This window comes from Streptomyces sp. NPDC097619 (genome assembly GCF_040302735.1).
GTDB lineage: Bacteria > Actinomycetota > Actinomycetes > Streptomycetales > Streptomycetaceae > Streptomyces.
Genome location: NZ_JBEOSD010000002.1, coordinates 1 through 57,671, shown reverse-complemented (window position 1 = coordinate 57,671; position 57,671 = coordinate 1). Strand labels below are relative to the sequence as shown.

Here is a 57,671-nt window from a genome sequence, read left to right as displayed (position 1 = left end):
CCGTCTGCAGCGCCACCACCTCCCGCAGCACCCCGGTCAGCTGCTCCGCCATCTCCTGCGCGGAGGCGAACCGGCGCCCCGGATCGGGGTCGGTGGCCCGCACCAGCAGCCGGTAGAAGGACTCGTACCGGCGGAACACCTCGATGTGCTCCGGGTCCGGCAGGCTGTCCACGAACACGTTCGTGTAGCCCTGGAAGTCGAAGGTCAGCACGGCGAGGGTGCGGGCCACGGTGTACAGGTCGGAGGCCACCGAGGGGCCCAGCTCGGCCACTTCGGGGGCCTGGTAGCCCACCGTGCCGTAGATGGCGGACTCCTGGTCGTCCATCCGCCGGACCGCGCCCATGTCGATCAGCTTGAGCTGGTCCTGCTGCTGGATGGCGTTGTCCACCTTGAAGTCGCAGTAGAGCAGGTTGCGGCTGTGCAGGTGGCCCAGGGCCTCCAGGGCCTCGATCCCGTAGGCGCAGGCCTGCTCCACGGGGAGCGGGTCCCGCCGGCCGTCCGGGCGCCGCCGCTCGTTGGCGATGTCCTTCAGCGACTTCCCGCCGACGTACTCCATCACTATGTAGCCGTCGAGCGAGCCGGTCCGCTGGTCCAGGTGCTCGACGAAGTTGTAGATGCGGACGATGTTGGAGTGCTCGATCTCGGCGAGGAAGCGCCGCTCCGAGATCGCCGCGGCCATCGCGTCCTGGTCGCCCGTGTCCAGCAGGCCCTTCAGGACCACCCAGCGGTCCGAGACCGCCCGGTCCACCGCCAGGTACACCCAGCCCAGACCGCCGTGCGCGAGGCAGCCCGCCACCTCGTACTGGCCGCGCACCACGTCACCGGAGCGCAGCTTCGGGACGAAGGAGTACGGGTGCCCGCACTTGGTGCAGAAGCCCTCGGTACGGCCCGACCGGTCCCCGCGGGACCGGCCCACCGGCGCCCCGCAGTCCGAACGCGAGCAGAACCGCTTCCGCTCCGGCACCTCCGGGTTCGCCAGCACCGCCGCCGACGGGTCCGGGCGCGGCACCTGGGGTACGGCCACCAGCCCGGCCCCCAGCCGATTGCGCCCCGAGGACCCGGACACCGGCCCCGAACTGCGCACCGAGACCGACGGGGCGCTGCCCGCGGTGCCGGACAGGGAGCGCGAGAGCCGCCCCGACACCGAGCGGCGCGAGCCCGAGGAGCGCGAGGAGGCGGAGCCGCGGGCGGAGGCGGAGCCCCGCCCGGAACCCCGAGAGCCCCGGGACCCCTGCGAGCCCCGGGAGCCGGCCGGGCCGGAGCCTCCCGGATCCGTGCCGGAGCCGCGCCGGGCGCGGGCCGCGGCGGTCCGCCCGGTCGGCGGGGAGGACAGCTCCGCCGCCCCCTCGCCCTCGCGCGCGGGGGGCACCACCGGACGCGAGGGGCCGGAGAGCAGCAGGCCCGCCGGCGGGGGCACCACCGGCAGCCCCGGCCCGGCACCGGCGGCGGGACCCGCGGTGACGGCCGGGGCCAGCCCGCAGGTGTCGCAGTACAGGGTGCCGCCGCCCACGTCCTCCAGGGCGCCGGGGCAGCCCGCCCGCCCGCAGGCGGTACCCGCCGTCGTCCCGCTCACGCGCCCTCCTCCGGTCCCCGCCCGGGCCCGGGCGCCAACAGCTCCGCCAGGGAACCCTGGTAGCGCAGCACCGCCTGCCCGGCGGCCCGCAGGTCACAGGGGGCGCTCCACAACATCCGCCGCGCGGTGTCGTACCGCTCCACCAGCACCGGGTCCTCCACCAGTCCGTGCCGGGCGGCCTTCGCCCGGTAGGCGTCCAGACGGCCGCGCAGTTCGGCCCGGACCGCCAGGGGCGCGGTCACCGCCGTCAGCGACTCCCGGGCCCTCATCAACTCCTCCTCCGCCCGCTCCTCCAGCGATTCCAGCAGCGGGGACAGCCGGTGCCACCGGCCGTGCCGACGGTACTCGGCGGCGGCGGCCAGCTGCTCCTGGAGGGCCGTCGGCGGCCCGCTCACCACGGGCACCTCCGAGGCGGCGATCTTCGCCAGGACCTCCCCGCGGGCCGTGCGCGCCTCCGAGAGGGTACGGTCCGCGCGGGCCAGCAGGTCCCGCAGGCGGAGCAGCCGCTGTTCGGCGTCCTGCCGGACCGCGAGCACCGCCTCCGTCTCCCGCCGCACCTCCTCCAGCGCGCGGGCCGCCCGGTCGTACCGCTCGGTGTCGGGGCGGCCCCCGCCGGGGGCCGAACTGCCCGCGGTGGGCCGCCAGAAGGCCAACGGGTCCGCGATCACCTCGGCGCGCAGCGCCGTCAACTCGCGGGTGATGCCGTCCAGGTCGTCACCGGCGGGGTGTTCACCGGGCCGCACCCCGACCGAATGGGCCAGCGAACGGGTCCGGTGCAGTTCGGCCGCCAGGAGGTCTATCCGCGCGGGCAGCGCCGACCACACCGCGTCCGCCGCGACCACCGTGTCCAGGGACCGGGCGTACAGCTGGTTCATCCGCGCCACCAACCCCGACAGGCTGAAGCGCTCGGCCAGCTCCGCGCCCCCGGTCCCGCTGCCCGGCACGGCCACGCTGCGCCCGCGCAGCCGCTCGGTCAGCTCGACCAGGTCCTCCCGGCTCGCCCAACGCCGCCGCTCGCGCAGCCCGCGGGCCTCCCGCAGGGCCGCGCTGTAGGCGTCGAAGCAGGCCCACAGCCGGGTCACCTCAGCCTCGGTGACGGCCCACCGGTCCCGGGTCACCCCGGCCAGCTCGGCCCCCTCCAACAGCCTGCGGCCCGCGTGGTCCTGGAGCGCGAGCAGCGAGGTCTCGACGGCCTCGTGCTCGGCGTCCAGCCGGGACAGCGCACGGTCCACCTCGTCCCGGTCCATCACCGGGCCCGCGGGCCCGTCCGCGGAGTCGGGGAGGGATTCCGTGCCGGCCATGTACGCCCTTCCTGTCCTGTGCTGCTCCGTGCCCTGCTGCCGTGTGTCCGCCGCCCCGCGGCCCGCTCCGCCGTCCGCCGCGCCCGCGGCGGCGCGGCTACGGGCGGTACTCGGGCTCCGGCGGTGCCTCGATGCCCTTCAGGTCCTTCTTCAGCCAGGTCCGGTAGGCCGTCATCCACGGGCTGCCGTCGCCGCCCCGGCGGTAGTCCTCCAGGACCTTGTTGACCCGGCGCACCAGGTCCTCGTCGCCCTTGTTCATCGCCACGCCGTAGAACTCCTTGGCGAACGGCTCGCCCACCATGTGGACCCCCGGGTCCTGGGCCGCGAGCCCCGCCGCCAGGGCGTTGTCGGTGACCATCCCGTCCACCTCGCCGAGCTGCAGCCGCACCAGGCAGTCCAGCTGGTTCGGCACGGTCACCGAGATGTCCGCGCCGAAGGACTTCTCCTTCAGCGCCGCCTCGGCCGTGGAACCGCTGGCCGTGCAGATCCGGCGGCCCTTCAGGGAGGGGTCGTACCCGGTGACGGGCGAGCCCCGCGGCACGAGCACCTGCGGGCCCGTCTCGAAGTACGCGGTGGAGAAGGCGACCTCCTCCAACCGCTTGCAGTTGATCGTCATCGTCCGCACCACCACGTCCACCCGGCCCTCCTTCAGGGCCGGGATCCGCTGGCTGGTCGGGATGGCCCGGTAGATCACGGCGTCCGGATCCCCGAGGATGTCCCGGGCGATGGCCCGGACCAGGTCGATGTCGAAGCCCTCCAGCTCCCCGGTGGCCGGATTGCGGTAGCCCCAGCGGTAGCTGTTCTGGTCCACGCCCGCGATCAGCTTCCCCGCCGCCTTGATCCGGGCGATCGCCGGACCGTCCGCCGCCGAGGGCCGCAGGCTCGCCTCCGGGTCCAGGCAGGTCTGCGCCGCCGCGCCCTCCCGCAACACCCCCGTGGTCACCGGCCGCGGGGTCCTCACCTCGGGCGCCCCCTCCCCGTGCCGGTCCAGCGGCACCAGCACCGCCGCGGCCGTCAACGCGCAGGCCAGCGCCATGCCGGTCACCCCGCCCCAGCCGCGCAGCCCGCCCGTCCCGGCCATCGAGGCCCCCTCCTCCCGCCGGGTCCGCACCCGCCGTCTCATCGGTACTCCGAGAGTCTGCGCCCGATGCCCAGGACCGCCCCGACCGCGCCCAGCAGGGCCAGTACCACGGCCCCCGCCACCAGCCCGCCGAAGGCCCCGGCCCCGCCCCGCGCGGCCCGGGTGAACTCCTCCTGCTCGTGGGCCACGGCCTCCTGGAGCGCGGCGTCCACCACGTCGAAGGAGGCGCCCGTGCTGCCGGTCCGGCCGATGACCTGGTCCAACGCGCCCTGGTAGTCGCCCTGCACGTCCGTGGCCCGCGCCGCCCGGTGCCGTTCCTGCCACTCCCGCACCGCCGCCGCGGCCCGGGACACCGGCTCCGCCCCGGCCAGGTCGTCGGCCAGCCGGGCCGCCCGCGCCAGGCGGGTGTCCAGCTCGTTCATGTTCCCCGCGAAGTCCACGTCGTACTTGTCGGACTTGTTGTCCGCGGCCAGCACCGCGCCCCGCGACACCAGGGTGAGGTTCTCGTTCGCCCGGGCCTGGAGGGAGCTGATCCGGGCGTCGTTGAGGACCTTCAACGACTCCTGCCCGTCCGTACGGGACTCCACCAGCCCCGACCGGGCCACGGTGTGCCCGGCCACCAACCACAGCAGCACCGCCACCGAGGCCGCCGTGGCCAGCAGCAGGCCGTGGTTGAACACCCGGTGGGTGCGGAGGTAGTTCCGGCGCTGCGCCCAGGCCAGCACGCCCAGGGCCAGCAGGCCGGCGCCCAGCGCCGGCCACGGCCAGGCGTCCGCCGCCTCGTAGTCCCGGTACAACCGGCCCGTCTCGGCCTCGTACAGCCGCTGCGCGGCGGGCAGCAGCTCCTCGCTCATCTGCTCGTTGGCGTAGCGGAGGTAGGCGCCGCCCAGGGGGAGTCCCTGCCGGTTGTTGGCGCGGGCCTGCTCGATCAGCCCGGTGTAGCGGGGCAGTCCCTCGCCGAGGAGGGCTATCTCCTGCCGGGACCGGTCCGCGCCGCTGGTGTTCGCGGCCGCCTTCACCAACAGGCGGGAGGCGTTGGCGATGTCGGCGAGGTACCGCTCGCGCAGCTCCCGGGACTCCTTCTCGCCCGCGAGGAAACCGCTGGAGGAGGCCGTGTCCGCGTCCGCGAGGGACCGGTAGATGCTGGCGGCGTCCGCGCTGAGCGGCTGGCTGCGGCCCACCACGTCGGCGGCGGCCGCGGCCCGGTCGTCCACCTGCCAGGCGGTGGCCGCGCCGAACACCGCCACGACGGCGGCCAGGACGGCGCCGATGATGCGCAGCCGGCCGGGCTCGGTGGTGGCGGCGGCGCGGAGCCGCCCGAGCGATTCGGACCAGGCGCGGGCGGGGCGCGGGGCCCCGGGCCGTGCCGGCTCCGTGCCGGAGCCGGGCTCCCGCGCGGGCTCCGGCACGGTGGCCGGTGCGGTGGTCGCGCGTGTCACCTGACCTCCCCCTGGGCCGTGGACGGTGTCGTGCGCCCGGCGGGCGCCCGGCCAGCAGTATGGCCGTGATGGCCGACATGCACACCCTCAATCCCCGGATCTTGACCCGGGGCCCGGTGGGCGTGCTCCCCCTCTCCTCCTCTATACGCCCGGGGGCCCGCCGGGGTTCCGCCCCCGACTCGGGTGTGGGGGAGGGCGGGTGCCCCCGTTCGCCGTCCGATGGGCTTCCGGTCGTCCCCGGGCGCCGGCGGGGCCGGGACGCGACCGGAGCGGCGGGGTCGAAAGCCGGCCGCCCGGCGGCCGGGGCCCCGAACGCACCGCGCCCCCGTCTCCCCGGGTGGGGGAGACGGGGGCGCGGGGGCCGCCCGGCGGGGCTCAGGGGGACTTGGTCATCCGCACCGAGCCGGGTCCGCCGGCCTGCGGTATCGGGTCGGTCCGCAGGGACTGCGGGGACGCCGGGTTGGCCAGCGCCGAGGGCGGGGCCACGGAGGCCGAGGGGTCGGCCGGGGCCTCGTCCTCCTCGGCCGGCGGCAGCCCGCCCACCAGGCTGATGCCGGCCTCGTCGAAGGCCAGCTTGATCCGCCAGCGCAGCTCGCGCTCCACCGAGAACTGCTGGCCCGGCATGGTCTTCGCGGACAGCTTCACCGTCATCGAGGCGAGCAGCACCTCGTCCAGGCCCAGGATCTCCACGGGGCCCCACAGCCGCTCGTCCCACGGGGACTCCTTGGCCATGCCCTCGGCGACCTCGGTGATGACCTCGCGCACCCGGTGCAGGTCCTCGCTGGGCTTGACGGTCACGTCCACGCCCGCGGTGGCCCAGCCCTGGCTGAGGTTGCCGATCCGCTTCACCTCGCCGTTGCGGACGTACCAGATCTCGCCGTTGTCCCCGCGCAGCTTGGTGACGCGCAGCCCGACCTCGATGACCTCACCGGTGGCCACGCCGGCGTCCACCTTGTCGCCGACGCCGTACTGGTCCTCCAGGATCATGAAGACGCCGGACAGGAAGTCCGTGACCAGGTTCCGGGCGCCGAAACCGATGGCGACACCGGCCACACCGGCGCTCGCCAGCAGCGGGGCCAGGTCGATCTTCAGCACCGACAGGACCATCAGCCCGCCGGTGCCCAGGATCAGGAACGAGGCCACCGAGCGCAGCACCGAACCGATCGCCTCCGAGCGCTGGCGCCGCCGCTCGGCGTTCACCAGCAGGCCGCCGAGGGCGGTGCCCTCGACGGCCTCGGCGCTGCGGTTCATCCGCGCTATCAGCTTGGTGATGGCCTTGCGGACCACCGAGCGCAGCACCCCGGCGATCACCAGGATCAGCAGGATCCGCAGACCGACGTCCAGCCAGGAGGCCCAGTTCTCCTCCACGAAGCTCGCGGCGTCGGTGGCGCTCTTATGGGCCTCTTCGAGGGTGTTGGGCGCCTCGGGCGTGGGGGTGGCAGCCAGGGCCGGCAGGATGGCGGGCCAGGACACGACAGGAACCTCCAGGGGCAGCTCTCTGCCCGCTGGGGCTGCGCGGGCAGGCCAACCACCCTAACGGGGCAATCCCGTCCACCCCGCCCCGTGCGGGCGGGAGAGACCAGGCTCACCCGCCGGCCCGTGTGGTCGAAAACACCCCGGACCCGTTACGGGCGCGTGGTGGCGCCGCGACCAGCGGTGAGGGGAGACTGAGACCAGATCGTCCCGGCGCGAGCCACGCGCCGCCGGCGTACAAGGAGGCCCCCGTGCCGCACGTCCTGGTCCTCAACGCGTCGTACGAGCCGCTCGGCGTCGTACCGCTCCGCCGCGCGCTCGTCCTCGTCCTGGAGAACAAGGCCGTCTCCCTGGAGGAATCCGGCGCCTACCTGCACAGTGCGACCCGAGCGGTCCCCGCGCCCAGCGTGGTCCGACTCCGGAGGTTCGTGCGGGTCCCCTACCGGGGGCCCGTTCCGCTCACCCGACGGGCGCTCTTCGCCCGCGACGGCGGGCGCTGCGTCTACTGCGGAGGGGTGGCCACCAGCGTGGACCACGTCATCCCGCGCAGCCGCGGCGGCCGGCACGTCTGGGACAACGTGGTCGCCGCGTGCCGCCGCTGCAACCACGTCAAGGCCGACCGGCACCTGGTGGACCTCGGCTGGCGGCTGCGCCACCCGCCCGAGCCGCCGTCCGGTCTGGCCTGGCGGATCATCGGCACGGGTCACCGCGACCCGCGCTGGCTGCCGTACCTCCAGCCGTACGGCGCCGACGACGTGATGGCCCGCATCGACGGGTCCGCCCGCCGCGACGGGGTCACGGGAGTCACCGTCTGAGCTCCGCCCGCCGCCCCGGAAGCCGGCCGGGGCGGGCGGGGGACCCCGCGCCGGCCCGTCCCGGGACCGCCCGGCCTACGGCTGTACGGCGTACGCCTCCGCCGACCACAGGGAGCAGCCGTACCGGGTCGCCCGGGTCTCGCAGACCACCCGGAGGAACCGGACGCCCGGCTCGTCCATGCCCACTTCCTCGCGGCCGCCGCGGCCGTCGCCCACCCGGGCGGCGGTACGCCAGTTCTCCCCGTCCGCGGACACCTCCACCCGGTAGGCCGACGGGTACGCGTCCTGCCAGGACAGCACGACCCGGCCCAGCCGCACCGGGGCGCTGCCGGCCAGCTCCGTCCGCCACCAGGCCCCGTCCTCGGCGGGCGAGGACCAGCGGGTGGCCGGATCGCCGTCGGCGGCCGCCGCCGCCGGGAAGTCGGGGGTCTCGTCCCCGGAGGAGTCCGCCCGGCCGCCGCGCGCCAGGTCCGGGCCCCCGGTCCGCGGGAAGGCCCGCACCGTGAGCGTCCGGGACTCTCCGCCGAAGGACACCGGCACCTCGTACACCCCGGCCGGGGTGCCCGCGGGCACGCTCACCTCCACCGGCACCGACACCCGGCCGCCCCGCGGCACGGTGGTCCGCGCCGGCAGCTTCACCCGGATGCCCTTCGGGGCCTTCGCGGTCAGGGCGCCCGCGACCCCGCCGGGCCGCAGCGCCGACAGCTCCGCCGACACCTTCCGCGCGCCGCCGCCGATCTCGGCCTCCGTCCGGCCGCCGTCGCCCAGCTCGAAGCGGGCCGTCGGGCCCTCCGCGAACCAGGGCACCACCCGGCGCACCACGGGCGCCCGCCCGGACTCCGCCCACAGCAGCCGCACCGCGTCCGCCCGGACCCCGGCCGCGGGGGCGTGCGTCCAGCCGCCCGGCGGGAGCTCGCCCAGCTTCACCCAGCCCCGGCCCGGCACCCGCGCCTCCACCACGGTGCCGCGGCCGGCGCCGGCCACCGGTTCCGCCATCACCGTGACGGCCTCGACCGGCCGGGGCCGGTCCAGCTCCACGGTGTACGAGCCCGCGTCCTCGGAGACGGTCACCGGACCCGGCAGCTGCCGTCCGGCCCCCGTCCACCGGTCCGCCTCCTCCGCGGCCCGCGTCAGGAACGGCTCCAGCACCCCCTTGCCCACGACGGCCGGGTTCCCGTCGGCCGCGAGCCCGCGCCGGGCCCCCTCCAGGGCCAGCGAGGCCCGCCAGGCCGCCGCCCCGTCCCCGCGGGCCTGCGCCGCGAGCAGGTCCACGGCCAGCTCCCCGGCCGTCCCGTAGGCCGCCAGCCGGTCCAGCCAGGGCCCGGCCTCCGCGGCCGGCCCGCCGCCCGCGGTGCCCGCCAGCCGGGCGGGAGCCTCCCGCATCACGGAGAACGCGGCCCGCAGCCGGGCAGCGGCCCCTTCGGCGGCCTTGCGGTCGGCTCCGGCCCGGGCCTGCCAGAACTCCGCCAGCAGCGGCCGCAGATAGCCCGACTCGTCCCCGCCGAGCACCGAGGAGACGGTGTTGCCCGCGAGGGCGCCCAGCGCCTCCCGGGCCGCCGGGTCCGGCCCGGCCAGCGCGTCGAGGGCGGCCCGCCAGGAGTCCGCGGCCCGGTAGCCGCGGGCGTTCCACGCGAAGTCCGCGGCCGTGAACAGCGGTATCCGGGAGGCCGCCGCCTGCGGCATCGCGTTGGCCAGCAGCTCCGCCGAACCGTTCGCCACGGCCGGCTCCCGCCCGGTGTACGGCCCCAGGAACAGTCGGTCCTGGGCGTAGTCGTTGACGGGGTAGTTGTCGAGGGTCACCAGCGGATGCCGGTACACCACCCGGACCCCGGCCAGCTCCCGGCCGGTGATGGTGCGGGGCACCACCCCGACCCCGGTCCAGGCCACCCGCACCGCAGGGTCCAGCCGGTCGGCCAGCGCGGTCCGGTACGGTGTCGCCCCGTCCTGGTAGTACTCCGTCGGCAGCAGGGCCAGGGGGGCCGCGCCCGGGTGCCGGGCGGCCAGGTGCGCGGCCAGCTCCCCGGCCACCTCCGCGTGCGCCCGGGCGGCCGCCGCCGGGCCGCGGCCGTACCGCTCCCGGTCGGCGCGACAGCCCCACTCGGTGTAGCTGACGTCCTGGAACTGGAGCTGGAACGCCCCGAAGCCCAGCTCCGCCATTCGGTCCGCCTTGCGCAGCAGCGCGGCCCGGTCGGCGGCCGAGGACAGGCACATGCTCTGCCCGGGCGCCACCGCCCAGGCCAGGGTCACGTGGTTCTCGCGGGCCCGCGCGGCCAGGGCCCGGAACCCCTCGCGCCGCTCCTTCGGGTACTCCTCGCGCCACCGCGCCGTGCGGTACGGGTCGTCCCCGGGCGCGTACAGGTAGCGGTTCTGCTTGGTGCGGCCCATGAAGTCGAGGTGCGCCAGCCGCTGCTCCAGGCTCCACGGCTGCCCGTAGAAGCCCTCCGCGGTGCCGCGGACGGCCGCCGAGGGCCAGTCCCGGACCCGCACCGCGGGCACCGTGCCGCCCCCGCCCGCCACGAGCTGCCGCAGGGTCTGGGCCGCGTGGAACAACCCGTCGGGGCCGGTGCCCGCCAGGGCCACGGTGTCCCGTCCGGCGTGCCGGCCGACCGCGATCCGGTACCCGCCGGCGGGCAGGTCCCCGGCGGGGGCCGCGCCCAGCGCCCGCAGGGCCTCCTCGGCGCCGGCCCCCGCGATCCGGAAGACCGGTCCGGCGCCGGGCGGCGGGTCCTGCGGCCCGCCCTCGTGCAGGGTGCGCACCCCGGCCGCGCGCAGCGCCGCCCTCAGCACCTCCAGGGCGTACGGGTCGGTGCCCGGCGGGGCGAGCAGCACGGCCTCCCGGCCCAGCGGCAGGGCGGCGCCGGTCGCGGTGAGGGACTGCGGGCGGGGCCACACCGCGGGGGTCCCGCCGGCGCGGGTCCCGGTCGGGGCCGCGGCCGGGCCGGGGAGCAGCGGTCCCGGGGTGCCCTGCCGGTCGGCCGCCGCCCGCTCCGCGGCCGCCGCGGCGCGTTCGGCGGGGGAGCGGTCCGGGCCCGGTCCGGGGACCGGCGCGGGGGCGGCCAGGGCGCCCGGCGCACCGGAGCCCGTGGTGAGCAGCCCTCCGATGACGGCCGCCGCGACGGCCACGGCCCGCTTCCTGCCCCGCATCTGCACCCTGCCTCCTCGTCCACCGCCCCCGTCCGTCCGAACGCCCGAGCTGAACACCCGTACGGCGGAGCTGTCAATGACAGGGGCCCCGGTGAACCCCCCTGACGGGGGTTCCTCCTGACGGGGGATGGAGGAATGCTCCGTGACGGTGTGGGTAGGGCTGCCTCGTCCCGATTCCTCCGGGGGCGTGGTGATCTCCCACACCCCCACGACCAGCGAAGGAGAGCCCACGTGACCGCCACAGACCGTCCCGGACCGGATCCGTCCCCCTCGATACGCCGACCCCCGCCGCTGCCGCGGCAGCGGACGTTGACCAGCGAACCACCCCTCGAATCCGTCCCCCTCATCAGCGAGCCCCCGCTGTCCGGCGCCGCCCCCGCGCTCACCAGCGAGCCCGCCACCCTCGGCGCCGTGCCGACCGGCTCCGGGAACTGACACCACAGAGGTGCCGATTGAGTCTCGACAGGCTCGCCGCGCTGCACGGGGTGGCCACCTCGTACGCGCCCGCGCGGGACGTGACCGTGGCGGTCCCCGAGCGGACCGTCCTCGCCGTGCTCGGGTCCCTGGGGGTCGACGCCTCGACCCCCGAGGCCCTGGCGGCGGCCCTCGCCGCGGCGGAGGCCCCGCGCCCGCTGCCGCCGACGCTCGTGCACTGGGAGGGCGGCCCGCCGCCCGCGGCCCTGGCCGCGCTGCCGCCGGGCACCCGGCTGGAGGTGGCGCTGGAGGACGGCGGCGGCGTCCCCTGGGGTCCCGGACTGCCCCTGGGGGTGCACCGGCTGACCGCCCGCCTGCCGGACGGCGGGGAGTCCGTCGCCACCCTCGTGGTGGCCCCCGACCGGGCCCCGGCCCCGCCCGCCCGCAGCCACGGCTTCCTGGTCCAGCTGTACTCGCTGCTGACCGACCGGTCCTGGGGCATGGGCGACCTCGGTGACCTGGCCGAGCTGGCCGACTGGGCGGCCCGCGCCCACGGCGCCGGGTTCGTTCAGGTCAACCCCCTGCACGCGGCGGTACCGGGCAGCCCCACGGACCCGTCCCCGTACCGCCCTTCCTCCCGCCGCTTCCCCGACCCGGTGCACCTGCGGGTCCCGGACCTGCCCGAGTACGACCGGGTGACGGAGCCGGAGCGCCGGGCCGCCCTGGACCGGCTGGCCGAACGCGGCGCCGCCCTGCGCCGGGCCGTGCTGGAAGAGGGCGCGCTCATCGACCGGGACGCCGTGTGGAAGCTGAAGCGGGCCGCGCTGCGGCTGCTGCACGCGGAGCCGCGCACCCCCGAGCGGGAGGCCGCCTACCGGGAGTTCCGCGCGCGCCAGGGTCCGGCCCTGGACGCCCACGCCGCCTGGTGCGCGGCGGCCTCCACCGCGCAGGATCCCCGGGGCGCACGGGGTCCCCGAGAAGCGCAGGACCCGCAGGACCCGCAGGAAGCGCAGGGCCCGCAGACCTCGCCGGATCCGGCCGAGACGGAGTTCCACCGCTGGCTGGTGTGGCTGACGGAGACGCAGCTCGCCGCCGCCCAACGCGCCGCCCGCACCGCCGGCATGGACATCGGACTCGTCCACGACCTCGCCGTCGGCGTGCACCCGGAGGGCTCCGACGTCCGCTCCCGCCCGGGCTCCTTCGCCACCGTCATGTCCGTGGGCGCCCCGCCCGACGCCTTCAACGCCCAGGGCCAGGACTGGGGCCTGCCGCCCTGGCGCCCCGACGCCCTGGCCGCGAGCGGGTACGCCCCCTACCGGGAGCTGCTGCGCGGCCTCCTCGGACATGCCGGGGCGCTGCGCATCGACCACGTGATGGGCCTGTTCCGGCTCTGGTGGATCCCGGCCGGGCGGCCGCCCACCGAGGGCACGTACGTCTCCTACGACGCCGAGGCGATGCTGGCGATCCTGGTCCTGGAAGCCCACCGGGCCGGGGCCGCCGTCATCGGGGAGGACCTGGGCACGGTGGCCCCCGGGGTCCGCGAGGCCCTGGCCCGGCGCGGGGTGCTGGGCACCTCGGTGCTGTGGTTCGAGCGGGACTGGGACGGCGGCGGGCGCCCGCTGGACCCGGCGGACTGGCGGGCCGACTGCCTGGCCACCGTCACCACCCACGACCTGCCGCCCACCGCGGCCCGGCTGAGCGGGGAACACCTCGAACTCCGCGACCGGCTGGGGCTGCTGGCCCGTCCACTGGCCGAGGAGCGGGCCGCGGACTCGGCGGACACCGCCGAGTGGCTGACCACCCTGTCCGGGCTGGGCTTCGACACGGCGGACGAGGAGGCCGCCGTGCGGGCCCTGTACGGCTTCCTGCGGCGGACCCCGGCCCGGTTGGTGGGGGTGTGGCTGCCGGACACCGTGGGCGACCGCCGGCCGCAGAACCTGCCGGGGACCTGGGACCAGTACCCCAACTGGCGGCTGCCGGTGGCCGACGCGGCCGGACGCCCCCTCACCCTGGCCGCGCTGGCGGCCTCCGGGCGGCTGGACGCGCTGATGGCGGCGGTCCGGGGGGAGGGGTGACCGGCCGCCGGCGGGGCGGCCCGCGGGGCCTCGGCGGGGGTCGTTCCGGTGCTCCGGTGCCCCCGTACGGCACCCCCGGGCGCGCGGCCGGTTCGGGGGTTCGCTACGTTTGCACCGTGGACAAGAAGAACGCCCTGCGCGCCGGCGCTGTCACGGCCGGATCGACGCTGATGATGATGCTGATGACGTCCCCCGCGCTCGCGCTCACCCGCGACGACGGTGACGACCCCGGTCCGGGTCTGAGCGTGGCCGAGACCCTCGGCCTGTTCGTCGCCGCTCCGATCGTGCTGTTCCTGGTCATCGCGGGTCTCGTGATGGTCGGGGACAAGTCCCGCAAGCAGCAGCCCGGCCAGGGCTGATCACCGGGGCCTCCGGGCCCCGTCTTCCTGCGGCACGGGCGCCGCGGGTCCGTACCGCCGTACGGCCCCGCGGCGCTTCGTCGTGTCCGCGTCCGGGCCGGCGTACGGGCTCACGTCCGGGCCCGCCTCCTTGCCGTGGCGTGCCCGGTGGCCCGGCTCAGAGTCCGGCCATGACCCGGCGGAGCAGGTCGCCGAGGAGGACGAGTTCCTCCGGGGAGAGTCCTTCCACCCCCCGGTGCTGCACCTCCAGACCGGCCGTGACGGCCCGGTCCACCACGTCGAGGCCCTGCTCGGTCAGGCTGACCCGCAGGCCCCGCCGGTCGTGCGGGTCGGGGGTCCGGCCGACCAGTCCCGCCTTCTCCAGCTTGTCCAGCCGCCCGGTCATCCCGCCGCTGGTCAGCATCAGGGTGGCCGACAGCTCCCGGGGTGAGAGCGTGTACGGCTCTCCCGACCGGCGCAGCGCCGCCACCACGTCGAACTCCCCGCGGGAGAGTCCGTAGCGCCCGTAGGTGCGTTCCATCTCGTCACCCATCGCACGGGTGATCCGGTAGATGCGGCCGAAGACGGCCATCGGGGCGGTGTCCAGGTCGGGCCGCTCGCGGTTCCACTGCGCCTCGATCGCGTCCACCGCGTCCTGCTGCTGGGTCATGACGGCAGTATCGGCGGATCCCGGGATCGGAAGCAAGAATGTTGCTTGACGAAAAGTTGCTTAGCGGTAAGCTACTTTCCATCAACCTACTTACGAGGTTCGGGGGGACACGATGAGGGCACGGCAGCGGGGGAGCGCCCCGGGCGGCGAACGGGTCCCCGGGGAGCGGCAGATGCTCCTGGGCGTCGGCATCAGCGCCGTCGGCATCGGCATGTACGTGCCGTTCACCCTGGTCTTCTTCCACCACGTCACCGGCCTGTCCTTCGCGGCCGTCGGCCTGGTGCTCACCCTCACCGGGCTGACGGCCATCGGGGCCATGCCGCTCGCGGGCTGGGCGGTGGACCGGTACGGAGCCAAGCGGGTCGGACTCCTCCTGTACGGCCTCCGGGCCCTGGGGTTCGCTTTCTTCCCGCTGGCCGCCTCGGTCCCGGCCTTCGCCGCGGTGGCCCTGCTCACCGCCGTCGCGGACCGGTCCTTCCCGGTGGCCCAACAGTCCCTCATCGGCGAAGTGGCCCGGGGCGCCGCCCGGGACCGGCTCCAGGCGTCCGTCCGCGCCCTCCAGAACGCCGGCATGGGCGCCGGGGCCCTGCTGGTCTCCCTCGTGCTCGGCCTGGCCGGGCCCGCCGCCTTCGCCGCCACCGCCTGGGGCAACTCCGCCGCCTTCGCCCTCGCCGGGCTGGCCCTCGCCCGGGTCCGCACCGCTCCGGGCGCGGCTCCGGAGCCGCGCCCCGCCGGGACCGCGCGCCCCTCCGTCGGCTACCGCGCGGTCCTCGCGGACCGCCCCTTCCTCGGCCTCACCGCCACCAACTTCCTGGCCGCGCTGGGCTACGCCGCCCTCTCCGTGCTCTTCCCGCTCTACCTCACCACCTGGCTGGCCGGACCCGACGCGCTGACCGGGGCCGCCTTCACCCTCAACACCGCGCTGTGCGCCGGGGCCGGGGTCCTGGTCGCCGCACGGGTCCGCCGCTCGGGCGCCCGCCGCACCCGCTCCGCCGCCCTGGGCGCCCTGCTCTTCGCCGCCGCCTTCCTCGGGCAGGTCCTGCTCGGCACCTTCCGGCCCGGCCCGGTCGGACTGACCCTCGCCCTCCTGGTGATCGTCGTGGTCTACACCCTGGGCGAGCTGGTCCACAGCCCCTCCGGCGGCGCCCTCGCGGTCTCCGCCGCCCCCGAGGCCGCCCGCGGCCGCTACCTGGCCACCTACCAGCTCTCCTACTCGGTGGCCATGTCCCTGGCCCCGTCCCTCTTCACCGCCCTGCTCGCGGTGGACGGCCGACTGCCCTGGCTCCTGCTCGCCCTCACCTCGCTGGGCGCCGCCCTGGCCCTGGTCCGCCTGGAGCCCCGCCTGCCCGCCGCCGCCGTGTACGCCGAACCACCCGCCCCGGCGGCGGCCCCCACCGCCTCCGCCCCCGCGGAGATCCCGGCTCCGACCCCGGCCCCGGCCGCCGTCTGAGCCCCGCCGGTCCGCCCTCCCCACCCGCGTGACCGCCCGACCGCCTCCCGAAGTCCCCGAGCCCCGGCCCTCGCGGCCCCGGCCCCGGACTTCCCGTCACAGGAGCACCGCCGTGAACCGTGCCGCCGTCATCGCCCTGACCGCCCTCGCCCCCGCCTCCTGGGGCTCCACCTACGCCGTCACCACCGAGTTCCTGCCCCCGGACCGCCCGCTGTTCACCGCCCTGGTCCGGGCCCTGCCCGCCGGACTGCTGCTCCTCGCGGTCTCCCGGACCCTGCCGCGCGGCGCCTGGTGGTGGAAGTCCGCCGTACTCGGTGCCCTCAACATCGGGGCCTTCTTCCCGCTGCTGTTCCTCGCCGCCTACCGGCTGCCCGGCGGCGTCGCCGCCGTCCTCGGCGCCCTGGGCCCGCTCGTGGTCATCGGTCTCTCCGCGCTCCTCCTCGGCGAACGGGCCTCCACGCGGGCCGTGCTCGCCGCGATCGCGGGGGCCTTCGGCGTCACGATGGTCGTCCTCAAGGCCGGGGCCGCCCTCGACACCGCCGGGGTCCTCGCCGGCGCCGCCTCCTCGGTCTCCATGGCCGCGGGCACCGTCCTCACCAAGCGCTGGGGCCGACCGGAGGGCGCCGGCCCGCTCGCCCTCACCGGCTGGCAGCTGACCGCCGGCGGACTCCTGATCCTGCCGGTGGCCCTCCTCCTCGAAGGGGCCCCGCCCGCCCTCGACGGCCGGGCCGTCTTCGGCTACGGCTACCTGGCCCTGGTCAACACCGGCCTCGCCTACTGGCTCTGGTTCCAGGGCATCGCACGGCTCGGCGCCACCTCCGCCACCCTCCTCGGCCCGCTCTCCCCGCTGACCGCCGCCGTCATCGGCTGGGCCGCCCTCGGCCAGTCCCTCGGCCCCGTCCAGATCGCCGGCATGGCGCTCGCCTTCGCCGCCACCGTCGCCGGACAACTCCCCGGCCGCACCCCCGCCGCCGTCCGGCCCCTCACCGGATCGTTCAGTCCAGCTGAACAGAACGTGCGCAAAGATTCGATGGACCTGAGTGATCGAGTGTTGCGACGGTAGGTCCACGAACCCATCACCGACCCCGAGGGGGACCCCGCCGTGGCCGTCCTGGACCACTCCCGCACCACACCGCAGCAGCCCGCCGACCCCACCGGACGGACCACCGCCCGGCCCGCCGGCGACACCGGTCACGGCCCCGACCCGACCCCCGGCCCCGCACCGCGCGGCCGGGCCACCGGGCTCGGCCTCCTGCTGGCCCTGCTGGCCACCGTGGTCTGGTCCGGCAGCTTCGTGGCCACCCGGGGCATGGCCGACAGCGTCCCGCCCGTCCAGGCCGTGTTCTGGCGCTGGCTCATCGCCCTCGCCGCCGTCGCCCCCTTCGCGCTCCGCGAGACCTGGCGGCAACGGGCCCTGATCCGCCGCCACCTCGGCTTCGTCAGCCTCGCCTCGCTCTTCGGCGTCACCCTCTACAACACCCTCGTCCACCAGGCCGGACTGACCACCTCCGCCGCCAACATGGGCATGATCATGGCCGCCTCCCCGGTGATCATGGCCGGCTACGCCCGCCTCGGCGGCGAACGCCTCGGCGCCCTCCGCACCTGCGGACTCCTCACCGCGGCCCTCGGCGTCCTCCTCCTCGTCGGCAAGGGCTCCCTCACCCTCTCCTTCGCCCCCGGCGACCTCTGGATGTTCGCGGCCGCCCTCTCCTTCGCCACCTACAGCGCCCTGCTCAAGCGCAAGCCCGCCGAACTCGGCGGCCTGGCCTTCCTGTTCACCACCTTCGCCCTCGGCGCCCTGATGCTGGCCCCCGCGTACGCGGTCTCCGTCACCGTCCAGGGCGGCTTCGACCTCACCCCCGGCACCGCCGGACCGCTGCTCTACGTCGGGGTCTTCTCCTCCGCCGTCGCCTTCTTCGCCTGGAACCGCGCCGTCGCCCTCATCGGCGCCGCCCGCGCCGGGATCGTGTACTACCTCCAGCCGGTCTGCGTGGCCCTGCTCTCCCTGCTCCTCCTCGGCGAGCACACCGGCCCCGCCCAACTCCTCTGCATGGCCCTCATCCTCGGCGGCGTCGCCCTGGGATCCCGCCGGTAGACCCCCGGCGGCCCGCGCGCCGGCCGCCGCCCCGGCGCCCGCCGGTAGGTTTCCGGACATGAGCGGACCGACCGACTGGGACATCAAGAAGCTGCGGATCCTGCGGACCCTCGCCGAGCGGGGCACCGTCACCGCCACGGCCGGGGCCCTGCACATGACCCCCTCGGCCGTCTCCCAGGCCCTGGCCTCCCTCGCCCGACAACTCGGGGTGGACCTGCTGGAGGCCCAGGGCCGCCGGGTCCGCCTCACCGCCGCCGCCCACCTGGTCCTGCGCCACGCCGAACCCGTCTTCGCCCGCCTGGAGGCCGCCGACGCCGAACTCTCCGGCTACCGGGCCGGGGAGACCGGCGAGGTCCGCCTCGGCGCCTTCTCCACGGCCGTCCCCGCCCTGGTGGTCCCCGCCGTGGCCGCCCTCCGCGCCACCCGCCCCGGGATCACCGTCCGGGTCCGCGAGACCGAGGCCGCCGAGGCGTACGAACTGCTCGCCGCCGGCACCGTCGACCTGGCCCTCTCCCTCGCCGCGCACGCCCCCACCGGCCACGACCCCCGCTTCACCCGGATCACCCTCCTCGAAGACCCCCTCGACGTGGCCCTGCCCCCCGACCACCCCCTCGCCGACGCCCCCGGGTTGCGGCTGGCCGACCTCGCCGGGGACCCCTGGATCTTCGGCGGCTCCGGCCCCTGGTCCGAGATCACCCGCACCGCCTGCGAGGCCGCCGGCTTCGTCCCCGAACAGGCCCACTCCGCCGCGGGCTGGACGGCCATCCTCGCCCTGGTCGGCGCGGGCATGGGCGTGGCGCTCGTCCCCCGGATGGCGGCGCCCCGGGCGGGCGCCGCCGTCCTCCGCGACCTCGGCCGCGACCGCCCGGCCCGACACGTCCTCGCCGCCCTGCGCCGCGGCCCCGGCGCCGCCCCGGCCGTCGGGCACGTCCTGGCCGCCCTGCGGGCCGTACCGGAGCCGCCGACCACGGACCGACCGCCCCGGAAGTGACCCCCGGAGCGCACCCCGCACGCAGCGCCCCGGGCCGGGCGACGCGGCCGGGCACGCGACAAGGGGGTGCCCCCGGTGCGCACGGCACCGGGGGCATCCCCTCCGTTCGGTCGATCCGTGGCCCGGCCGCCGGGTCGGGCCGGCCGGGCGACCCGTCAGGCCGAGGCCGCCGCCGCGTCCGCGGCCTGGGCGCGCAGGGCACGCTCCACGCCCGCGCGGGACTCCGAGACCAGCCGGCGCAGGGCCTGGCCGGCCCCCGCGGAGTCCAGCCAGGCGTCCGTGGCGTCCAGCGTGCTCCGCGAGACCTCCAGCGCCGGGTACAGGCCCACCGCGATCTGCTGGGCGATCTCGTGCGAGCGGGTGTCCCAGACGTCCTTGACCGCGGCGAAGTACTTCTCCGCGTACGGAGCGAGCAGCTCGCGCTGGTCGGTCTGGACGAAGCCGCCGATCACGGCCTCCTGCACGGCGTTCGGCAGGCCGTCGGACTCCACGACCGAGGCCCACGCCTCTGCCTTCGCGTGGGCCGTCGGCCGGGCGGCGCGCGCGGTGGCGGCGTGCCGCTCGCCCGCCGCGGTCCTGTCCCGCGCCAGCTCCGCCGCGATCTCCGGCTCGTCGGCCCGGCCGGTGACCGCCAGCCGCTCCAGGAAGGCCCACCGCAGCTCGGTGTCCACGACCAGGCCCTCCAGGGACTCCGAGCCGTCCAGCAGGCCGGCGAGCAGGTCCAGCTGCTCCTCGGTGCGGGCGGTGGCCGCGAAGGCGCGGGCCCAGGCCAGCTGGTGGTCGCTGCCGGGCTCGGCGGCCCGCAGGTGCTCCAGGGCCGCCCCGGTCCACGTGGCCAGACCGGTGTCCCGCCAGGCGGGATCGGCGTACATGTCCACGGCCAGCTTCACCTGGCGGTGCAGGGACTGCACCACGCCGATGTCGGTCTCCTTGCCGATGCCGGACAGCACCAGCGACACGTAGTCGCGGGCCGCCAGCTCGCCGTCCCGGGTCATGTCCCAGGCGGAGGCCCAGCACAGGGCCCGCGGCAGGGAGGCCTCGAAGTCGCCCAGGTGCGCGGTGACCTGGGCCAGCGAGTGCTCGTCCAGCCGGACCTTCGCGTAGGAGAGGTCGTCGTCGTTGAGCAGGACCACGTCCGGCCGGTGGTGGCCCACCAGCTCGGCGACCTCGGTCAGCTCGGCCGCTGCCACGTCCAGCTCCACCCGACGCTCGCGCAGCAGCTTGCCGGTGGCCTCGTCCAGGGAGTAGAAGCCCACCGCGATGCGGTGCGGGCGCAGCACCGGCTCGCCCTTGGCGCCCGCGGGGAGCGCCGGGGCCTCCTGGCGGATCCGGAAGGAGGTGATCCGACCGTCCTGGTCGGTCTCGATCTCCGGCCGCAGCACGTTGATGCCCGCGGTCTCCAGCCACGCCTTCGACCAGGCGGTCAGGTCGCGGCCGGAGGTCTTCTCCAGCGCCCCGAGCAGGTCGGACAGGCGGGTGTTGCCGAAGGCGTGCGCCTTGAAGTAGGCCTGGACGCCCTTGAAGAACTCGTCCTGGCCCACGTACGCCACCAGCTGCTTGAGCACCGAGGCGCCCTTGGCGTAGGTGATGCCGTCGAAGTTGACCATGACGTCTTCGAGGTCGTCGATCTCGGCCATGATCGGGTGCGTGGAGGGCAGCTGGTCCTGCCGGTACGCCCAGGTCTTCATCGAGTTCGCGAAGCTGGTCCACGCGTGCGGCCAGCGCGACTCGGGGTGGTACGCCTGGCAGGCGATGGAGGTGTAGGTGGCGAACGACTCGTTCAGCCACAGGTCGTTCCACCACTCCATGGTGACCAGGTCGCCGAACCACATGTGGGCCAGCTCGTGGAGGATGGTCTCCGCCCGCACCTCGTACGCGGCGTCGGTCACCTTCGACCGGAACACGTACTGGTCGCGGATGGTGACGGCGCCCGCGTTCTCCATCGCGCCCGCGTTGAACTCCGGCACGAAGAGCTGGTCGTACTTGGCGAACGGGTAGGCGTAGTCGAACTTCTCCTGGAACCAGTCGAAGCCCTGCCGGGTGACCTCGAAGACGGCGTCCGCGTCCAGGAACTCCGCCAGCGACGGGCGGCAGTAGATGCCCAGCGGCACCGACTGCCCGTCCGGGCCCTCGTAGGAGCTGTGCACCGCGTGGTACGGGCCCACGATCAGCGCGGTGATGTACGTGGAGATCCGCGGGGTGGGCTCGAAGGACCAGACGTGGTCCACCGGCTCCGGGGTCGGGGAGTTCGAGATGACCGTCCAGCCCGCCGGGGCCTTCACGGTGAACCGGAAGGTCGCCTTCAGGTCGGGCTGCTCGAAGCTCGCGAACACCCGGCGGGCGTCCGGCACCTCGAACTGGGTGTACAGGTAGGCCTGCTCGTCCACCGGGTCCACGAACCGGTGCAGACCCTCGCCGGTGTTGGTGTACGCGCAGTCCGCGACCACCTTCAGCACGTTCGACCCGGCGGCCAGGCGCTTCAGCGCGATCCGCGAGTCCCGGAACACCGCGGCAACGTCCAGGGCCTTGCCGTTCAGCACGACCTCGTGCACCGCGGGCGCGACCAGGTCGATGAAGGTCTCCGCGCCGGCCTCCGCGGAGTCGAAGCGCACCGTGGTCACGGACCGGTAGGTGCCGCCCTCCTGCGCGCCGCTCAGGTCGAGGTCGATCTCGTACGAGTCGACGGTGAGCAGTTCCGCCCGCTGCTGGGCCTCTTCACGGGTCAGATTCGTGCCTGGCACGCGTTCATCTCCTTCGATGGTGACGTTCCGGGTCATCCTTGCACGCCCGGTCCGCCGGCCGCCTTCGGTAATCACGGCCCCCACCCGGACGTGCCGGAGGGCGGCACCCGGGCCGGGTGCCGCCCTCCGGGGACGGTGCGGGGAAGCCGTGGATCAGCCCTGGCGCAGCTCGTCCGCGACCAGTTCCGCGATCTGCACGGCGTTGAGGGCCGCGCCCTTGCGGAGGTTGTCGTTGGACAGGAAGATCGCGAGGCCGTGCTCCACGGTCTCGTCCACCCGGATCCGGCCCACGTACGAGGCGTCCTTGCCGGCCGCCTGGAGCGGGGTGGGAATCTCGGAGAGCTCCACGCCCGGGGCGTCCTTGAGCAGCTCGTAGGCGCGCTCCACGCCGATCGGTCGGTCGAAGCGGGCGTTGACCTGGAGGGAGTGGCCGGAGAAGACCGGCACGCGCACGCAGGTGCCGGAGACCTTCAGGCCCGGGATCTCCAGGATCTTGCGGGACTCGTTGCGGAGCTTCTGCTCCTCGTCGGTCTCGAAGGAGCCGTCGTCCACGATCGAGCCGGCGAGCGGGACCACGTTGAAGGCGATCGGGCGCTTGTAGACGCCGGGCTCCGGGAACTCGACGGACTCCCCGTCGAAGGCGAGCTGGTCGGCGGCCTCGGCCACCGCGCACGCCTGGGTCTTCAGCTCGGCCACGCCGGCCACGCCGGATCCGGACACGGCCTGGTAGGTGGTGGCGACCAGCGCGGTCAGCCCGGCCTCCTCGTGGAGGGGGCGCAACACGGGCATCGCGGCCATCGTGGTGCAGTTCGGGTTGGCGATGATGCCCTTGGGGCGGTTCGCCACCGCGTGCGGGTTCACCTCGGAGACCACGAGCGGGACCTCGGGGTCGCCGCGCCAGGCGGAGGAGTTGTCGATCACGACGGCGCCCTGGGAGGCGACCTTCTCGGCGAGGGCGCGCGAGGTGGCGCCGCCGGCGGAGAAGAGCACGATGTCCAGGCCGGAGTAGTCGGCGGTGGACGCGTCCTCGACGGTCACCTCCGTGCCCTCCCAGTCGAGGGTGGAGCCCGCGGAGCGCGCCGAGGCGAACAGGCGCAGCTCGTCCACCGGGAACTTCCGCTCGGCGAGGATCGCGCGCATGACTGTGCCGACCTGTCCGGTGGCTCCGACGATTCCGACCCTCACGGTGACTCCTTCTGTACGTGCAGCGGGGGCAAGCCTGCTCCATCATGCGTGCGGACCCTGGCCGCTTGTCCAATCCATTGTCCGCAGTACGGACCGGCCGCCTCCGGGACCCCGGCCGGGGCCTCCGTCCGGTCTCCCGGGGCCCTCCGTCCGGCGGGCGGTATGACAAGTATGTGGCGGGCTCGTTGCCGGAGCCCGGATCGGGCGTCCGGGGTGCTCCGGAGTGGCTACGGTCCCTGCTACGTGACCGATATCCGGACACGTGTTCCGCGCACCGAACGGGTGGCCGCCCTCACCGGCCGCCCCGGTGTGCGGGGCCCGAGCGCGGAGCCGCACCGGCCCGCGCCCGACCGACACCGACCGCACCACAGCAATCCGGGGAGAACCACCGTGCGCGCCCACCGCCAGCGGACCATAGCGGCCCTCGTCACCGCCGCCGTCGCCACACCCCTCCTGCTCACCGCCACCCCCGCCGTGGCCCACGACCGCTCCGCCGGGGACGGCGGCCGCCTCGCGAGCCGCCTGGTGGAGGCGGCCTCCGGCAAGAGCGCCTACCGCCACCTGGTGAAGTTCCAGCAGATCGCCGACGCCCACGGCGGCAACCGGGCCGCGGGCACCGCCGGCTACGACGCCTCCGCCGCCTACGTGCACGGCCTGCTGAAGAAGGCCGGCTACAAGGTCTCGTACCAGGACTTCACCATCTACGAGGCGCAGACCAAGAAGGAGAAGACCACCGTCCTGGGCACGCCCGCCCGCACGCTGGAGACCGCCGCCTTCACCTTCACCCCCTCCACCCCCAAGGGCGGGCTGACCGCCCCGCTGGCCCTCGCGCGGGTGGACGACACCCCCGGCTGCGACGCCGCCGACTACCCGGCCGGTGCCTTCAAGGGGAAGATCGCCCTGGTCAAGCGCGGCACCTGCACCTTCGTGGAGAAGCAGCGGGCCGCCGCCGCGGCGGGCGCCCTCGGCGTGATCGTCTTCAACCACAGCGGCACCACCCCGGTGCACGGCGGCTTCTCCGCCCCCTCCGAGGGCCTGATCCCCTCCGCGGGCATCTCCCTCGCCGACGGTGAGGCCCTCACCGCGGCCGTCGCCAAGGGCGAGGTCAAGGTCAAGCTGGAGCTGGACCAGAAGCACGTCCAGCGCGCCACCCGGAACGTGATCGCGGAGACCCGCGGCGGTCGCGCCGACCGGGTCGTCGCCCTCGGCAGCCACCTGGACTCGGTGAAGGAGGGGCCGGGCATCAACGACAACGGCACCGGCTCCGCCGGTCTGCTGGAGGTGGCCCTGAAGCTCGCCGAGCAGACCCGCAAGACCGGCGAGCAGCCCGCCAACAAGGTGCGCTTCGCCTGGTGGTCCGCCGAGGAGCTGGGCCTGCTCGGCTCGGAGCACTACGTCTCGAAGCTGACCGCGAAGCAGAAGAAGAACATCGCGCTCTACCTGAACTTCGACATGATCGGCTCGCCCAACGCCGCCCAGTTCGTCTACGACGGAGACGACTCGGACAAGACCGGCGAGGGCGCCGGACCGGCCGGCTCCGCCCAGATCGAGCGCCTGATCAACCGCTTCCTCGACAAGCGCGGCAAGGCCCACGAGGGCAGCGACTTCGACGGCCGCTCCGACTACGGCCCGTTCATCGCCAACGGCATCCCGGCGGGCGGCACCTTCACCGGCGCCGAGGGCATCAAGACCCCCGAGCAGGCCGCCCGTTACGGCGGCAAGGCCGGGGTGGCCTACGACCCGAACTACCACGGCGCGGGCGACACCCTGAAGAACATCGACCGGAAGTTCTTCGACACCAACGTGGACGTCATCGCCCACGCCGTCGGCACCTACGCCCAGGACCTGCGCTCGCTGAAGGGCTGAGCCGCGGCGACGGGCCGGAGGACACGGCCCGTCGCCGATCGGTGGCCCGGGGCCCGCCGGAGGGGGGTGGGCACCGGGAAACGCGGGAGGGGCGGACGCCGTCGGCGTCCGCCCCTCCGTCGTGCTCACGCCCTCAGGGGCGCGCGGTCAGCCCCTCACGGGGTGACCCGGTCGTTCCCTTACGGGGTGACCTTGTCGATCTGCACGCTGCCCGTGCCCGCGGCGGTGCCGCGGGAGTTCAGGAGCTGGACCTCACCGAAGAACTGACGGCCCTCGGGGGCCGCGCTGCCGACGATCACCTTCGCGTTGAAGGTGGCGCTGCCGCCGTTGGCGAGGTTGACCGGCGTGGCGTCGTCGACCTGGATGGAGCCCAGGGAGTCGGCGAAGTACACGTCGCGGTAGTCGTAGGTCGTGGTGCCCGCCGGGATGGCGTAGCCGATGACCTTGACGGTGTAGGTGCCGGCGGCCGGGTTCGGGACGCTCACGGCCTCCTCGGAGTCGCCGTCGGCCGCGTAGGCGACGCGCACGCCGTCCTTGTAGAGCTCCAGGTCCAGGTCGGCACCGGCGTCGGAGACCTTGCCGATGGCGACGTCCAGGCGCGAGGCGCCCGCGCCGACGACGATCTCGCTGGTCTGGGTCTCACCGTTGGCGATGGTCGGCTTGGCGACCTTCGCCGAGCCCAGGCCGCCGCCCTTGAGGGTGCCCTGGAGGGCCGCCCAGTTGTTGGTGACCTTCCACTGGACCGGCGCCGGGGTGCCGATCTTGGCCTCGGGCAGGACCTGCACGGCCGGGTCGAAGGCGACACCCAGGACGTTCACGTTCAGGGTGTACGGGTTGTCCAGCAGCGGGGAGGTGCGGCGGGACTCGACCTCGATCTCCCAGACGCCCGGCTGCGGGTTCGCGTGCGAACGCAGGTCGGGGCGGCAGGTGTTGGCCGGGTTGTCGTAGTTCGGGTAGCAGTTCGTCGTGGCGGTGTTCTCCACCGGCACGCCGTACGGGTGCAGGGAGATGAACCGGGTCTGGCTGCCCGCGGCGAGCCCGCCGAGGGAGATCTCCAGGCTCTTGGCGCCCGCCGGGACGTTCACGAAGTACGAGTGGTGGCTGTTGCGCTGCACCTTGGAGGAGGCGGTGAAGCCGAAGTTCGGCTTCGTCAGCTGCTTGGCGACCACGACCGTGGTGAGGACCTGCTTGTCGATGCCCTCGGTGGTCTCGTCGTCCAGCTGCAGGATGCCGCTGTGCACGCCCTCGGTCGTGGCCTTGGCCTCGACCTTGATGGTGACGGGCTTGTTCAGGGGCAGCGTGGCGTAGTCGTAGCCGCCGACGACCTTGAAGGTGCCGTCGTCGTTGCGCCACGACAGGTCGTGACGGACGCCGTACTTCGGGCCGGTGGTGCGGGTGACCACCACGTCGTAGACCTTCTTCTGGCCGACCTTGAGGCCGCCCTCACGGTCGTACAGGCCGGTGCCGAAGCCCGGGGTCTTCAGGAACTGGTCGATCGCGGTGTCCACCGGGGCCTTGACCGTGTAGTCGTGGGCGGTGGCGTTGCGCTCGATGGACTTCCAGGCCGCGACGACGTCGATCAGACCGGCGCCCTGCTCGTGCGCCTGGTAGCCCTTGATCTTCTTCGCGGTGCTGGTCAGCGCGGTGCGCAGGACGGCCGGGGTCAGCGAGACCTTGGCCTGCTTGGCGGCCGACAGCAGCAGGGCGGCGGAGCCGGCGGCCTGCGGGGAGGACATCGAGGTGCCCTGGAGCATGCCGTAGCCGGCGGGCAGGGTGTAGCCCGCCTCCTTGACCGGCGCGCCGGGCAGCCAGGTCTGGATGGTGTTGATGGAGGCGCCCGGGGCGGTGATGACCGGGGTCAGGCCGCCGTCCTCACGCGGGCCGCGGGAGGAGAAGGGGAACATCGCGTACTGCTTGGAGACCTCGGAGCCGTAGTTGGCGGCCCAGGTGTCCTTGGAGACCGCGGCACCGACGCTGATGACCTTGTCGGCCAGCGAGGGGTCGCCGATGGTGTTGACGCCCGGGCCCGAGTTGCCGGCCGAGATGACCAGCTGGACGCCGTAGGTGTCGATGAGGCGGGTGTACAGCTCGGAACGGGCGTTGTTGCCGTCGTTCAGGGCCGGGAGACCACCGATGGACATGTTGACGATGTCCACGCCGCGGTTGACGACGAGGTCGATCATGCCCTCGGTCAGCGCGACGTTGGTGCAGCCGCCGCCCCAGGAGCAGGCGCGGGAGGAGACGACCTTGGCGCCGGGAGCGGCACCGTTCATCTTGCCGCCGAACAGGCTGTTCGCGGCGGTGATGCCCGCGACGTGGGTGCCGTGCTCGGACTCGATGATGCCGATGTTGACGAAGTCGGCCTTCTTGCCGACCCAGTCGCCGCCGGCCGGGTCCATCGGGACGTCCTTGCGGATCTCGATGACGAACGGGATCCGCTCGGCGACCTCGGTGGCCGGGTCGTCGGTACCGAAGTAGCCGATCTGGAACCCGTCCTTGTACGGCTTCATCGGCTCGTTGTCCGTGAAGTCGCCGTTCTGGTCGGTGTCCACGCGGACCGTGCCCGTGGCCGGGTCGTACAGCAGGCCGAAGCGGTCGGTGGTGTCGCCGTCGCGGTTGACGTCGCCCGCCATGTCGCCGGTCGCGGTGATCGACTCGGAGAAGCGGCTCCACTGGAAGCCGGTGCCCTCGGGGGCCTTCCAGGTCTGTCCGCCGATGCTGAAGGTGCCGCCCGGGACCGGGTTGATCTGGGCGCGCCAGGTGCCGTCCGAGTCCACCAGCGGGTCGGTGGCGGTGACCCAGTCGACGATCTTGCGCTCGCCGGTGGTGGTCTTCTGGAGGGCCGGGTGGCCCAGGTCCACGCCGGAGTCCAGGACACCGATGGTCACGCCGCGGCCGTCGGCCTTGGGGTTCTTCTTGACGAAGTCCACCGCACCGGTCTCGAAGGACGGGTTGTACGGGTTCTTCGCCGGGGTGGACTTGCCGGGGGCCGGGTAGGCGGCCGAGCCCTTGCGCTTGACGGTGCCCGTCTCGCGGTCGGAGTTCGGGCGCGGGTCCTCCAGCTTGATCTCGTGGCGCAGGTCGATGCCGTGCACGGACGAGAGCTTGGCGGCGGCCTTCAGGGCGGCCTCGGCCTTGCCGGTGGGCAGGGTCGCGCGGACGTAGCCCAGCTTGTCGTAGGTCTTGCCCACGGAGGCGCCGGGGACGGCGTCCAGCTGCGCGGCGACCTGCTCGGTGGCGCCGGGGGCGGTGGCGACCATCGCGGTGACGGTCTTCTCGCCCTTGGCCTCGGCCTCGTCGAGGAGCTTGGCGTCCTCGGAACCGAGCTTGTCGGCGGCGGACTTCACCGGGGCGGTCGCAGCCGGGTCACCCGCGGTGACGGCGGCGAACGCCGGGACGGGACCGGTGGCGGCCAGGGCGGCCACCAGGCCCGCTGCGGCCGCGACGCGCGCGGCGCGTCTGGCCCCGGATATCGAACTGGGGGATTCGAGGGTCATCAGCATCCCTGATAAGTGAAAGGAACGGTCCGGATTTCGGTGCCGGATGACCGGTCAGCTTTCCTCACGTGACAGCTGTTTGGGGAGGGCTGTCGGGTACGGGCTGCCGCCATGGCGGACACCCGCCACCGCACGGGATGCGTCAGCGGGCTCGTACCGGGACAGACCGGTACGAGCCCGCAGGGTCAAACGATCTTCACAAGTCGATTTGTCGACTCAGTGGTCTTCGCGGGAACGCGCGTAGTGACGGGAGGCTTTGGCCCGGTTTCCGCAGATGGCCATCGAGCACCAGCGCCGGGTGCCGTTGCGCGAGGTGTCGAAGAAGTGAAGAACGCACGCCTCGTGGGCGCAGGTTCGGATCCGCTCGGGGGCGGTGCGCAGCAACCGCAGGTAGTCGTGCGCGGCGGTCCAGGCGGGCCCCCAGGCCCGGTCCTCGAACTCGGGCACCTCGCCCGGGCCTTCGGCGGTCAGGGTCGGTCGGATCCTGCCGTGTCCGAGCACGGCGTCCAGCAGGGAGCGGGCGGCCGGGTCCTCGGGGTCGGTCGTGATCCGGGCCAGCGCCTCCCGTGCGGTCAGCAGGTGGATCAGGGTCGGCGCGTCCGCGCGGAACCGGTCCGCGAGCCCGGCCGACCGGAGCCAGAGCGTCAGCCCCTCCATCCGGCTCAGGCCCGCTGCTCCGGCGAACAGGTCCAGGTCCTCGCCCTCGTGCCGCCAGCGGGTGTTCAGCAGGTCCAGGCTGACGGGCTCCCCGGTGAGGGGGCGCGGGTCGGTGGTGGCGGTCATGGTCGGGCACTCCTCGCTCGGCTAACCCCTCAAGAGTAGGTGACCGGTTGACCCTCGGCGAACTAACCCTTAAAGTTTCAGTGACAGGTTAGATACCCGGAGATCCCGGCGTGCGCCGCCCTGTCGGCGCGCCTCGTACCAGCGAAAGGATCCGGCCATGACCGTGACCGTCGGCGAGACCGCCACCACCGGTACCGCCCCCGCCCTGGCCCCCGGCCACACCGGCCTCAACGTCACCGACCTGGAGCGCTCGCTCGCCTTCTACCGGGACGTGCTCGGTTTCGCCGAGCTGGGACGGGGCGACGAGGAGGGGCGCCGCTTCGCCTTCCTGGGGCAGGGCGGCGCGCTGGTCCTGACCCTGTGGGAACAGGCCGCGGGCCCCTTCTCCCCGACCGCCGCCGGACTGCACCACCTGGCCTGGACGGCCGGCTCGCCCGCGGAGGTCCGGGTCTTCGAGGAGCGGCTGCGCGCGTACGGGGCCGCCTTCGCGCACGAGGGGATCGTGGCGCACGCCGAGGGCGCGGCCTCCGGCGGGATCTTCTTCCACGACCCGGACGGCACTCGACTGGAGATCTCCGTGCCGGCGGGCGCGGAATCCGCGCCCGCCCCGAGTGGGGCGGCCCCGACCTGCGGGTTCTTCTAGGACGGCGGGGAATCGGGAGCAGCGCCGGCGGGTCGGCGGGGGAGCGGGAGCAGCGGGAATCAGGAGAGGAGGGCGGAGCCATGGTGTCCGCCGTAGTGGGGCCGTACCGGCCGGGGGCCCGGGCCGTGCAGGACCGGGTCGGGGTCCGTGAGCTCGCCGACCACGTGGGTCGTTCCGTCGGCCCCGGGATCCGGGAGGTCGCGGCCGCCTTCCTGGGCCTCCAGCCGCACCTGGTGCTCGGCGCGGCCGACGCCCCGGGGCCGGAGGGCCGGGTCTGGGCCTCCCTGTTGACCGGCCCGCCCGGGTTCGCGCGGGCGGTCGGCCCGGACCGGATGATCGTCGACGGCGGCCTGCCCGAGGGGGATCCGCTCGCCGGCGCGGTGGGCGTCGCGGGGACCCCCGTGGGCACCCTCGCCCTCGATCCGCGGACCCGGCGCCGGATGCGCCTGGACGGCCGGATCCGGCCACGCGGGGAGGGCGGCGCTCGCGCGGACGGGTTCTCCGTGAGTGCCGAGCGGGTGTTCTCCAACTGCCCCAAGTACCTCCAGAAGAGGCAGCCGGTGGCCCTGGAACCGGTGGGGCCGGGGGTCCGGTGGCGGGGGAGCGCCCTCACCCCGGAGCTGCGGGCCGCGGTCTCGGCCGCGGACACCTTCTTCATCGCCACCACCGCGGGCGACACCGTCGAGGCGAGCCACCGGGGCGGGAACCCCGGCTTCGTCCGGGTCCTCTCCGACACGGAGCTGGCCTGGCCCGACTACCCGGGCAACGCCATGTTCCTCACCTTGGGGAACCTGGCCGAGGACCCGCGGGCCGGACTCCTCTTCCCCGACTGGGAGACCGGGGCCACCCTCCAGCTCAGCGGCCTCGCCCGGACCGAGTACGGGGCGGACGGCACCCGCACCGTCCGGTTCCGGATCGGCGCGGCGGTGGCGGCCCTGCACCCGGGGCGGTTGCGCTGGAGCCCTCCCGAGTACTCCCCGGCCAACCCGCCCGTTCCCCCTCCCGTCCCCGTCTCCGGCCCCGTCCCGGGATCCGCCCCCTCCGCGGATCCCGGGACGGAGCCTCATCGGGGCAGCACCACCAGGTAGGCGGCGGGCTCGCGGTCCCCGGAGGCGGTCAGCGCCGTCCGGATGACCGCGGCCTGCTGCTCGGCGTGGTCGCGGAGCTTGCGCGGGGTGACGTACACGACCGTCAGGCCCAGTCGCTCCAGGTCCTCCCGCTTGCGGGCGTACTCACCCCACTGGTCGTCCCGCTCCTGCCGGGGCGCCCGGGTGTCCAGCTCCACGGCCACCGCCTGGTCGGGCCAGTAGGCGTCCACCCCGCCCAGCCGGGGCCCGCCGGGCAGTCGCAGGTCCACGTTCCACACCGGGTCCGGCAGGCCGAAGACGCGGACCAGTTCGTACAGCCGGTCCTCGGCGATGGCCCGACCCTCGGCCAGCAGGGAGTCCACGGCGTCGGTGACGTGCGCCCGGGTCAGCAGCCGGGCCCGGGTCAGCTCCCGCACGATCGCGGCCGGTTCGCAGTGCCCGGCCCGCACCGCCTCGCTCAGCAGCCGTCGGACCGTGCCCGCGTCCTCCAGTCCGGCCACCGCGTCGGCCAGGGCCCGCGCCACCGGGGCCACCGGCAGCCCCGTCACGGCCTGCGGCAGCGGGGCGTCGTGCTCGCGGACGAGCCGGGCGAAGCCGGCCGACCGCAGCCGCCGGGTACCCGGCACCAGGATGTCGATCCGGTCCAGGGCGGGCAGTGCGGGGACGGCGGTGAACCCGTGCAGGGCCAGCGCCGCCAGGCCCGTGACCATCACGTCGTCCCCGCGCCGGCCCGCGTACAGCAGGGCCGCGTGCAGCCGCTCCTCGCTGGTCGGCAGCCCCGGGTGCAGCAGGAACACCCCGGGCAGCAACTGCCGCCAGGGGCCGCCGGACCGGCAGCGCTCGGCGGTGTCGGAGGAGGTCACCCCGTGCTCCCGCAGCTGGGCGGTGTTCAGCACGCGGGGCCGGGAGCCGGTGAGGTGGTGCAGCGGGCGGGGGGCGGCGGTGGCGGCGGCGGGGGCGGAGACACCGTGCGGGGCGGGGGAGTTGTTCATGCCGCGGAGTCTCCCGCCGGGGACGCCCCCGCTAACCGCTGTTACACGCTCGTCGACAAATGCGGACAACCCCGCACTAAAGTACGCGCGTTCGACTGCCGACACTGCGCAGCGCATTTCGGTGGCCCTGTGAGACGGTCGCCAACCGGAGGGTCAACCACTGGCCATGACTTGGCCCTTCGTGAGCGTCCGGGGAAACGGACCGTGACGGGCCCCGACCCGCCGGCGGGACCCGGAAAACCCGTGGGGCGGGGTCGAAACGACCCCGCCCCGCTAGGCCGATCGGGTGAGTCAGCCGGCGGCCCCGTCGCACGCCTGACCGCGCAGGGCGCGGGCCAGGTCGTCCCGGCACTCCAGCACCAGGCGGCGCAGCGCGGGGGCCGCGTCCTCGTGCGCGGCCAGCCAGGCGTCCGTGGCCTCCAGCGTGGCCGGGTCGTCCTGGAGGGAGGGGTACAGGCCCCGCACCACGTGCATGCCGATCTGGATGGACCGCTCCCGCCAGACCCGCTCGATCACGGCGAAGTACTTCTCCGTGTACGGGGTCAGAAGCTCCCGCTGGGTGGGCTGGGCGAAGCCCGAGATCGTCGCCTCCACCAGGGCGTTCGACAGGGCGTCCGACTCCACGGCCGCCGCCCACGCCTGGGCCTTGACCGCCGCCGAGGGTCGCGAGGCCAGGCAGCGCACCGCGTGCCGCTTGCCGGAGGCGGTGTCGTCCCGCCGCAGTTCGGCCGCCACGGCCTCCTCGTCGGCGCGCCCGTGCGCGGTCAGCGGGGCCAGCAGGTCCCAGCGCAGCTCCTGGTCCACCTCCAGCCCGTCGATCCGGGCGGTGCCGTCCAGCAGCCCGCGCAGCAGCCCGAAGTCCTCGTCGGTGGTGGCGCTCGCCGCGAAGAACCGGGCCCAGGTCAGCTGGTGCTCGGAGCCCGGCTCGGCCCCGCGCAGCTCGCGCAGGGCGCCCGCCGCCAGCTGCCGGGAGCCCTCCTCGCGCCAGGCCGGGGCCGCATAGTGGGTGATCGCCCCGCCGGCCTGGGTGTGCAGCATCTGGAGCACGCCCACGTCGCTCTCCCGGCCGGCGAAGGCCAGGACCAGCGCGACGAAGTCCCGGGCGGGCATCAGCCCGTCACGGGTCAGGTTCCACAGCGCCGACCAGCACAGGGCCCGCGCGAGCGGGTCGGTCAGCTCCCCGAGGTGCCCGCGCAGCGTCTCCAGGGAGACCCCGTCGAAGCGGATCTTGCAGTAGGTGAGGTCCTCGTCGTTGACGAGCACCAGGTCCGGGCGCTCGGAGCCGGCCAGCTCCGCCACGACCGTGCGGGCCCCGGCCACGTCGGCCTCCGCACGCGCGTAGCGGACCAGCTCCCCGGCCTCGCGGCGGTACAGGCCCACCGCCACCCGGTGCGGGCGCAGCAGCTCCCCGTCCTGGAGCACGGCCAGCTCCGTGACCCGGCCCGCGGCGTCGAGGGTGACGTCGGGGGTGAGGGCGTTCACGCCGGCGGTCTGGAGCCAGGCGCGGGACCACTCGGCCATGTCCCGGCCGGAGACCTCGGCGAGCACCGACAGCAGGTCGTCGAGGGTGGTGTTGCCGTAGGCGTGGGCCTTGAAGTAGCGGCGGGCGCCCTCCAGGAAGGCGTCCCGACCGGCGTAGGCCACCAGCTGCTTGAGGACGGCCGCGCCCTTGGCGTAGGTGATGCCGTCGAAGTTCAGCTTGGCGTCCTCCAGGTCACGGATGTCGGCCGTGATGGGGTGGGTGGAGGGCAGCTGGTCGGCGCGGTAGGCCCAGGCCTTGCGGTTGTTGGCGAAGGTCACCCACGCCTGGTCGAAGCGGGTGGCCTCGACCTGCGAGAAGGTGCCCATGAAGTCCGCGAAGGACTCCTTCAGCCACAGGTCGTCCCACCACTTCATGGTGACCAGGTCGCCGAACCACATGTGCGCCATCTCGTGCAGGATCGTGTTGCAGCGGCGCTCGTAGGAGGCGCGGGTGACCTTGCCGCGGAAGATGTACTCCTCGCGGAAGGTGACCATGCCCGGGTTCTCCATCGCGCCGAGGTTGTACTCGGGCACGAAGGCCTGGTCGTACTTCCCGAAGGGGTACGGGTAGTCGAAGTGCTCGTGGAAGAAGTCGAAGCCCTGCTTGGTGACGAGGAAGACGTCGTCCGCGTCGAAGTGCTTCGCCAGCCCCTTCCGGCACATCGCGCCCAGCGGGATGGTCAGGTCCCCGCGCGTGTAGGTGTCCGTCACGTAGTGGTAGGGACCCGCCACCACACAGGTGATGTACGTGGAGATCGGCGCGGTCTCCGCGAAGGTCCGCGTGTCCCCCTCGCGGGACTCCTCGGCCCCGTTGCTCCAGACCTGCCAGCCCTCGGGCGCGGTCACCGTGAAGCGGTACGGGGCCTTGAGGTCGGGCTGCTCGAAGTTGGCGAAGACCCGGCGCGAGTCGGCCGGCTCGTACTGGGTGTACAGGTACACCTCGCCGTCCTCGGGGTCGACGAAGCGGTGCATGCCCTCGCCGGTCCGGCTGTACGCGCAGTTCGCGTCCACGGTCAGGACGTTCTCGGCGGCCAGGTCCGCGAGGACGATCCGGGCCCCGTCGAAGACCTCGGCCGGGTCCAGGGCGCGCCCGTTGAGCGTGACCGCGTTCACGGAGGGGGCGATCAGGTCGGCGAAGCTCGTGGCCCCGGCCGTCGCGGAGCGGAACCGGATCGTCGTCACCGACCGGAAGGTGCGGGGCCCGTCCGCGGGCTCGGCCTCGTCCACCGCCGAACGGAGGTCGAGCGCGACCTCGTAGGCGTCGACGGAGAGCAGCTCGGCCCGCTCACGGGCCTCCTCGCGGGACAGATTCTCACCGGGCACGGGCACTCCTTCGTGCAAGTTCGCCTTCAACGGTCGAATACTCCCACGGGGAATGTGCGGTCCCCACGGCCGGTTGCCCTCAGGGATGCCCGTGTTCCGGGCCGCTGACCGGTGAAACAGAGGGAAGAGACATGACTGACACGCAGGCGGACGCGAAGACCCCGGTCGATTTCTGGTTCGACCCGCTCTGCCCCTGGGCCTGGATGACCTCCCGCTGGATGGCGGAGGTCGAGAAGGTCCGGGACGTGCGGGTGCGCTGGCGTCCCATGAGCCTGGTGGTCCTGAACGAGGACAAGCTCGACCAGCTGCCCGAGGAGTACCGGGCCCAGCTCGGCCCCGTGGGGCTGCGCCCCATCCGCGTGGTGGTGGCCGCCGAGCAGAAGCACGGCCCCGAGGTCACCGGCAAGCTGTACGCGGCCTTGGGCACCCGGATCCACAACGAGGGCCTGGGCAACACCACCGAGGTGATAGCCGCGGCGCTGGCCGAGGTCGGGCTGCCGGCGGAGCTGATCGAGTTCGCCGACTCCGACGCCTTCGACGCGGAGCTGCGCGCCTCGCACGCGGCGGGCATCGACAAGGTCGGACAGGACGTGGGCACGCCGATCATCTCGGTGCCGGGCCCGCGCGGCGAGGACGTGGCCTTCTTCGGACCGGTGGTCACCCCCACCCCGAAGGGCGAGGACGCGGCCCGGCTGTGGGACGGCACCCTGCTGGTGGCCGCCACCCCCGGCTTCTACGAGATCAAGCGCAGCCGCACCGAGGGCCCGAGCTTCGCCTGAGCCGAAAGCCTCCGGAGGCCCGCGACGGCCGTCGCGGACCCGGGAGTCCCCGTTCTCCCCGGGGTCCCCAGGGGGAACGGACCGTCCGGGAACACAGGAAGCCCCCGCGAATCACGTCTTCGCGGGGGCTTCCCGTTCTTCACGTCCGCTCGGTGAAGGTTGAGAAGACGATCACGAGGCGGACGGTCCGTGGGGTGCGATCAGCCCTTGACGGGGATCAGCAGCGGGGTGTTCGCCTTGGCGTCGGCGTAGCGCTTGGCCACGTCCTGCCAGTTGACGACGTTCCACATCGCCTCGATGAAGTCCACCTTCTGGTTCTTGTACTGCAGGTAGAAGGCGTGCTCCCAGGCGTCGAAGACCAGGATCGGGGTGCTGGCCACGCCGATGTTGCCCTGGTGGTCGTAGACCTGCTCGACGACCAGGCGGCCGCTGACCGGCTCGTAGGCCAGGACGCCCCAGCCGGAGCCCTGGGTGGCGGAGGAGGCGAAGGTCAGCTGCTTCTTGAACTTCGCGAAGGAGCCGAAGGATTCGGTGATCGCGTCGGCGAGCTCGCCCACGCCGTCGGCCGCGGTGGGCTCGCCGCCACCCTCGCCGGTCTTCGGGCTGGCCATGTTGTGCCAGTAGATGGAGTGCAGGATGTGGCCGGAGAGGTGGAAGGCCAGGTTCTTCTCCAGGCCGTTCAGCGCGCCCCAGTTCTCCTTCTCGCGCGCCTCCTCCAGCTGCTCCAGGGTGTTGTTCGCACCCGTCACGTACGCCGCGTGGTGCTTGTCGTGGTGCAGCTCGATGATCTGCGGGTTGATCACCGGCTCCAGCGCCGAGTACTCGTACGGCAGCTCAGGAAGCGTGTAGATGGCCATGTTCGGATCCGGTCCCCTCAACGTGCTCACGGCTATAGCTGATGCTTATTGCAATGAATGCGCAACTGCACGCTAGCAGTATCTATTCCGCAGCTCATGTAAGGGTTACCTGAGTACGCGGAAGGCGGGCTCCCGCTGTCGGGAGCCCGCCTCCGGGGCGTGCGCAAGGGGTCCGGTGGATCAGTTCCGGACGGAATCGCGGCGCTGGTTCACCAGCCCCGCGATCACCAGGGCCACCGTCAGGCCGCCGGTGAAGAGCACCTGGCTGCGGGTGTCCTCGTCCCAGACCATCAGGCCCAGCACGGCCACCACGCCGGCCAGCGCCACCCAGGTGAGATAGGGGAAGCCCCACATCTTCACGACCAGCTTCTCCGGGGCCTCGCGCTCCAGCCGCCGCCGCAGCACGAACTGCGAGACCGCGATGAAGCCCCACACCACGAGGATCACGCCGCCGACCATGTTCAACAGCCAGGCGAACAGGGTGTCCGGGTACCAGTAGGACAGCAGCACGGTGACGAAGCCGAAGCCCGAGGAGGCCAGCACCGCCCGCCGGGGCACCCGTCCGGCCACCTTGCCCAGGGCCTTCGGCCCCTGTCCGCGGCTGACGAGCGAGTACGCCATGCGCGAGGAGCCGTAGATGTTGGCGTTCATCGCGGACAGCAGGGCGATCAGGATGACCACGTTCATGATCTGGGCGGCGCCGGGGATGCCCAGGCTGTCCAGGGCCGCGGCGTACGGGGCCTTGGCGGTGCTCTCCGCGTTCCACGGCACCAGGGTCACGATGACCAGCATGGAGCCCACGTACACGATGGCGATCCGCCACATCGTGGTCCGCACGGCCTTGGCCACGCCGCGCACCGGGTCGTCGGACTCGGCGGCCGCGATGGTCACCGTCTCCAGTCCGCCGTAGGCGACCACCGAGGCCAACAGACCGACCAGCAGGCCCTCCACGCCGTTGGGCAGGAAGCCGCCGTCGTGCAGCAGGTTGCTCGCGCCGGGGGAGTCGGTGCCGGGCAGCAGGCCCAGGACGGCCAGGGTGCCCAGGGTCAGGAACAGCGCGATGGCACCGATCTTCAGGGCCGCGAACCAGAACTCGAACTCGCCGAAGTGGGAGACCGCGGCCAGGTTGCTGCCGCAGAAGACGGCCATGAACACCAGCACCCACATCCACGAGGGGGTGCCCGGGAACCAGCCCACCATGATCTGCGCCGCGCCGATGGCCTCGATGGCCACGCCCACGCACAGCAGGGTCCAGAACATCCAGCCCGCGGTGAAGCCCGCCCACGGGCCGATGGCCCGCTCGGCGTGCACGGAGAAGGACCCGGAGGCCGGGTTCGCGGCGGACATCTCGCCCAGCATCCGCATCACGAACATCACCAGCAGACCGGACGCGGCGTACGCCAGCACGATCGAGGGCCCGGCCGCCGCGATGCCCGCGCCCGAACCCACGAAGAGCCCGGCCCCGATGACCCCGCCGAGGGCGATCATCGAAAGGTGGCGCTGCTTGAGGCCGTTCGACAGCGGGGACGGGGCGGCCGCGTCGGCGGCCTCGTTCTGCTGCCCGGGGGGCGTGAGGGTCTGGCTCATGGGGTGCCTGTCCGGTTGCGGAGGGACGGGAGATCGGCCGTCAGTATGAGCAGGTGTCCGCTGATCGGACGGTTGCCGTCCGATATTCGGACGATTGCGGTACGCGACGTGATCGCTCCGGCACTCCCGAGCGTTTCGTCCCGGTCCGGGAACGCCGGAGGGCCCGGGGCGCACCGCCCCGGGCCCTCCGCCCGTACGTCCTGTCCCGATCCGCTAGGACCGGACCTCCTCGACCCGTCGGGACCGCAGCTCGCGGTACCAGGCCACCGCCAGCACCGCCGCGGCGGCGCCGCCCGACCACAGCAGCTGCGGTCGCGCCGCGTCGTCGAAGAGCATCAGCACCAGCACCACCGCCATCGCGACGAGCGCCGCCCACGTCAGGTACGGGAACGCCCACATCCTCAGCACCAGCAGCTCCGGGGTCTCCCGCTCGATCCGCCGCCGCAGCCGCAGCTGCGACACCGCGATCAGCGCCCACACGAACAGCAGCACCGCGCCGACCGCGTTCAGCATGTACAGGAAGATCGTGTCGGGCCACAGCAGGTTCAGCACCACCGAGACGAAGCCGAAGGCCACCGAGGCGAACACCGCGGGCCGCGGCACCCCGCCCGGCGAGACCCGCAGCAGCGCCCGCGGCGCCTCCCCGCGCTCGGCCAGCGAGAACACCATCCGGGAGGACCCGTAGAGGTTGGCGTTGAGCGCCGACAACAGGGCCACGAACACGACCACGTTCATGATCTGCCCGGCCGAGGGGATCCCGATCGAGTCCAGCACGGCCACGTACGGGCTCTGCCCCGGCTCCAGGGAGTCCCACGGCAGCAGCGTGACGATCACCAGCATCGAGCCCACGTAGAAGAGGAGGATGCGCCACACCGCGCTGCGTACCGCCCGCGACACCGAACGCGCCGGGTCCTCGGACTCGGCCGCCGCGATGGTGACCACCTCCAGGCCGCCGAAGGCGAAGACCACGGCCAATACCCCGGAGACCACCCCGGACCAGCCGTTCGGCAGGAAGCCGCCCTGTCCGGTCAGGTTGGCCAGGCCCACCGGGTCGGTGTCCGGCAGCATGCCGAAGACGGCCAGGGTGCCCAACACCAGGAAGAGGACGATCGCGCCCACCTTGAGGGCGGCGAACCAGAACTCGAACTCGCCGAAGTTCTTCACCGCGGCCAGGTTGGCCACCGTGAAGACCACCATGAAGAGGAGCACCCAGGCCCACTGCGGGATCCCCGGCACCCAGCCGTTGGCGATCTTCGCCGCTCCGGTGGCCTCCACCGCGAGCACCACCACCAGCAGGAACCAGTACAGCCAGCCCACCGAGAAACCGGCCCACCGGCCCAGGGCCCGCTCCGCGTGCACGGAGAAGGAACCGGAGGCGGGCATCGCGGCGGACATCTCGCCCAGCATCCGCATCACCAGCATCGCGAGGGCACCCGCGAGCAGATAGGACACGATGATGCCGGGACCGGCCAGGGTGATCCCCGCGCCGGAGCCCACGAACAGGCCGGCGCCGATGACGCCGCCGAGGCCCAGCATGGTCAGGTGGCGCTGCTTGAGGCCGTGGGAGAGCGGCTCAGCGGGCAGAGGGTCTTGCATGAGGGTGCTCGTACTCTCAGAAGTGAGGCGGCAGTGGGGGCTCCGCGAGGATTGGCGGGACCCTACAGTGTCCCCGAGTTCCGGTCCCGTAGGCAAAACGGATCTCTTGTGCGATCGTGCCCGTGAGGTGGATCACCTTCCGATCGGCGCGCCGGGCGCGCTTTGTCGAATCCCCACCAAGCACCGCGCCGATGCTTTGTGTTCCGGGCATGGTGGGGCCCCGCCGCCGCGCGGATAGCGTCACGGGTGTCCCCGCCCGGGGGCGTCCCCGGCCCGCCGCGCGGGCCCGCCCCGGGCCCCTGCCGTTCGCACCTCCCGGAGCCCCCATGAGCACCGCATCCGTCCACGCCCGGCCCGGTACCGTCCTCGCCGACCTGATCCCCGCCACGGGCCGCACCCGTGACGTGGCCCTGGTGGCCGGCGGCGCCGCCCTGATGGGGGTCGCCGCCCAGATCTCCGTGCAGGTGCCCGGTCTCGTCGTGCCCGTCACCGGCCAGACCTTCGCCGCCCTGCTGATCGGCACCTCCCTCGGCGCGGGCCGCGGCTTCCTCTCCCTGGCCCTGTACGCGCTGGTCGGCACGGCGGGCGTGCCGTGGTTCGCGGGCGGCACCGCCGGAGCGGGCGGCGCCACCTTCGGTTACGTGCTCGGCATGCTGCTGGCCTCCACCGTCGTCGGCGCCCTGGCCCGTCGCGGGGCCGACCGCTCGGTGCCGCGCACCGCCGCCGTGATGGCCCTGGGCTCCCTGGTGGTCTACGCCGTCGGCGTGCCCTACCTGGCCCTGGCCACCGGGATGTCCCTGTCCGCCGCGATCGCCGCGGGCATGGTGCCCTTCCTGATCGGCGACGCCCTCAAGGCCGCCCTCGCCATGGGCCTGCTGCCCGCCGTCTGGCGCCTGGTCGGCCGTCGCGGCTGAACCGCCGGCCGCACCGCCGCCCCCGCGGTGCCACCGTCGCGCCGGGCGGATCCCCGCCCCGCCCCGGACGGACCGAAGCCCCCGGACCTCGCACAGGTCCGGGGGCTTCGGCGTTCGGCGGGAGCGGATCCGCGTCAGGGGGTCAGCTCGGTCTTGCGGGCCCGATCGCGGACCACGCCGATCGCCACCACGACCGCGGCGACGAGCACCGAGAGGGAGACCACCTGGCGGTTGCCGTCGTCGAAGAACATGTAGCCGATCACGAACATGATCATCGCGGCGGTGGCCCAGGTCAGCCACGGGAACAGCCACATCTTCACGGTCAGCTTCTCCGGGGCCTCGCGGACCAGGATCCCGCGCATCCGCAGCTGGGTGAAGCAGATCACCAGCCACACGAAGAGCGCGATGGCACCCGAGGAGTTCAGGAGGAAGTCGAAGACCGTGTCCTTGAACGCGTAGTTGAAGTAGACGGCCACGAAGCCGAAGACCGTGGAGCCCAGGATGGCCGCGGTCGGCACGCCCTTGGCGTTGACCTTCGCGAAGGCCTTGGGGGCGTCCCCGCGCTCACCGAGGGAGAAGGCCATCCGGGAGGCCGTGTACAGGCCCGAGTTCAGGCAGGACAGCACGGCGGTCAGGACGATGACCTCCATGATGGTGCCCGCGTGCGCGATGCCGATCGAGTCCAGGGCCGCCACGTAGGAGCCCTTCTCGGTGATCGAGGGGTCGTTCCACGGCAGCAGGGTCAGCACCACGAAGATCGAACCGAGGTAGAAGACGCCGATCCGCCAGATGACGGAGTTGGTGGCCTTGGTGACCGCGCGCCGCGGGTCCTCCGACTCGCCGGCGGCCAGCGTGACGATCTCGCTGCCCATGAAGGAGAAGACGACCATCAGCACACCGGTCAGGACCGCGCCCACGCCGTTCGGGAAGAAGCCGCCCGTGTCGGTGAGGTGCGCCAGCCCGGCACCCGGGTTGTCCGAGCCCGGCAGCACGCCGAACACGGCGAGCATGCCGACGATCACGAAGGCGCCGATCGCGACGACCTTGATGCCGGCGAACCAGAACTCGAACTCGCCGTACGAGGCCACCGAGCCCAGGTTGGTGACGGTCAGCACCGCCATCACGATCAGGGCCCAGGCCCACTGCGGCACCGACGGGATCCAGTTCTCCAGGATCGCGGCACCCGCGGTGGCCTCCACCGCCAGCACGACCACCCAGAAGAACCAGTACAGCCAGCCGATGGAGAAACCGGCCCAGCGGCCCAGCGCGCGGTCGGCGTACGCCGAGAAGGAGCCGGAGTTCGGGCTGGCCGCGGCCATCTCGCCCAGCATCCGCATGACGAAGACCACCATCGCGCCGACCAGCGCGTAGGAGATCAGGATGGCGGGACCGGTCTTGGCGATACCGCCACCGGAGCCGACGAACAGGCCGGCGCCGATGACACCGCCGATGGCGATCATGGAAAGGTGGCGGTTCTTGAGACCGGCCTTCAGACCGTCGGAAGACTCGGGCGTACCGGGGTCACCGGAGGAGCCGCCTGCCTTCTGAAGGGTCGTCGTGGAGCTCATGGACGATTCCTTAGGTTCTCGGGTTTCGAGCTCCGGAATTCAAACCCGACAACGGCCCGGGTCGGAAGACCCGACTCCGGATCGTTGCCTGGGTCCAAAGGACCGGACCAAAGTCCCGACCCCTCCCGAACTGGGCATTTTGGGTTTACTTGAGCTTTCCGCGTGACCTACGCGACACCCGGCCGCCACCCCCCGGCCACCCCCTGCACCCGCCCGGCCCGCCCCACGTGCCACACTCGGACCCATGCGCGTGTACCTCGGATCCGACCATGCCGGCTTTGAGCTGAAGAACCACCTGGTGGACTGGCTCAAGAACAACGGCCACGAGCCCGTCGACTGCGGGCCCCACATCTACGACGCCGTCGACGACTACCCGCCGTTCTGCCTGCGCGCCGCGGAGCGGACCGCCGCGGACCCCGAGGCCCTCGGCATCGTGATCGGCGGCTCCGGCAACGGCGAGCAGATCGCCGCCAACAAGGTCAAGGGCGTCCGCGCCATCCTGGCCTGGAGCGTCGAGACCGCCAAGCTCGGCCGTGAGCACAACAACGCCAACGTGATCTCCGTCGGCGGCCGCATGCACACCGAGGCCGAGGCCACCGCCTTCATCGAGGCGTTCCTGGCCACCCCGTACTCCGGCGAGGAGCGCCACACCCGCCGCATCGACATGCTCGCGGCCTACGAGCGCACCGGCGAGCTCCCCCCGATCCCGGCCCACCACCCCCAGGCCCCGTAGGCGGAGCGCCCCGCCCCCGCCCACCGGCGGGCGGCACCGCCACCCGAGCCGCCCGGACCGCGACCGCACCGGGCGGCTCCGCGCGTCCCCGGCACCCGGTACCGGCCGGACCCGCCGGGGACCGTCTCCGCGCCACCACAGGACAGGAGCAGCAGCCGTGCCCGAGGGGCATACGATCCACCGCCTCGCCCAGGACCACCGCGAACGCTTCGCGGGCCGCACCGTCCGCGTCAGCAGCCCCCAGGGACGCTTCGCCGACAGCGCCGCCCTCCTGGACGGCTGCGTCCTGGAGACCGCGGAGGCCCACGGCAAGCACCTCTTCCTCGGCTTCGGCGGCACCGGCTGGGTCCACGTCCACCTCGGACTCTTCGGCAAGTACGGCATCGGGCCCGCCCCCGCCCCGCCCGCCACCGACACCGTCCGGCTCCGCATCGCCGGCCCGGACCACTACTCCGACCTGCGCGGCCCCACCGCCTGCGAACTCCTCACCGAGGGCGAACGACAGGCCGTCGCCGACCGCCTCGGCCCCGACCCGCTGCGCCCCGAGGACGGACCCGACCGCGCCTGGGACCGCATAGCGCGCAGCCGCAGCACCATCGCCGCCCTCCTCATGGACCAGAAGGTCATCGCGGGCGTCGGCAACGTCTACCGCGCCGAGGTCCTCTTCCGACACGGCATCGACCCCTACCGCGCCGGCCGCGACCTCACCCGCCGCGAATGGGACGCCCTCTGGACCGACCTCATCGGGCTGATGCGCGAAGGCGTCCGCAACAACCGCATCGACACCGTCCGCCCCGAACACACCCCCGAGGCCATGGGACGGCCGCCCCGCGTGGACGACCACGGCGGCGAGGTCTACGTGTACCGCCGCGCCGGCATGCCCTGCCACCTCTGCGGGGACGAGATCCGCACCGCCGGGCTCGCCGCCCGCAACCTCTTCTGGTGCCCCCGCTGCCAACAGCGCTGACCGGCGCCCCGGGACGGAACCCCGCCCCGGGACGCCCGCCCGCTCAGAACCCGTGCGGCAGCCAGGGCGCCACGTCACCGGCGAAGGCCCGCGAGGCCTCCGCCAACGCGCCCCGCCGCAGCTCCCTCACCCGACCGGCCCCCGCCAACGAGGCCAGCGTGACCCCGCCCAGATAGGCCGAGCCCAGCTCCTTCACCGACAGCGCCAGGTCCGCCGGGTCCTCCGTACGCGCGCACACCGCGCCCTTCGCGTCCCCCGACAGCCGCCACCGGCCCGCGTTCCACGGACAGAACGCGTCCTCGACCTCCAGGACCACGTCCACCGGGGTGCCGTACGTCCGCGCCTCCAGCGCCGCCCCCACCTCCACCAGCCGCGCGTGCAACGAATCCCGGGACAGGGCCCGCGACCGGCGCACATCCGTCACCAGGTGCAGCAGCGGATCGTCCACCGGCCGCCGGTACGCCCGCACCGACCAGGTCAGATCGATCTCGAACAGGTACTTCCACAACGCCGCGTACGCCGCCGGGTCCAGCGCGTCCAGGTCCTGCACCTCCACCGACCCGTCCGAACCCGCCAACTGCCACGTGGGCTTCACGCGGTAGCGCGCGTACCCCGCCACCTCCCCGTCCGGGCGCTCCGCCACCACGCACTTCAACGGCGAGGCACCCTCCCGCTGCGACTCCGGATCCAGCAGCGCCTGCCGTTCCCAACCGGGCTGCCGCGCCGTCATCCCCGGGCGCCCCGGCACCAGGGCCGCGTACACCTTCTCGCAGGCCGCCAGCGCCGCCTCCGGGTCCACCAACCGCATCCGCAGCTCCGCCGCGGCCGGCGGCACCTGCAACCTCACCCGCGTGGTGTCCACGTCCACGGACAGCGCGTACGCCGCCGTCCCGTACCCGAACCGCCCGTAGATCTCCGGCTCCGAGGCCGTCAGCACCGCCACCGGCTCCCCGGCCGCCCGGACGTCGTCCAGCTGCCGCCGCATCATCGAGGTCAGCACCCCCTGACGGCGGTGCGTCGGACTCACCCCGACCATCGTGACCCCGGCCATCGGCACCAGCGCCCCGCCCGGCACCGTCATCCGGAACGAGAAGGCCCCGGCCGTCCCGACACAGGTCTCCCCGTCCCAGACCCCCAGGGACCGCTCCGGCTCCGTCAGCGACCGGTAGAGCGCGCGCTCCTCGGGGCTCTCCGGCACACCTCCGAACGCCAGCTCCAACTGGCCGTACCAGACATCCCACTCCTCGGGCCGCAATACGCGCATCTCATTCGCCATAAGTCCATGCCTAGCAGGGCATTCCCGCCCGGTCGAGCCAATTTCGATCGCCTCCGGACAACTGGTCAGGGGGTACCCCTGCACGTTCACAGGCGGGATGGATAGGGTCCCGATGCAATGGCCCGAGCACGTGTGGAACCCCTGACGGCCCGATCGCGCAAGACGGCGCACCGGGTCCGCACCGCCCTGCGCAAGTCCGCCGTGGACTACTTCCGCGGCGACGCCTCCGACTGGGTGGCCCTCGCCGGACTCCTCATGACGGTCCCCGCCATCGCCGCGGGCACCATCGTGATGCCCGTCTGGTTCGCCCCCTCCGCCCTCGTCCTCCCCGTGATCGCGGGCGGCCTGCTGCTGCGCCCCGCGAGCCTCCTGGCCCTGTACGCGGCCGCCGCCACCGCCCTCATCGTCGAGTCCGTGGTCCTCGGCCCGTACACCCAGGGCCCCGGCCGCGTCACCCCGGGCACCGTGCTCGTCGTCGCCGCCTGCGGCTTCTTCGGCCTGCTCATCGCCCAGTTCCGCAGCCGGGTCGGCGTCCCCTGGCGGCGCGGCGGCACCATGCTCTTCGACCTCCGCGAACGCATCCGCGTGCAGAGCAAGCTCCCCGCCCTGCCGCGCGGCTGGCACCGCGAGATGGCCCTGCGGCCCGCCGGCGGCCAGTCCTTCTCCGGCGACTTCGTCGTCGCCGCCCGCACCAACGGCGGCCGCACCCTCGAAGTCGTCCTCACCGACGTCTCCGGCAAGGGCATGGACGCCGGCTCCCGCGCCCTCCTCCTCTCCGGCGCCTTCGGCGGCCTCCTCGGCTCCCTCCCGCCCCACGACTTCCTGCCCGCCGCCAACGGCTACCTGCTCCGCCAGGACTGGGACGAGGGCTTCGCCACCTCCGTCCACCTCGTCCTCGACCTCCACACCGGCGACTACGAACTCCTCTCCGCCGGCCACCTCCCCGCGGTCCAGCTCTCCGCGGGCACCGGACGCTGGCAGGAGAAGTCCGGCGAGGGCCCGCTGCTCGGCGTCTACGACGGCGCCGAGTTCGAGCCGGCCCGCGGGAACCTGCGGCGCGGCGACGTCCTCATGCTCTTCACGGACGGCCTCGTCGAGACCGCCGACCGCGACATCAGCGAGGGCATCGACCGACTGACCGGGGAGGCGGACCGGTACGTGGGCTCCGGCTTCGAGGGAGCGACCTGGCACCTGATCGAAAAGGTCGCCAAGGACGTCAACGACGACCGAGCCCTCCTCCTCATCCGCCGAGCCCCCTGACGGGAGCGCCGCCCCGAGTGCGGACAGGGCCGGAATCCAGCCCGCGCGGCGTTTGAGCGCATCCGTGAGCCGCGCAGGAAAGCGGACGGGAACCAACTCCAGCCCCGCCGGCGTTCGAGGCGACGGTGGGCCGCGCCCGAGTGCGGACAGGGCCCGAACCCAGCCCGCGCGGCGGACCGCCGGATCCGGGCCACCGGGCCCGGATTGGCCCGTCCCCGCCCCGCCGGACAGCACTAGCCTCGCCCGCATGCACCCCCACCTCGCCGCGGACCTGGCCGACCTCCCCCACCTCCTGGAAGAGGTCCGTCGCCACGCCGTCGGCACCCTCACCGCCCTCCCCGACCTCCCGGTCCTCCCCGCCGCCGCCCGGACCCCGCGCCCCGCGCCCCTGCCCCTCCCGGAGGACGGCGCGGGCACGGCCGCCGCCCTGGCGGCCTTCGCGAGCCGTTGGGAGCCCCGCCTCTCCGCTTCCGCCGGCCCCCGCTACCTCGGCTTCGTCACCGGTGGCGCCACCCCCGCCGCCCTCGCGGGGGACTGGCTCACGGCCGCCCACGACCAGAACTCCAACTCCGCCCTGGACCCGGCCGGTCAGGACCTCGAAGCCGAGACCGTCGGCTGGCTCCGCGAGCTCTTCGGCCTGCCCGCCGAGCACGCCGGCACCTTCGTCAGCGGGGCCACGATGTCGAACCTCGCCGGCCTCGCCGTGGCCCGCGAGTGGCTCGGCGAACGCCTCGGGGTCTCGCCCGCCGAGGACGGCGCCGCCGCGCTGGGGCCCGTACGCGTCTTCTCCGGGGCCGCGCACTCCTCCGTGGCCAAGGCCCTGTCGGTGCTCGGCCTCGGCCGTCGCAGCCTGGTGGTCGTACCCACCCTGCCCGGCCGCGAGGCCGTCGATCCGGAAGCGCTCGACCGGGCCCTGTCCGAGCACTCCGGCCCCGCCGTGATCGTGGCCAACGCGGGCACCGTGAACACCGTCGACTTCGACGACCTGACCGCCCTCGCCGCGCTCCGCGACCGGCACGGGGCCTGGCTGCACACCGACGCCGCGTTCGGCGCCTTCGCGGCGCTCTCCCCGGGGACCGCGCACCTCACCGCGGGCCTCGGCGCGGCCGACTCGGTCTGCGTGGACCTACACAAGTGGCTGAACGTGCCCTACGACAGCGCCGTCCAGTTCACCCGCCGCCGCGACCTCCAGGCCCGGGTCTTCCGGAACGCCGCCGCCTACCTCGGCCCGCTCGGCCCCGAACCCGACCTGGTCCACCTCACCCCGGAGAACTCGCACCGGCTGCGGGCGCTGGCCGCCTGGTTCACCCTCGCCGCGTACGGCCGCGCCGGGCACCGCGAGATCGTGGAGCGGAACGTCCTCGGGGCCCGCACCCTGGGCGCCCGGCTGGCGGCGGACCCGGCCTTCCGACTCCTCGCCCCGGTCGGCCTGAACGTCGTCTGCTTCACCCTCGCCGGCGAGCCCACGGCGGAGCGGCTGACGGCCCTCCGCGAAGCCGTCTCGACGGAGGTGTTCCTCACGCCCACCCACTTCCGGGGAACCGCCGCGCTGCGGGCGGCGTTCTCCAACTGGCGGACCACGACGGCCGACGCGGAGCGCGTCGCCGAGGCCCTCCGAAAGGCAGCGCGATGACCGGCACCCCCTCCCGCGGGCTCCCCGCCCCCCACCTGAGCCTGGCCGAGGTCGAGTCCCTGGCGTGCGCGGCGCACGCCGGGCAGACCGACAAGTCGGGCCTGCCGTACGAGAACCACCTGCGGGCCGTGGCCGAAGGGGTCCGGGCCCGCGGCGGCAGCCCCGAGCAGATCGCCGCGGCCTGGCTGCACGACGCCGTGGAGGACGACGCCCTCAGCCGCGAGTGGCTGGATGCGGCCGCCCTCCCGGACTCGGTGAAGGACATGGTCCTCGCCCTCACCAAGCGGCCCGGCGAGTCCCTGGAGGAGTACACGGGCCGGATCCTGTCGGTGCCGGGCGCGCTGCTCGTGAAGGAGTCCGACCTCGCGCACAACACCGATCCGGCCCGCCTCGCCGACCTGGACGCCCCCGTCCGGGAGCGGCTCATCGCCAAGTACGCGCTGGTCCGGACCCTGCTGGGGCTCCCCGCCCGCTGACGGCCCGGGGCCCCACCGGCCGCACCCGCGGCCGCCGTTGCCCCGGAACCGTTCCATTCGGTTCCTCAGGGGACGGATAGGACCGGCCAGTTGGTGGCACGATGGTCCATGTGGGGGTGTGCGCGGCCGTACGCCCCGGGCCGGCCGGAGGCCCGGCAGGGACGACCTAGGGTGTGATCAGTAGTGGCCATTTCGCTGTCCGTGGTGGTTCTGTTGGCCGTGATCCTGGTGATCCTGATGCGCGGCGGCCACATGAAGGCCGGTCCCGCCATCGTCGCCGTGCTCTTCGGCTTCTTCCTCGCCTCCAGCTCCATCGGGCCCGAGGTCAACGAGTTCCTGCAGTCGGTGAACAAGACCATCGCGAGCATCAGCCCCTGACCGCGTTCGGACAGGCCGGGACAGGCGCGAACAGGCCCGACCGGGCCCGGAGAGCAGAAGAGCCGGCCCCCGTGGTGGGGGCCGGCTCTTCCGGCTGGAGCGGGCGACGGGAATCGAACCCGCGTAGCTAGTTTGGAAGACTAGGGCTCTACCATTGAGCTACGCCCGCACGGTGCACTGCGATTCCCTGGACTCATCCACCGGAACGCCCCTTCGGACGGACCGTCGGGAGCTCTCGGGAGCGCGGTACGGACAGCATCCTAGCGGGTCCCCGCGCGGGAACGCACACTCCTTTTGTCCAGGTGCCGTCAGACCGCCGTCCCGACGTCGTCGCGGCGCCGTCCGGCCGCCGCCCCCGCGCCGTCACCACCACCGCGATCGGCCCCGCGGCCGGCGCGGATCGCGGCCGGGCCGGAACCCGCGCGACCCACAGCGCGTGGGCATGTACCCTACGTGTCGCACCGACGGGGTGTGGCGCAGCTTGGTAGCGCGTCCGCTTTGGGAGCGGAAGGTCGTCGGTTCGAATCCGGCCACCCCGACCAGCTCAGTTCCCCCACGGGCGGACGCCTGCCGCCCGAAGATCGCGTTGTGGGCGGCCGACCGCTTGCGGTTACTATGCAAGCTGCGTGCCCGTGTGTCTGATGTGCCGGGCCCGATCCGCCGAACCGCTGAACATCCAGTGAGGTCGGCAGAACCCCAGAAGTCAGCCACAAGGAGACCGAACCGTGAAGAGCGCCGTGGAGACCCTGAACCCGACCCGGGTTCGGCTCACTGTCGAGGTGCCCTTCGAGGAGCTCAAGGACAGCCTCGACGCGGCGTACAAGAAGATCAACCAGCAGGTCACGGTCAAGGGCTTCCGCAAGGGCAAGATCCCGGCCCGGGTCATCGACCAGCGCTTCGGCCGCGGTGCGGTGCTGGAGGAGGCCGTCAACGACGCCCTCCCGAAGTTCTACACCGCCGCGGTCAACGAGAACGAGCTGAACGTCCTGGGTCAGCCCGAGGTCGACATCACGGAGCTGAAGGACGGCGAGACGCTGAACTTCACCGCCGAGGTCGACGTCCGCCCCGAGATCGAGATCCCGGACTACTCCGGCATCGAGGTCGAGGTCGACGCGGTCGAGGTCACCGACGAGGACATCGAGAAGTCCGTCGAGCAGCTGCGCGGCCGCTTCGCCTCCACCAACGAGGTCGAGCGCGCCGCGGAGGACGGCGACGTCGTCACCATCGACCTGGAGGCCAAGGTCGACGGCGAGGTGCTCGCCGACGGCGTCGCCTCCGACGTCTCCTACACCATCGGCTCCGGTGAGCTCCTCGACGGCATCGACGAGGCCGTCAAGGGCCTCGCGGCCGGCGGCGAGGCCACCTTCACCTCGCAGCTCAAGGGCGGCTCCGCCGAGGGCAAGGACGCCGAGGTCACGGTCAAGGTCTCCAAGGTCGCGGCGCGCGAGCTGCCCGCCCTGGACGACGAGTTCGCCCAGCTGGCGAGCGAGTTCGACACCCTCGACGAGCTGAAGGCCGACAGCCGCAAGCGCCTCGAGAACATGAAGCAGTTCGACCAGGCCACCCAGGCGCAGGAGCGCGTCCTGGAGAAGCTGCTGGAGCTGGTCGAGGTCCCGATCCCCGAGAAGCTCCTCGAGGACGAGATCAACACCCGCAAGCACAACCTGGAGCACCACCAGCTCGGCCAGATGGGCCTCTCGCTGGAGAAGTACCTGGAGTTCCAGGGCAAGACCGTCGAGGAGTTCGAGGCCGAGACCAGCGAGCAGGCGGTCAAGGGCATCAAGACCCAGTTCGTCCTCGACGCGCTGGTCAACAAGGAGAAGCTGAACGTCAACCAGGAGGAGCTCACCGAGCACCTCCTGCGCCGCGCGCAGTCCTCCGGCATGTCCCCCGACCAGTTCGCCCAGGCCGTCGTCGAGGGCGGCCAGGTCCCGATGCTGGTCGGCGAGGTCGCCCGCGGCAAGGCCCTCGCGGTCGTCGTCGAGGCCGCCAAGGTCGTCGACACCAAGGGTGAGGTCATCGACCTCTCCGACGACGAGGACGAGGCCGCCGAGGCCGACGCCGAGACCGTCGAGGCCGCCGCCGACGAGGCCGTCGAGGCCGAGGCCAAGTAAGGCTCGGGCACACGCCCTGGACCGGTCCCTCGGGGCCGGTCCGCGGAGGGCCCGGACACGCACGTGTCCGGGCCCTTCCGCGTCCCGGCGCGGAACGCCCCGCGGCCCCGCGGAGCTTGCGCTCCCAGCGAACAGTTCGGGAAGCGGGATGGCGTTGTCCGACCTGCGCGTTAGGGTCCATGAATACGAGGGCACTGCCCTCCGAACAAGACGCTGAGACGGCATGCGGCCGTCGGAGACGAGCAGGTGGATACGTGACGAATCTGAAGCCTTACGCCGCGGGTGAGCCGTCCATCGGTGGCGGCCTCGGCGACCATGTCTACAACCGGCTGCTCGGCGAGCGCATCGTCTTCCTCGGCCAGCAGGTCGACGACGACATCGCCAACAAGATCACCGCGCAGCTCCTCCTCCTGGCAGCGGACCCGGAGAAGGACATCTACCTGTACATCAACAGCCCCGGTGGCTCGGTGACGGCCGGCATGGCGATCTACGACACCATGCAGTACATCCCGAACGACGTCGTCACCATCGGCATGGGCATGGCCGCCTCCATGGGCCAGTTCCTGCTCACCGGCGGCACCCCGGGCAAGCGCTTCGCGCTGCCCAACACCGACATCCTGATGCACCAGGGCTCCGCCGGCATCGGCGGCACCGCGTCGGACATCAAGATCCAGGCCCAGTACCTGCTGCGCACCAAGCAGCGGATGGCCGAGATCACCGCCCACCACTCGGGCCAGACCGTCGAGGCGATCATCCGCGACGGCGACCGCGACCGCTGGTTCACGGCGGAGGAGGCCAAGGACTACGGCCTCATCGACGAGATCATCTCGGCCGCGTCCCTCGTTCCGGGCGGCGGCGGCACCGGGGCCTGAGCCCCGGCCGGTACCCGTGCACGGACCCTCACCGCAGAACGCCCCCAGGATGGTGAACACCCACATGCAGAACAACCTCTCCGCGAGCGGTCTCTACACCGGCGCGCAGGTGGACAACCGTTACGTCGTGCCCCGGTTCGTCGAGCGCACCTCGCAGGGCGTGCGCGAGTACGACCCGTACGCGAAGCTCTTCGAGGAGCGCGTGATCTTTCTCGGCGTGCAGATCGACGACGCCTCCGCCAACGACGTCATGGCCCAGCTGCTGTGCCTGGAGTCGATGGACCCGGACCGCGACATCTCCATCTACATCAACAGCCCCGGTGGCTCCTTCACCGCGCTGACGGCCATCTACGACACGATGCAGTTCGTGAAGCCGGACATCCAGACGGTCTGCATGGGCCAGGCGGCCTCCGCCGCGGCGGTCCTGCTGGCCGCGGGCACCCCCGGCAAGCGGATGGCCCTGCCGAACGCCCGCGTGCTGATCCACCAGCCCTCCGGCGGCACCGGTCGCGAGCAGCTCTCCGACCTGGAGATCGCGGCCAACGAGATCCTGCGCATGCGCGACCAGCTGGAGTCCATGCTGGCCAAGCACTCCTCGACCCCGATCGAGAAGATCCGCGAGGACATCGAGCGCGACAAGATCCTCACGGCCGAGGACGCGCTGGCCTACGGCCTGATCGACCAGATCATCTCCACCCGGAAGATGAACAACGTCTGATCCTTGCCGGCCCTTGGCGTGGCCGCACGTCCCGAAGGACGATGTGAACCACGCCAAGGGGGCCCCGTTGTGGGCCCCCGGCAAGGTACCGTCTGATATGAGGCACCAGGAGAGCGCTGAACCAGGCGTCTCCCAGGCGAAGGGGAAGCACCTCGTGGCACGCATCGGTGACGGCGGCGACCTGCTCAAGTGCTCGTTCTGCGGAAAGAGCCAGAAGCAGGTGAAGAAGCTCATCGCAGGCCCCGGTGTGTACATCTGCGACGAGTGCATCGACCTCTGCAACGAGATCATCGAAGAGGAGCTCGCGGAGACCTCGGAGGTGCGGTGGGAAGAACTCCCCAAACCCCGCGAGATCTACGAGTTCCTGGAGAGCTACGTCGTCGGGCAGGAGCCCGCGAAGAAGGCGCTCTCCGTCGCTGTGTACAACCACTACAAGCGCGTCCAGGCCGGCGAGAACGGCGGCGCGCAGGGCCGTGACGACGCGATCGAACTCGCGAAGTCCAACATCCTGCTGCTCGGCCCCACCGGCTCGGGCAAGACCCTGCTGGCGCAGACGCTGGCGCGGATGCTCAACGTCCCGTTCGCCATCGCCGACGCGACGGCGCTGACGGAGGCCGGCTATGTCGGCGAGGACGTCGAGAACATCCTCCTGAAGCTGATCCAGGCGGCCGACTACGACGTCAAGAAGGCCGAGACCGGGATCATCTACATCGACGAGATCGACAAGGTCGCCCGCAAGAGCGAGAACCCGTCGATCACGCGCGATGTGAGCGGCGAGGGCGTGCAGCAGGCCCTGCTGAAGATCCTGGAGGGGACCACCGCCTCGGTGCCCCCGCAGGGCGGCCGCAAGCACCCGCACCAGGAGTTCATCCAGATCGACACGACGAACGTCCTGTTCATCGTGGGCGGTGCCTTCGCGGGCCTGGAGAAGATCATCGAGTCGCGGGCGGGTGCCAAGGGCATCGGCTTCGGCGCCACGATCCGCTCGAAGCGGGAGATCGAGGCCAGCGACCAGTTCCAGGAGGTCATGCCGGAGGACCTGGTGAAGTTCGGGATGATCCCCGAGTTCATCGGCCGCCTCCCCGTGATCACCTCGGTGCACAACCTGGACCGCGAGGCCCTGCTCCAGATCCTCGTCGAGCCGCGCAACGCCCTGGTGAAGCAGTACCAGCGGCTGTTCGAACTCGACGGCGTGGAGCTGGACTTCGAGCGCGAGGCCCTGGAGGCCATCGCGGACCAGGCCATCCTCCGCCAGACCGGCGCGCGCGGTCTGCGCGCCATCATGGAGGAGGTCCTGATGTCGGTGATGTACGAGGTGCCGTCCCGCAAGGACGTGGCCCGCGTGGTCATCACGGCCGACGTGGTCCGCTCCAACGTCAACCCGACCCTCGTGCCCCGCATCGTCCCCAAGGACCAGGGCCCCCACGAGAAGTCGGCCTGACCCACCCGCACCCACGGAAGGGGCGCCCCCGATCGGGGGCGCCCCTTCCGGCGTTCCTGAGGCGTGGGGCGGGTTACTTCTTCACGCGGGCGGTGCCGTAGAGCTTCGCGGCCAGGTCGGCGGCCTGGTCGAGGGTGAAGCCGTTCTTCTGGGTCATGGCGGCGGCGATGTCCATGGGGAGGACCATGCCCATGGTGCTGTAGTCGGTCCAGATGCAGAGCGACATCTTGAACGACTTGGGCGCCAGGGGGTTGGAGGTGTCCTTGGAGACGACGTTGGCCTCCTGACACTTCATCAGGGCGCCGTCGAAGCCCGCGGGCTTCTTGGTGACGGCCTCGCCGACGAAATCGATGTCGCTCTTCTTGTTGTCCTCGGAGGCGCTGGTCTTCATCAGCTGGAACGAGGCGTCGAGGGTCTTGGCGGGGTCGGCGATCTCACCGTAGATCCCGTTGAAGTTGACCATCTTGGCGGCCAGCGGATTGGTCTTGGCCTCGGGGGACTGGTAGGCCTGCTCGGCCTTCTCGGGGTTCTTGATCCCGATGGCCTCGGCTTCCTTCTTGTCCTTCGAGGTGAAGGAGTTCGAGGAGCTGTTGCTGCCCTTCTGGTACTCGCCCACGGAAGCCGGGGGCACGATCTTGTAGCCCTTGGTCGAGTCCGAGACCGCCGAGGAGCCGCCCGCGCCGCCGTCCGCGAGGAGCAGCCAGGAGCCGCCAGCGACCACGGCGAGGGCGACGACCGAGGCGGCGACGATCAGGCCGGTCTTCTTCTTGCCGCCCGGGGCGGAGGGCGGCGGGGGCATCGCCGGGCCGCCGTAGGGCGGGGTCGGCGGCTGCTGGCCGTACGGGTTGGGCTGCTGCTGGCCGTAGCCCTGCTGCGGGACGCCCTGCGGGGCCTGCTGCGGGTAGCCGTACCCGTAGCCGGGCTGCTGCCCGCCGGGCTGCCCGCTGTACGGCGGGGCCGGCGGCTGCTGGCCGTAGGGGTTCGGCTGGCCCTGCGGCTGCTGGCCGTACGGGTTCGGCTGGCCCTGCGGGGGGCCGCCGTAAGGATTCTGCGGGCCGGGCTGCCCGTAGGGGTTCGGCTGCCCGGAGTCGCCGCCGTACGGGTTGGGCTGCTGGCCGCCGTAGGGCCCCGGCTGGTTGTGGCTCATCGCGCTGCGTCCCCCTGTGGAGTCTTCGGTGTCAGCGGACATCCTGACGGAAGCCTCGCGTCCAGGGAGCCGCCGGGGCCCCGGATTACCGGTTTCAGTACCGGACCGTTACGCCCCTAAACTGTGTGCCGTGACCGAGAACACGCAGACACCCAGCCGCCCCGACTCCGAACTGCCGACGACCTACGCGCCGGCCGAGGTAGAGGGGAAGCTCTACGAGCGCTGGGTAGAGCGCGGTTACTTCGAGGCCGACGCCAAGAGCGAGAAGCCCGCGTACACCATCGTCATCCCGCCGCCGAACGTCACCGGCTCGCTCCACCTGGGCCACGCCTTCGAGCACACCCTGATCGACGCCCTGACCCGCCGCAAGCGCATGCAGGGGTACGAGACCCTGTGGCAGCCCGGCATGGACCACGCGGGCATCGCCACCCAGAACGTCGTCGAGCGCGAGCTCGCCAAGGAGGGCAAGTCCCGCCACGACCTGGGCCGCGAGGCGTTCGTCGAGCGGGTTTGGCAGTGGAAGGGCGAGTCCGGCGGCCAGATCTCCGGCCAGATGCGTCGGCTCGGCGACGGCGTGGACTGGTCCCGCGAGCGCTTCACCATGGACGAGGGCCTGTCCGAGGCCGTCCAGACCATTTTCAAGCGGCTCTACGACGACGAGCTGATCTACCGCGCCGAGCGCATCATCAACTGGTGTCCGCGCTGCCTGACCGCGATCTCCGACATCGAGGTCGAGTACCAGGACGACGACGGCGAGCTCGTCTCCATCCGCTACGGCGAGGGCGAGGACTCGCTCGTCGTGGCGACGACCCGCGCCGAGACGATGCTCGGCGACACCGCCGTGGCCGTCCACCCCGAGGACGAGCGGTACAAGCACCTGGTCGGCCGCGAGATCAAGCTGCCGCTGACCGACCGCAGCATCCCGGTCGTCGCGGACACCCACGTCGACCCGGAGTTCGGCACCGGCGCCGTCAAGGTGACCCCGGCGCACGACCCCAACGACTTCGAGATCGGCCAGCGCCACGGCCTGCCGAACCTCGCGGTCATGGACGAGCGCGCCATCATCACCGCGCCCGGCCCCTTCCAGGGCCTGGACCGCCTGGAGGCCCGTTCCGCGATCGTCGCCGCACTGCGCGCCGAGGGCCGGATCGTCGCGGAGAAGCGCCCGTACGTCCACTCCGTGGGCCACTGCTCCCGCTGCAAGACCACGATCGAGCCGCGGCTGTCCATGCAGTGGTGGGTCAAGGTCGGCCCGCTCGCGAAGGCCGCCGGTGACGCGGTCCGCGAGGGCAAGGTCAAGATCCACCCGCAGGAGATGGAGAAGCGGTACTTCGACTGGGTCGACAACCTCCACGACTGGTGCATCTCGCGCCAGCTGTGGTGGGGCCACCGCATCCCGGTCTGGTACGGCCCGAACGGCGAGATCGTCTGCGTCGGACCGGACGAGCAGCCGCCGTCCGGCGAGGGCTGGCACCAGGACACCGACGTCCTCGACACCTGGTTCTCCTCCGGCCTGTGGCCCTTCTCCACGCTGGGCTGGCCGCAGCGGACCGAGAGCCTCGCGAAGTTCTACCCGAACTCCGTGCTGGTCACCGGCTACGACATCCTCTTCTTCTGGGTCGCCCGGATGATGATGTTCGGCCTGTACGCGATGGACGGCGTCCCGCCGTTCCACACCATCGCCCTGCACGGCATGGTCCGCGACCAGTTCGGCAAGAAGATGTCGAAGTCCTTCGGCAACGCGGTGAACCCGCTGGACTGGATGGACACCTACGGCTCCGACGCGGTCCGCTTCACGCTGGCCCGCGGCGCCAACCCGGGCGTCGACGTCCCGATCGGCGAGGACTGGGTCCAGGCCAGCCGGAACTTCGCCAACAAGATCTGGAACGCCACCCGCTTCGCGCTGATGAACGGCGCGACCATCGAGGGCGAGCTGCCCCCGGCGGAGCAGCTGTCGGCGACGGACCGCTGGATCCTGTCGAAGCTGAACAAGACGGTGGCCGAGGTCGACGCCTTCTACGAGGACTACCAGTTCTCGAAGCTGTCGGACGCCCTCTACCACTTCGCCTGGGACGAGGTCTTCAGCTGGTACGTCGAGCTGTCGAAGACCACGTTCTTCGCGGGCGGCGAGCAGGCGCGGGTCTCCGGTCGGGTCCTCGGTGAGGTCCTCGACGTGATGCTGCGGCTGCTGCACCCGGTGGTCCCCTTCGTCACGGAGACCCTGTGGACCACGCTGACCGGGCGCGAGTCGCTGGTCATCGCGGACTGGCCGAAGGACAGCGGCTTCCGTGACGAGGCCGCCGAGGCCGAGATCGAGACCGTGAAGGCCGTGGTCACCGAGGTCCGCCGGTTCCGCAAGGAGCAGGGCCTCCAGGACGGCCAGAAGGTCCCGGCCCGCCTGGAGCTGGGCGGCACCGAGCTGGCGGCCCACGAGGCCGCGATCCGGCAGCTGCTCCGCCTCCAGCCGGAGGGCGAGGCGTTCAGCGCCACCGCCACCCTGCCGGTCGCGGGTGCCGTGGTGGCCCTGGACCTCTCCGGCACCATCGACGTCGAGGCCGAGCGCAAGCGCCTGGCCAAGGACCTCGGTGCGGCCGAGAAGGAGAAGCAGCAGGCCGAGGCGAAGCTCGGGAACGAGGCCTTCCTGGCCAAGGCCCCCGACAACGTCGTGGACAAGATCAAGGGCCGGCTTGCCAAGGCCGAGGCGGACATCGCCCGGATCCAGGCGCAGCTGGACTCCCTTCCCGCCGCCTGATCCCCGGCCCGCACGGGAACGGCCCCCGCACCGATCGGTGCGGGGGGCGGTCCCGGGCCGGCGGGGACCCGGGGTCGCCGGGGTGGTCCGCGGTCGGGGGGCGGC

43 protein-coding genes and 2 tRNA genes (1 of these 45 running past the window's edge) are annotated in these 57,671 nt (G+C 73.1%); 25 read left to right on the top strand and 20 right to left on the bottom strand.

Going from position 1 to position 57,671, the window contains the following annotated elements; all coding sequences use genetic code 11:
* From ABTZ17_RS00880 to ABTZ17_RS00860, 5 genes are all read right to left on the bottom strand, one after another.
* Positions 1-1,573, bottom strand: partial view of a serine/threonine-protein kinase gene (locus ABTZ17_RS00880; RefSeq protein ID WP_352193353.1) — the 5' portion only. 1,379 nt of this gene lie to the left of the window's left edge; the window shows 1,573 of its 2,952 coding nt (coding positions 1-1,573); the start codon lies at positions 1,571-1,573; its stop codon lies beyond the left edge, outside the window.
* On the bottom strand, positions 1,570-2,874 hold the full coding sequence (locus tag ABTZ17_RS00875) for a hypothetical protein (RefSeq protein ID WP_352193352.1): 1,305 nt from the start codon (positions 2,872-2,874) through the stop codon (positions 1,570-1,572). Before ABTZ17_RS00875 ends, ABTZ17_RS00880 begins: the two co-directional genes overlap by 4 nt.
* A 97-nt stretch (positions 2,875-2,971) precedes the next feature.
* Positions 2,972-3,955, bottom strand: coding sequence for a glutamate ABC transporter substrate-binding protein (locus tag ABTZ17_RS00870; protein ID WP_352193351.1), 984 nt, complete (start codon positions 3,953-3,955; stop codon positions 2,972-2,974).
* 38 nt (positions 3,956-3,993) lie between these two features.
* Positions 3,994-5,394, bottom strand: a complete 1,401-nt coding sequence (locus ABTZ17_RS00865) for a GlnX family signal transduction membrane protein (protein ID WP_502994568.1) — start codon at positions 5,392-5,394, stop codon at positions 3,994-3,996.
* Positions 5,395-5,769: 375 nt separating this feature from the next.
* Complete coding sequence (locus ABTZ17_RS00860) at positions 5,770-6,867, bottom strand: mechanosensitive ion channel family protein (RefSeq protein ID WP_352193350.1); 1,098 nt, start codon at positions 6,865-6,867, stop codon at positions 5,770-5,772.
* Between the two features lie 251 nt (positions 6,868-7,118).
* Between ABTZ17_RS00860 and ABTZ17_RS00855 the strand changes: the two genes are divergently transcribed.
* Positions 7,119-7,682: an HNH endonuclease gene (locus tag ABTZ17_RS00855; RefSeq protein ID WP_352193349.1), complete on the top strand. Its 564-nt coding sequence runs from the start codon at positions 7,119-7,121 to the stop codon at positions 7,680-7,682.
* Positions 7,683-7,757: 75 nt separating this feature from the next.
* Here ABTZ17_RS00855 and ABTZ17_RS00850 read toward each other — a convergent pair whose 3' ends face one another.
* Positions 7,758-10,826, bottom strand: coding sequence for a beta-N-acetylglucosaminidase domain-containing protein (locus tag ABTZ17_RS00850; RefSeq protein ID WP_352193348.1), 3,069 nt, complete (start codon positions 10,824-10,826; stop codon positions 7,758-7,760).
* Between the two features lie 231 nt (positions 10,827-11,057).
* Here ABTZ17_RS00850 and ABTZ17_RS00845 point away from each other — a divergent pair, with 231 nt between their 5' ends.
* From ABTZ17_RS00845 to ABTZ17_RS00835, 3 genes are all read left to right on the top strand, one after another.
* Positions 11,058-11,261, top strand: coding sequence for a hypothetical protein (locus tag ABTZ17_RS00845; protein WP_352193428.1), 204 nt, complete (start codon positions 11,058-11,060; stop codon positions 11,259-11,261).
* Between the two features lie 17 nt (positions 11,262-11,278).
* Positions 11,279-13,315 carry a 4-alpha-glucanotransferase gene (gene malQ, locus ABTZ17_RS00840; protein WP_352193347.1) on the top strand — a complete coding sequence of 679 codons (2,037 nt, stop codon included), beginning with the start codon at positions 11,279-11,281 and terminating at the stop codon, positions 13,313-13,315.
* 116 nt (positions 13,316-13,431) lie between these two features.
* Positions 13,432-13,674, top strand: coding sequence for a hypothetical protein (locus ABTZ17_RS00835; RefSeq protein WP_352193346.1), 243 nt, complete (start codon positions 13,432-13,434; stop codon positions 13,672-13,674).
* A 157-nt stretch (positions 13,675-13,831) separates the two neighbouring features.
* On the opposite strand, the gene ABTZ17_RS00830 is transcribed toward ABTZ17_RS00835, so the two are convergent.
* Complete coding sequence (locus ABTZ17_RS00830; protein ID WP_352193345.1) at positions 13,832-14,323, bottom strand: MarR family winged helix-turn-helix transcriptional regulator; 492 nt, start codon at positions 14,321-14,323, stop codon at positions 13,832-13,834.
* Between the two features lie 112 nt (positions 14,324-14,435).
* On the opposite strand from ABTZ17_RS00830, the gene ABTZ17_RS00825 reads away from it, so the two are divergent.
* The 4 genes from ABTZ17_RS00825 to ABTZ17_RS00810 all read left to right on the top strand — a co-directional run bounded on the left by ABTZ17_RS00825 (position 14,436) and on the right by ABTZ17_RS00810 (position 18,859).
* Positions 14,436-15,773 carry an MFS transporter gene (locus ABTZ17_RS00825; RefSeq protein WP_352193344.1) on the top strand — a complete coding sequence of 446 codons (1,338 nt, stop codon included), beginning with the start codon at positions 14,436-14,438 and terminating at the stop codon, positions 15,771-15,773.
* 112 nt (positions 15,774-15,885) lie between these two features.
* Positions 15,886-16,836, top strand: a complete 951-nt coding sequence (locus ABTZ17_RS00820) for an EamA family transporter (protein ID WP_352193343.1) — start codon at positions 15,886-15,888, stop codon at positions 16,834-16,836.
* Between the two features lie 39 nt (positions 16,837-16,875).
* A complete protein-coding gene (locus ABTZ17_RS00815; RefSeq protein WP_502994567.1) occupies positions 16,876-17,868 on the top strand; it encodes a DMT family transporter in 993 nt (330 codons plus the stop codon).
* A gap of 58 nt (positions 17,869-17,926) precedes the next feature.
* A complete protein-coding gene (locus tag ABTZ17_RS00810; protein WP_352193342.1) occupies positions 17,927-18,859 on the top strand; it encodes a LysR family transcriptional regulator in 933 nt (310 codons plus the stop codon).
* Between the two features lie 155 nt (positions 18,860-19,014).
* Here ABTZ17_RS00810 and pepN (ABTZ17_RS00805) read toward each other — a convergent pair whose 3' ends face one another.
* Complete coding sequence (pepN, locus tag ABTZ17_RS00805; protein ID WP_352193341.1) at positions 19,015-21,600, bottom strand: aminopeptidase N; 2,586 nt, start codon at positions 21,598-21,600, stop codon at positions 19,015-19,017.
* 153 nt (positions 21,601-21,753) lie between these two features.
* A complete protein-coding gene (locus tag ABTZ17_RS00800) occupies positions 21,754-22,785 on the bottom strand; it encodes an aspartate-semialdehyde dehydrogenase (protein WP_352193340.1) in 1,032 nt (343 codons plus the stop codon).
* Positions 22,786-23,175: 390 nt separating this feature from the next.
* Here ABTZ17_RS00800 and ABTZ17_RS00795 point away from each other — a divergent pair, with 390 nt between their 5' ends.
* The gene (locus ABTZ17_RS00795) at positions 23,176-24,651 is read left to right on the top strand and encodes a M28 family metallopeptidase (protein WP_352193339.1); all 1,476 of its coding nucleotides are present in this window, start codon (positions 23,176-23,178) and stop codon (positions 24,649-24,651) included.
* 179 nt (positions 24,652-24,830) lie between these two features.
* On the opposite strand, the gene ABTZ17_RS00790 is transcribed toward ABTZ17_RS00795, so the two are convergent.
* Positions 24,831-28,148, bottom strand: a complete 3,318-nt coding sequence (locus ABTZ17_RS00790) for a S8 family serine peptidase (protein WP_352193338.1) — start codon at positions 28,146-28,148, stop codon at positions 24,831-24,833.
* Between the two features lie 216 nt (positions 28,149-28,364).
* Entirely contained in the window at positions 28,365-28,931 is a 567-nt protein-coding gene (locus ABTZ17_RS00785; protein WP_352193337.1) for a CGNR zinc finger domain-containing protein, read from the bottom strand.
* Positions 28,932-29,088: 157 nt separating this feature from the next.
* On the opposite strand from ABTZ17_RS00785, the gene ABTZ17_RS00780 reads away from it, so the two are divergent.
* Both ABTZ17_RS00780 and ABTZ17_RS00775 read left to right on the top strand, forming a co-directional pair.
* Entirely contained in the window at positions 29,089-29,574 is a 486-nt protein-coding gene (locus tag ABTZ17_RS00780; protein ID WP_352193336.1) for a VOC family protein, read from the top strand.
* Between the two features lie 80 nt (positions 29,575-29,654).
* Positions 29,655-30,662, top strand: coding sequence for a pyridoxamine 5'-phosphate oxidase family protein (locus tag ABTZ17_RS00775; protein ID WP_352193335.1), 1,008 nt, complete (start codon positions 29,655-29,657; stop codon positions 30,660-30,662).
* On the opposite strand, the gene ABTZ17_RS00770 is transcribed toward ABTZ17_RS00775, so the two are convergent.
* On the bottom strand, positions 30,638-31,654 hold the full coding sequence (locus tag ABTZ17_RS00770) for a hypothetical protein (RefSeq protein ID WP_352193334.1): 1,017 nt from the start codon (positions 31,652-31,654) through the stop codon (positions 30,638-30,640). The two genes, ABTZ17_RS00775 and ABTZ17_RS00770, sit on opposite strands and share 25 nt — an antisense overlap.
* Positions 31,655-31,945: 291 nt before the next feature.
* The gene (gene pepN, locus ABTZ17_RS00765) at positions 31,946-34,498 is read right to left on the bottom strand and encodes an aminopeptidase N (protein ID WP_352193333.1); all 2,553 of its coding nucleotides are present in this window, start codon (positions 34,496-34,498) and stop codon (positions 31,946-31,948) included.
* A gap of 131 nt (positions 34,499-34,629) precedes the next feature.
* Here pepN (ABTZ17_RS00765) and ABTZ17_RS00760 point away from each other — a divergent pair, with 131 nt between their 5' ends.
* Entirely contained in the window at positions 34,630-35,277 is a 648-nt protein-coding gene (locus tag ABTZ17_RS00760; RefSeq protein WP_352193332.1) for a mycothiol-dependent nitroreductase Rv2466c family protein, read from the top strand.
* 200 nt (positions 35,278-35,477) lie between these two features.
* Here the strand turns inward: ABTZ17_RS00760 and ABTZ17_RS00755 are convergent, their stop codons facing one another.
* From ABTZ17_RS00755 to ABTZ17_RS00745, 3 genes are all read right to left on the bottom strand, one after another.
* Positions 35,478-36,134 carry a superoxide dismutase gene (locus ABTZ17_RS00755; protein WP_352193421.1) on the bottom strand — a complete coding sequence of 219 codons (657 nt, stop codon included), beginning with the start codon at positions 36,132-36,134 and terminating at the stop codon, positions 35,478-35,480.
* 180 nt (positions 36,135-36,314) lie between these two features.
* Positions 36,315-37,721, bottom strand: a complete 1,407-nt coding sequence (locus ABTZ17_RS00750; protein ID WP_352193331.1) for an amino acid permease — start codon at positions 37,719-37,721, stop codon at positions 36,315-36,317.
* A 213-nt stretch (positions 37,722-37,934) separates the two neighbouring features.
* Positions 37,935-39,317 (bottom strand): amino acid permease, encoded by a 1,383-nt coding sequence (locus ABTZ17_RS00745; protein ID WP_352193330.1) that lies wholly within the window; start codon positions 39,315-39,317, stop codon positions 37,935-37,937.
* A 326-nt stretch (positions 39,318-39,643) separates the two neighbouring features.
* Here ABTZ17_RS00745 and ABTZ17_RS00740 point away from each other — a divergent pair, with 326 nt between their 5' ends.
* Positions 39,644-40,231, top strand: coding sequence for a biotin transporter BioY (locus ABTZ17_RS00740; protein WP_352193329.1), 588 nt, complete (start codon positions 39,644-39,646; stop codon positions 40,229-40,231).
* 134 nt (positions 40,232-40,365) lie between these two features.
* On the opposite strand, the gene ABTZ17_RS00735 is transcribed toward ABTZ17_RS00740, so the two are convergent.
* Positions 40,366-41,799 (bottom strand): amino acid permease, encoded by a 1,434-nt coding sequence (locus tag ABTZ17_RS00735; RefSeq protein ID WP_352193328.1) that lies wholly within the window; start codon positions 41,797-41,799, stop codon positions 40,366-40,368.
* 244 nt (positions 41,800-42,043) lie between these two features.
* Here ABTZ17_RS00735 and ABTZ17_RS00730 point away from each other — a divergent pair, with 244 nt between their 5' ends.
* Both ABTZ17_RS00730 and ABTZ17_RS00725 read left to right on the top strand, forming a co-directional pair.
* Complete coding sequence (locus tag ABTZ17_RS00730; protein ID WP_352193327.1) at positions 42,044-42,532, top strand: ribose-5-phosphate isomerase; 489 nt, start codon at positions 42,044-42,046, stop codon at positions 42,530-42,532.
* 157 nt (positions 42,533-42,689) lie between these two features.
* Positions 42,690-43,499, top strand: coding sequence for an Fpg/Nei family DNA glycosylase (locus ABTZ17_RS00725; protein WP_352193326.1), 810 nt, complete (start codon positions 42,690-42,692; stop codon positions 43,497-43,499).
* A gap of 43 nt (positions 43,500-43,542) precedes the next feature.
* On the opposite strand, the gene ABTZ17_RS00720 is transcribed toward ABTZ17_RS00725, so the two are convergent.
* Positions 43,543-44,775 carry a GNAT family N-acetyltransferase gene (locus ABTZ17_RS00720; protein WP_352193325.1) on the bottom strand — a complete coding sequence of 411 codons (1,233 nt, stop codon included), beginning with the start codon at positions 44,773-44,775 and terminating at the stop codon, positions 43,543-43,545.
* 117 nt (positions 44,776-44,892) lie between these two features.
* Between ABTZ17_RS00720 and ABTZ17_RS00715 the strand changes: the two genes are divergently transcribed.
* The 4 genes from ABTZ17_RS00715 to ABTZ17_RS00700 all read left to right on the top strand — a co-directional run bounded on the left by ABTZ17_RS00715 (position 44,893) and on the right by ABTZ17_RS00700 (position 48,522).
* Complete coding sequence (locus ABTZ17_RS00715) at positions 44,893-46,035, top strand: SpoIIE family protein phosphatase (protein ID WP_352193324.1); 1,143 nt, start codon at positions 44,893-44,895, stop codon at positions 46,033-46,035.
* A gap of 247 nt (positions 46,036-46,282) precedes the next feature.
* Positions 46,283-47,668 (top strand): pyridoxal phosphate-dependent decarboxylase family protein, encoded by a 1,386-nt coding sequence (locus ABTZ17_RS00710; protein ID WP_352193323.1) that lies wholly within the window; start codon positions 46,283-46,285, stop codon positions 47,666-47,668.
* Positions 47,665-48,144 carry an HD domain-containing protein gene (locus ABTZ17_RS00705; protein ID WP_352193322.1) on the top strand — a complete coding sequence of 160 codons (480 nt, stop codon included), beginning with the start codon at positions 47,665-47,667 and terminating at the stop codon, positions 48,142-48,144. The genes ABTZ17_RS00710 and ABTZ17_RS00705 overlap by 4 nt, the downstream gene beginning before the upstream one ends.
* Before the next feature lie 183 nt (positions 48,145-48,327).
* The gene (locus ABTZ17_RS00700) at positions 48,328-48,522 is read left to right on the top strand and encodes a hypothetical protein (RefSeq protein WP_352193321.1); all 195 of its coding nucleotides are present in this window, start codon (positions 48,328-48,330) and stop codon (positions 48,520-48,522) included.
* A gap of 95 nt (positions 48,523-48,617) precedes the next feature.
* Here the strand turns inward: ABTZ17_RS00700 and ABTZ17_RS00695 are convergent.
* Positions 48,618-48,691 (bottom strand) — tRNA-Gly (locus ABTZ17_RS00695).
* 296 nt (positions 48,692-48,987) lie between these two features.
* Between ABTZ17_RS00695 and ABTZ17_RS00690 the strand changes: the two genes are divergently transcribed.
* From ABTZ17_RS00690 to clpX, 5 genes are all read left to right on the top strand, one after another.
* Positions 48,988-49,064 (top strand) — tRNA-Pro (locus tag ABTZ17_RS00690).
* A 183-nt stretch (positions 49,065-49,247) separates the two neighbouring features.
* Positions 49,248-50,636, top strand: coding sequence for a trigger factor (tig, locus tag ABTZ17_RS00685; protein ID WP_352193320.1), 1,389 nt, complete (start codon positions 49,248-49,250; stop codon positions 50,634-50,636).
* A gap of 254 nt (positions 50,637-50,890) precedes the next feature.
* Positions 50,891-51,508: an ATP-dependent Clp protease proteolytic subunit gene (locus ABTZ17_RS00680; RefSeq protein ID WP_352193319.1), complete on the top strand. Its 618-nt coding sequence runs from the start codon at positions 50,891-50,893 to the stop codon at positions 51,506-51,508.
* A gap of 49 nt (positions 51,509-51,557) precedes the next feature.
* The gene (locus ABTZ17_RS00675) at positions 51,558-52,226 is read left to right on the top strand and encodes an ATP-dependent Clp protease proteolytic subunit (RefSeq protein WP_308072306.1); all 669 of its coding nucleotides are present in this window, start codon (positions 51,558-51,560) and stop codon (positions 52,224-52,226) included.
* Positions 52,227-52,380: 154 nt separating this feature from the next.
* Entirely contained in the window at positions 52,381-53,667 is a 1,287-nt protein-coding gene (gene clpX / locus ABTZ17_RS00670) for an ATP-dependent Clp protease ATP-binding subunit ClpX (RefSeq protein WP_007264060.1), read from the top strand.
* A 73-nt stretch (positions 53,668-53,740) separates the two neighbouring features.
* Here clpX and ABTZ17_RS00665 read toward each other — a convergent pair whose 3' ends face one another.
* Complete coding sequence (locus ABTZ17_RS00665; protein ID WP_352193318.1) at positions 53,741-54,814, bottom strand: hypothetical protein; 1,074 nt, start codon at positions 54,812-54,814, stop codon at positions 53,741-53,743.
* Between the two features lie 130 nt (positions 54,815-54,944).
* Between ABTZ17_RS00665 and ABTZ17_RS00660 the strand changes: the two genes are divergently transcribed.
* A complete protein-coding gene (locus ABTZ17_RS00660; protein WP_352193317.1) occupies positions 54,945-57,566 on the top strand; it encodes a valine--tRNA ligase in 2,622 nt (873 codons plus the stop codon).
* The last annotated feature ends 105 nt before the right edge of the window (positions 57,567-57,671 follow it).

What these genes read in the sequence shown, in the direction of transcription:
- ABTZ17_RS00875 (WP_352193352.1), bottom strand. Translation starts at nt 2,874, where the DNA reads ATGGCCGGCACGGAATCCCTCCCCGACTCCGCGGACGGGCCCGCGGGC.
- ABTZ17_RS00760 (WP_352193332.1), top strand. Translation starts at nt 34,630, where the DNA reads ATGACTGACACGCAGGCGGACGCGAAGACCCCGGTCGATTTCTGGTTC.
- ABTZ17_RS00665 (WP_352193318.1), bottom strand. Translation starts at nt 54,814, where the DNA reads ATGAGCCACAACCAGCCGGGGCCCTACGGCGGCCAGCAGCCCAACCCG.
- ABTZ17_RS00770 (WP_352193334.1), bottom strand. Translation starts at nt 31,654, where the DNA reads ATGAACAACTCCCCCGCCCCGCACGGTGTCTCCGCCCCCGCCGCCGCC.
- ABTZ17_RS00745 (WP_352193330.1), bottom strand. Translation starts at nt 39,317, where the DNA reads ATGCAAGACCCTCTGCCCGCTGAGCCGCTCTCCCACGGCCTCAAGCAG.
- ABTZ17_RS00675 (WP_308072306.1), top strand. Translation starts at nt 51,558, where the DNA reads ATGGTGAACACCCACATGCAGAACAACCTCTCCGCGAGCGGTCTCTAC.
- ABTZ17_RS00735 (WP_352193328.1), bottom strand. Translation starts at nt 41,799, where the DNA reads ATGAGCTCCACGACGACCCTTCAGAAGGCAGGCGGCTCCTCCGGTGAC.
- ABTZ17_RS00825 (WP_352193344.1), top strand. Translation starts at nt 14,436, where the DNA reads ATGAGGGCACGGCAGCGGGGGAGCGCCCCGGGCGGCGAACGGGTCCCC.
- ABTZ17_RS00750 (WP_352193331.1), bottom strand. Translation starts at nt 37,721, where the DNA reads ATGAGCCAGACCCTCACGCCCCCCGGGCAGCAGAACGAGGCCGCCGAC.
- ABTZ17_RS00785 (WP_352193337.1), bottom strand. Translation starts at nt 28,931, where the DNA reads ATGACCGCCACCACCGACCCGCGCCCCCTCACCGGGGAGCCCGTCAGC.
- ABTZ17_RS00740 (WP_352193329.1), top strand. Translation starts at nt 39,644, where the DNA reads ATGAGCACCGCATCCGTCCACGCCCGGCCCGGTACCGTCCTCGCCGAC.
- ABTZ17_RS00790 (WP_352193338.1), bottom strand. Translation starts at nt 28,148, where the DNA reads ATGACCCTCGAATCCCCCAGTTCGATATCCGGGGCCAGACGCGCCGCG.
- ABTZ17_RS00780 (WP_352193336.1), top strand. Translation starts at nt 29,089, where the DNA reads ATGACCGTGACCGTCGGCGAGACCGCCACCACCGGTACCGCCCCCGCC.
- ABTZ17_RS00830 (WP_352193345.1), bottom strand. Translation starts at nt 14,323, where the DNA reads ATGACCCAGCAGCAGGACGCGGTGGACGCGATCGAGGCGCAGTGGAAC.
- ABTZ17_RS00730 (WP_352193327.1), top strand. Translation starts at nt 42,044, where the DNA reads ATGCGCGTGTACCTCGGATCCGACCATGCCGGCTTTGAGCTGAAGAAC.
- ABTZ17_RS00715 (WP_352193324.1), top strand. Translation starts at nt 44,893, where the DNA reads ATGGCCCGAGCACGTGTGGAACCCCTGACGGCCCGATCGCGCAAGACG.
- ABTZ17_RS00710 (WP_352193323.1), top strand. Translation starts at nt 46,283, where the DNA reads ATGCACCCCCACCTCGCCGCGGACCTGGCCGACCTCCCCCACCTCCTG.
- ABTZ17_RS00755 (WP_352193421.1), bottom strand. Translation starts at nt 36,134, where the DNA reads ATGGCCATCTACACGCTTCCTGAGCTGCCGTACGAGTACTCGGCGCTG.
- ABTZ17_RS00810 (WP_352193342.1), top strand. Translation starts at nt 17,927, where the DNA reads ATGAGCGGACCGACCGACTGGGACATCAAGAAGCTGCGGATCCTGCGG.
- ABTZ17_RS00850 (WP_352193348.1), bottom strand. Translation starts at nt 10,826, where the DNA reads ATGCGGGGCAGGAAGCGGGCCGTGGCCGTCGCGGCGGCCGTCATCGGA.
- ABTZ17_RS00705 (WP_352193322.1), top strand. Translation starts at nt 47,665, where the DNA reads ATGACCGGCACCCCCTCCCGCGGGCTCCCCGCCCCCCACCTGAGCCTG.
- ABTZ17_RS00775 (WP_352193335.1), top strand. Translation starts at nt 29,655, where the DNA reads ATGGTGTCCGCCGTAGTGGGGCCGTACCGGCCGGGGGCCCGGGCCGTG.
- ABTZ17_RS00720 (WP_352193325.1), bottom strand. Translation starts at nt 44,775, where the DNA reads ATGGCGAATGAGATGCGCGTATTGCGGCCCGAGGAGTGGGATGTCTGG.
- ABTZ17_RS00870 (WP_352193351.1), bottom strand. Translation starts at nt 3,955, where the DNA reads ATGGCCGGGACGGGCGGGCTGCGCGGCTGGGGCGGGGTGACCGGCATG.